The sequence below is a fragment of the Janthinobacterium sp. 61 genome (assembly GCF_002846335.1).
In the GTDB taxonomy this organism is placed as follows: domain Bacteria; phylum Pseudomonadota; class Gammaproteobacteria; order Burkholderiales; family Burkholderiaceae_D; genus Janthinobacterium.
Window position 1 is genome coordinate 5,546,889 of record NZ_PJMQ01000001.1, and the last position, 57,671, is coordinate 5,604,559.

A 57,671-nucleotide genomic window follows, 5' to 3' on the forward strand; every position below is an offset into this window, starting at 1 on the left:
GACTTCAACACCGAAGGCTTGCTGCTGTTCACCACTTCCGGTGACCTGGCCAACCGCCTGATGCATCCGCGCTACGGCATCGACCGCGAGTACGCCGTGCGTACCCTGGGCGAGCTGGAAGAGGGCATGCGCCAGAAGCTGCTGGCCGGCGTCGAGCTGGAAGACGGTCTGGCGCAGTTCTCGAAGATCGCCGATGGCGGCGGCGAAGGCATCAACAAGTGGTACCGCGTGGTGATCGGCGAAGGCCGTAACCGCGAAGTGCGCCGCATGTTCGAAGCCATCGGCCTGACCGTCTCGCGCCTGATCCGGACCCGTTACGGCGCCATGACCCTGCCGAGCGGCCTGAAGCGCGGCCGTTGGGAAGAAATGGATGAGAACACCGTGCGCGATCTGCTGACCGCCTACGGCATCGAAAAGAAAATGCCGGCATCGGGCGACCCCCGTGCCGCTGGCGCCGCCAAGGGCCGCGAGGCACGCAAGGCCAGCCGCGATGACGAGCCGAATGGCAACCGCATCGATGTGAGCAACCGCAACGCCGATCCTTTCCCGGTCGCGCCGCGCCGTGGCCAGCCACAAGGCCAGTTTGCCCGCCCGCAAGGCCAGGGTCGCCCAGGCGGCACCGGCCGTCCTGGCGAAGCGCGTGGTCCTGGCCGTGGCCAGCCGCAAGGTCCGTTCCAAGGCGGCCAGCCGCGCTCGTCGGCATCGTTCGAAGGTGCGCCGCAAGGCCAGGGTCGTCCGCCGCGTGCGGCAGGCCAGGGCCAGGGGCGTCCTGCCGGTGGTGAAGGCCGCGCGCCGCAGCGCGGTCCGCGCCAGCCTGATCCGCTGCAAACGACCTTTGGCTTCGCCAACACGGGTCCGCGCCGCAATGCCGGCGGTGGTGCCGGTGGTCAGGCGCGTTCCGGTGGTCAGCCGCGTGGCGGCATGGATCGTGGCGGCATGGATGGCATGCCGCGCCGCCGCAGCAAAGGTTAATCCGGGAGAGTTTCTTCTCGCGCGCCCGCTGATCTGCTGCGGGCGCACGCTCTTGTAACTGTTGTAAGCCGGGCCGCTCCTTGTGTGCGGCATTGCGGCGAAGTTAATAAGAGGTTATAATCTGCAGCCTAATAAAAGTTCTCCGCAGGGTTGTTTGGTGGGGAGATGCTTTCATCTGGTTGGGGAAATACAAGAAGATGGGCAGATGCCCATTTTTTTTTTGTTGAACCGTTTGTAATGGCTCCGCAAGGGGCCATATATGACTTGAATGCGTGTTTTTGCATGTTGTCGGCGCTCAATGCAGCGCTGTCATGCTGAAAACGGGCCTTATTTCTGGAGAATTTCTTGCAGCAGTTGGGATTAATTGAAAAGACAGTTACAGGTCTGGGCTATGAGCTCGTTGATGTCGAACGTGCCGAGCGCGGACTGCTGCGCGTCTTTATTGATTTCAGCGCCGCCGATGCCGCTGAAAAAGGTCCGATCACGGTCGAAGACTGTGCCACGGTGAGTCACCAGTTATCGCATGTGTTGACGGTAGAGAACGTTCCTTACGAGCGTCTCGAGATTTCTTCCCCGGGTCTGGATCGTCCGGTGCGCAAGCTGGAAGACTTTGTCCGTTTCGCAGGCCAGGAAATCATCGTCAAGCTGAATGTGGCGATGCCGGGTACGAACAACCGGAAATCGTTCCAGGGGATCTTGCAAGAACCCGTGGGCGATAAATTGTCGTTGGAATTTGAAGGTAAGGATGGTCCGGCGATGTTGGAATTTACACTCGCGGATGTGGATAAGGCACGCTTGGTGCCGCAGGTGGTTTTTAAGGGACGCAAAGCATGAGCCGCGAAGTTTTATTATTGGTTGACGCGCTGGCGCGCGAAAAAAACGTCGATAAAGATGTCGTCTTCGGCGCCCTCGAATTCGCGTTGGCGCAAGCCACGAAGAAACGGTATGAGGGTGAGGTAGACATCCGCGTTTCGATCGACCGCGAAACGGGCGAATTCGAATCGTTCCGCCGCTGGCACGTTGTGCCCGATGAAGCGGGCCTGCAATTGCCGGATCAGGAGATCCTGCATTTTGAGGCAAAAGAACAGATTTCCGATATCGAAGTCGATGACCACATCGAAGAACCGATCGAATCCGTTGAATTCGGCCGCCGTTTCGCCCAGGATACCAAACAGGTTGTCTTGCAGCGCGTGCGTGACGCCGAACGTGAACAGATTCTGGTCGACTTCCTCGAACGCGGCGATTCGCTCGTCACCGGCACCATCAAGCGCATGGAACGCGGCGACGCCATCGTCGAATCGGGCAAGATCGAAGCGCGTCTGCCACGCGATCAGATGATCCCGAAAGAGAATCTGCGTATCGGCGACCGTGTCCGTGCCTATATCTTGCGCATCGACCGCAATATGCGCGGCCCGCAAGTGATCCTGTCGCGCACCGCGCCAGAATTCATCATGAAGCTGTTCGAGCTGGAAGTGCCGGAAATTGAACAAGGCATGCTGGAAATCAAATCCGCAGCCCGCGATGCCGGCGTGCGCGCCAAGATCGCCGTCTACACGGCCGACAAGCGCATCGACCCGATCGGTACTTGCGTCGGCATGCGCGGTTCGCGCGTGCAGGCTGTCACCGGCGAACTCGGTGGCGAACGTGTCGACATCGTGCTGTGGTCGGAAGATCCGGCGCAGTTCGTCATCGGCGCCCTGGCGCCGGCGAACGTCTCGTCGATCATGGTCGATGAAGAAAAACACGCGATGGATGTCGTCGTGGACGAAGAAAACCTGGCAATCGCGATCGGCCGTTCCGGCCAGAACGTGCGCCTGGCCTCGGACCTGACCGGCTGGAAGATCAACATCATGACGGCCGAAGAATCGGCTGACAAAGCTGCCCAGGAAACGGCTGCCGTGCGCATCCTGTTCATGGAAAAGCTCGATGTCGACCAGGAAGTGGCCGATATTCTGGTGGAAGAAGGTTTCGCCAGTCTGGAAGAAATCGCTTACGTGCCAATTTCCGAAATGCTGGAAATCGAATCGTTTGACGAAGATACCGTCAATGAACTCCGTACCCGTGCGCGTGATGCGCTCGTGACCGAAGCGATTGCTTCGGAAGAGGGTCTGGAAGGCATGGACGAGGCGTTGGTGGGTCTGGAAGGCATGGACCGCATTACCGCCGGCAAGCTGGGTCTGGCTGGTATCAAGACCGTTGAAGCATTTGCAGCACTGGCATACGACGAATTTGGCGCAATCCTGGCCTTGTCTGCGGACCGTGCGCGTGAACTGATTACAAGTGAATTTAAAGATGTGACCGACGATGAGATGAAGTTGGTTGACTCGAAATACGACGATCGTGCCAAGGCGTTGCAAGCCAAGGCATGGAGTCTGGCCGAATCCGCAAAGGCTTAATTTGAGTATCTTTATCATCTCCGCGACACATAGAAAAGAGGACTGAATGGCGAGTAACAACGTAGCCCAATTTGCCACCGAACTGAAGATGCCTGCAGATTTGCTGCTGACGCAGCTGCGTTCTGCCGGCGTCGAGAAAAGTTCGACGTCAGATCCATTGTCGAAAGATGATAAGGACAAGCTTTTGGATCATCTGCGCCGCACACACGGCGCAGCGGCTGACACAGAAAAGAAAAAAATCACCGTGACCCGCAAGGAAACGACTGAAATCAAGCAAGCTGACGCCACCGGCAAATCGCGCACCATCCAGGTGGAAGTGCGCAAGAAACGCACTTTCGTCCAGCGTGACGAAGCTGTGCCGGTCGCAGCTGAACCGGTCGCGCCTGCCGCACCGGTGATCGATCCCGCCGACGTGGCGCGCCGTGAGGAAGACGCCCGTAAACAGGCTGAACTGATCGCCCGCCAGGAAGCCGATCTGCGCGAAAAGCAAGAACGTCTGGCCAAGCTCGACGCGGAAAAAGAAGCCCAGGCGAAAGCCACGCAACAGGCTGAATTGGCTGCGAAGAAAGAAGCTGAAGCGGAAGCGAAGAAAGCGGCTGCCAAAGCTGCTGCTGCGCCTGCCGCCAGCGCCGCTGCGCCTGTCGTTGACGACGCCGCTGCCGAAGCGAAAAAAGCTGCTGCCGCTGAAGAAGCGAAGAAGAAAGCCGCTGCCGCTGCTGTTGCCGCCAAGGAAGCCGCTGACAAAGCGGAAGCCACCGAGCGTGCACGCAAGGCCGTTGCCGACGAAGTCGCCCAGATCAAGGCCATGATGAACGCGCCACGCCGCGCCATCAAAGCTCCTGAACCCGTACCGGTTCCGGTGAAGCCGAAGGCGCCGGAAGGCACCCTGCACAAGCCTGCTGACAAGAAACCTGGCGACAAGCCGGGCGACAAGAAGCCTGCTGTTGCAGACAAGAAATCCATCAAGTCGGCCAATGTGTCGTCCACTTGGTCCGATGACGCGAAGAAACGCGGTACCACCGGTGGTCCTAAGCCACGCGGCAATAGCGGCCCAGGCGGCCGTGACAGCTGGCGCGGTGGCGCGAAGGGCCGTCGCCCGACGCACCATGACGACCGTGAATCGAACTTCCAGGCTCCTACGGAAGCCGTCGTCAAAGACGTGCACGTACCGGAAACGATCACCGTGGCCGAATTGGCACACAAAATGTCCGTCAAGGCATCCGAAGTCATCAAGCATTTGATGAAATTGGGCCAGATGTGCACGATCAACCAGGTGCTGGACCAGGAAACCGCCATGATTCTGGTGGAAGAAATGGGCCACAAGGCGTTCGCAGCCGAACTGGACGATCCGGAAGCGCTGCTGGCCGATGTGGGCGAACACGCACACTTCGAAACGAAGCCACGCGCACCGGTGGTCACCGTCATGGGTCACGTCGACCATGGTAAGACCTCGTTGCTCGATTACATCCGCCGCGCCAAGGTTGCATCCGGCGAAGCGGGCGGGATTACGCAGCATATCGGCGCTTACCACGTCGATACGCCACGCGGCATGATCACCTTCCTCGACACCCCGGGCCACGAAGCGTTTACCGCAATGCGTGCCCGTGGCGCCAAGGCAACCGACATCGTCATTCTGGTGGTTGCCGCCGATGATGGCGTGATGCCGCAGACGAAAGAAGCGATTGCCCATGCGAAAGCAGCCGGCGTGCCGCTGGTGGTGGCGATCAACAAGGTCGACAAACCGGGTGGTAACGTGGACCGCGTGACGCAGGAACTGGTCGCCGAACAAGTCGTGCCGGAAGAATACGGTGGCGAATCGCCATTCGTGCCGGTCTCGGCAAAAACGGGTCAAGGTATCGACGACCTGCTGGAACAAGTGCTGTTGCAAGCCGAAGTGCTGGAACTGACGGCACCGGTCGATGCGCCTGCGCGCGGCCTGGTTGTCGAGGCACGTCTGGACAAGGGCCGTGGTCCTGTCGCGACGATCCTGGTGCAGTCCGGTACTTTGAAACGCGGCGACGTGATTCTGGCTGGCTCTTCGTATGGCCGTGTTCGCGCCATGCTGGATGAGAACGGCAAGTCCATCGCTGAAGCGGGTCCTTCGATTCCGGTCGAAATCCAGGGCTTGACGGAAGTGCCGGTTGCCGGTGAAGAAGTCGTCGTCATGGCTGACGAGCGCAAGGCGCGTGAAATTGGTCTGTTCCGTCAAGGTAAGTTCCGCGACGTGAAACTGGCCAAGCAGCAAGCTGCGAAACTGGAAAACATGTTCGACCAGATGGCCGAAGGCGAAGTGAAAAACTTGCCGCTGATCATCAAAACCGACGTGCAAGGTTCGCAAGAAGCGCTGGTTGGTTCGCTGCAGAAACTGTCGACCTCCGAAGTGCGCGTACAAGTTGTTCACGCTGCAGTCGGCGGCATCACGGAATCGGACGTCAACTTGGCAGTCGCCTCGAAAGCGGTCATCATCGGCTTTAACGCCCGTGCTGATGCCCAGGCACGCAAGCTGGCCGAGTCGAATGGCGTGGACATTCGCTACTACAACATCATTTACGATGCGATCGATGAGATCAAATCGGCGTTGTCGGGCATGTTGGCTCCAGAGAAACGCGAAACCGTCATCGGCCAGGTCGAGATCCGCCAGGTTATCCTGGTCTCGAAAGTGGGCGCGATTGCCGGTTGCCTGGTCACCGATGGCGTGGTCAAGCGTGCTTCTTCCGTCCGCCTGTTGCGCAACAACATCGTGGTGTGGAGCGGCGAGATCGACTCCCTGAAACGCTTCAAGGACGATGCGAAAGAAGTTCGCGCCGGTCTGGAGTGCGGCCTGTCGCTGAAGAACTACAACGACATTCAGGTTGGCGACACCCTGGAAGTGTTCGAAGTCCAGGAAATCGCTCGTACCCTGTAATCTCGGCAAGAACAATGGCGCGGACATATGGTTGTCCGCGCAAACACGTGGGGCGCATTGGTCAACGGGCAACCGTTTGACTCATGCGCCCTGCGGCACTTAGGACAGCATAAAATCATGGCTAAACATAGCAAAACCATGCCAGCGCGCGGCTTGCGCGTGGCCGACCAGATCCAGCGCGATCTGGCTGAAATCGTCGCCTACGAATTGAAAGACCCGCGCGTGGGCACGATGATCACCATCACCGAAGTGCAGATCACCCCTGACTACGCGCATGCCAAGGTGTTTTTCACGATGTTGAAAGACAGCAAGGAAGCCATCAAGAACACCACCGAAGGCTTGATGGCTGCGTCTGGCTTCATCCGTGGCTTGCTGGGCAAGCGCCTGCACATCCACACCCTGCCGATGCTGCATTTCGTGCACGACAGCTCGACCTCGCGCGGCATGGAAATGTCCTTGCTGATCGACAAGGCCAACGCCACGCGCGCGGCCGACGCCGAGCCGGACGAGAAGCCTGCAGACAAAGCGGACGAGCAGTAAGCGTGGCGGGTCCGAAGAAACCGCCCGGCATCAAGCGGGTGCGCGACCTGGTCGACGGCGTCTTGCTGCTGGATAAGCCCGTGGGCTGGTCCAGCAACGACGCCCTGATCAAGGCCAAGCGCGTGCTGAATGCGAAAAAAGCGGGCCATACGGGCACGCTGGACCCGTTCGCCACGGGTTTGCTGCCGCTGTGTTTTGGCGAGGCCACGAAGTTCTCGCAGGACTTGCTGGAAGCCGATAAAACCTACGAAACCCTGGTGCACCTGGGGCAGACGACGGATACGGGCGACACGGAAGGCGAAGTGCTGGAAGCGCGCGACGTCAACATCACTCAGGAGCAGATCGAAGCCGTGCTGGCGCAGTTCCGCGGGCCTATCCTGCAGACGCCGCCCATGTACTCGGCCTTGAAAAGAGATGGCAAGCCCTTATATGAGTATGCAAGGGCAGGCATCACCCTGGAGCGCGAAGCGCGCCCGGTGACCATCCACAAGCTCGAGTTCCTCGGCTATGAAGCCCCGTTTCTGAAATTGTCCGTGATGTGCAGCAAGGGCACGTATATCCGCGTGCTGGGCGAAGACATCGGCCATGCCCTCGGTTGCGGCGGCCATCTGAACGCCTTGCGCCGCACGCAAGTCGGCAGCCTGACCCTCGATGGCGTCGTCACGCTCGACGAGCTGACGGCGCATGCCGCGCCGTTGAGCTTGCTGGCGCCTGTCGATGCCTTGCTGTCGAGTTTCCCCGCCGTCCAGCTGACGGAAGAATTGGCCAAACGTTTCCTCCACGGCCAGCGCATCGCACTGGGCAAGGAAGACGTTGCCGTGCCGGCTGAACCGGGCACGGTGCGCGTGTATCACGATAGCAAGCTGCTGGGCACTGGCCAGTTGCAGGAATACAGCGTCCTGGCACCGGAGCGTTTGATCGCCACGGCGCATCAATAAGTCACAGCAACGTCACATTACCCAGCGACACTCTTTAACCAGTGTCGCTTTTTTAAACAAATCGTCCCCGACTGCGGGAGCCGCCAGCATTTTTAGATAGCGTTGCAACGCAACATGCTATACTACGCGGTTCCGGAAATAGATTAGCATTCGGGTATCTCGTACACCTTGTACGCACTCCGCAGTTTTTCAGTAACTACTACGACCATGTCAAATACAAAACGCGCAATTCGTAATATCGCCATTATCGCCCACGTTGACCACGGCAAAACCACGCTGGTGGATCAGCTGCTGCGCCAGTCCGGCACCTTCCGTGAAAACCAAGCGGTCGACACCCGAGTCATGGACTCGAACGACCTGGAAAAGGAGCGCGGCATTACGATTCTGTCGAAGAACTGCGCTGTTGAGTACGAAGGCACCCACATCAACATCGTCGACACCCCAGGCCACGCCGACTTCGGCGGCGAAGTGGAACGTGTTCTGTCGATGGTTGACTCGGTTCTGCTGCTGATCGATGCACAAGAAGGCCCGATGCCACAAACCCGTTTCGTCACGCGCAAAGCGCTGGCACTGGGTCTGAAGCCTATCGTCATCGTCAACAAGGTCGACCGTCCAGGCGCGCGCCCGGACTGGGCCATCAACCAGACGTTCGAACTGTTCGACAAGCTGGGCGCGACCGACGAACAGCTGGATTTCCCTATCATTTACGCTTCGGGCCTGAACGGCTATGCCGGCCTGACCGAAGACGTGCGCAGCGGCGACATGAAGCCGATGTTTGACGCCATCCTGGAACACGTTCCAGTACGTGACGACAATCCTGAAGGCCCGCTGCAAATGCAGATCACCTCGCTGGATTACTCGTCGTACGTCGGCAAGATCGGCATTGGCCGCGTCAACCGCGGTACCGTCAAGGTCGGCCAGGACGTGCTGGTCATCAATGGCCCAGGCGCCACGCCTATCAAAGGCCGCATCAACCAGGTGCTGAACTTCAAGGGCCTGGAGCGCGTGCTGGTGGACGAAGCTGTTGCCGGCGACATCTGCCTGATCAACGGTATCGACGAAATCGGCATCGGTTCGACCCTGTGCGCAGTCGATACCCCGGACGCGCTGCCTATGCTGACCGTCGACGAGCCGACCCTGACCATGAACTTCATGGTCAACAACTCGCCACTGGCTGGCCGCGAAGGCAAATTCGTCACCAGCCGTCAGCTGCGCGACCGTCTGGACCGCGAACTGAAAGCCAACGTTGCTCTGCGCGTTTCGCCAACCGACGATGACACTATCTTTGAAGTATCGGGCCGCGGCGAGCTGCACCTGACGATTCTGATCGAAAACATGCGTCGCGAAGGCTTCGAGCTGGCCGTGTCGCGTCCACGCGTGGTGTTCAAAATGGTCGATGGCGTGCGCCACGAGCCGTTTGAAAACCTGTCGGTTGACGTTGAAGAAGTCAACCAGGGCGGCGTCATGGAAGAACTGGGCCGTCGTCGTGGCGACCTGCAAAACATGGAATCGGATGGCAAGGGTCGCGTGCGTCTCGAGTACCTGATCCCGGCGCGTGGCCTGATCGGCTTCCAGGGCGAATTCATGACCCTGACCCGCGGTACCGGCTTGATGAGCCACGTATTCCATGAATACGCGCCTGTCGACAACACCCGTGGCGAAATGGCTGGCCGTCGTAACGGCGTGCTGATCTCGCAAGATGACGGCGCTGCTGTTGCCTACGCTATCTGGAAACTGCAAGACCGCGGCCGCATGTTCGTATCGCACAATGACCCAGTCTACGAAGGCATGGTCATCGGTATCCACTCGCGCGACAACGATCTGGTCGTCAATCCGATCAAGGGCAAGCAGCTGACCAACGTGCGTTCGTCGGGTACCGACGAAGCAGTGCGCCTGGTACCGCCAATTCAGATGTCGCTGGAATACGCAGTTGAATTCATCGAGGACGACGAACTGGTGGAAATCACGCCTAAATCGATCCGTCTGCGCAAGCGCTTCCTGAAAGAGCACGAGCGTAAAAAAGCGTCGCGCGACGCGTAATACCTGCGTGAGCATGGATTGACGTCCATGCCGCTTTCGGCCCGCTGCGCCGCATGACTTTAACCGGTGATGCGCGCAGCGGGTTTGTTGTTTCTAGAAGCTGTTATGTTTTGACCTGTTTTTATTGATCCTATGACTACGTCCTCCCTGCCTTCCCGCCGCCTGTCCGTCGCCCCCATGATGGACTGGACCGACCGCCATTGCCGCAAGTTCCACCGCGAAATTACGCGCCACACCTGGCTCTACACCGAGATGGTGACGACGGGTGCGCTGGTGTATGGCGACGTGGAGCGCCATTTGCGCTTCAACGAGGAAGAGCATCCTGTGGCGCTGCAGCTGGGCGGCAGCGATCCGACGGACCTGGCCACCAGCGCGAAACTGGGCCAGCAGTGGGGCTATGACGAAATCAACCTCAATTGCGGCTGCCCGTCCGAGCGCGTGCAGAAGGGCGCGTTTGGCGCCTGCCTGATGGCCGAGCCGCAACTGGTGGCCGACTGCGTGAAAGCCATGCGCGACGTGGTCGATATCGACGTCACCGTGAAGCACCGCATCGGCATCGACGACAGCGAGTCCTACGACTTCGTGCGCGATTTTGTGGGCACCGTGGCCGACGCCGGCTGCAAGACATTTATCGTGCATGCGCGCAATGCCATCCTGAAGGGGCTGAGTCCGAAGGAAAACCGCGAAGTGCCGCCCCTGAAATATGACTATGCCTACCGTTTGAAGCGTGATTTTCCGCAATTCGAGTTCATTATCAATGGCGGCATCAAGACCCTGGACGAAATCGACCTGCATTTGCAGCACCTCGACGGCGTGATGCTGGGTCGCGAGGCCTATCACAACCCGTATGTCATGGCGCAGTTCGACCAGCGCTATTACGGCGACGACACCCCTGTAAAAACACGCGAGCAGGTGCTCGAAGCGATGATTCCCTATATCAGCGCGCAGCTGGAAAAAGAAGCGGGGCGTTTGAAGCTGAACAGCGTCACGCGCCACATGCTGGGCCTGATGCAAAACCTGCCCGGTGCGCGCGGCTTCCGCCAGACTTTGTCGGACTCGAAGAAGCTGGCCTCGGGCGATCCGCGCTTGCTGCTGGAAGCGGCCGCGCGCTTGTCCTTGCCTGCCTGATGCGCGGCGACGGCCACGCCCATGCACGGCAGTTGCATGGCTACCTGCAAGCCGTCACCGCAATGAAGGATGATGGCAGCTTGTTTCTTTGCGCGTATCTGGGGCCCATCGCGCCGCAGTCGGCGTTCGACGCGCTGTGCCGCGTCCTGAAGATACAGCCGGACGGCATGCGCCTGCAGCCGATCGAAAGCATGGTATGCAGTGGCGCCTTGTGCACGCCGCGCCAGTGGCTGCTCGAGCGCCTGCTCCCGATGAGCGAGGCCGACCGGCAGCCGCTCGACGCGCGTTTATATGATGGCTTCGAGGGTGAACTGGCCGAATTGCTTGGTAGCGAGCCCCGCTGGTATCAACTGGTATCATCGGGCCAGCGCAGCCTGGCCGCTCAATTGGGCGCCATCTGGAGCGTCTTTGTCTTTGGCACAGAGTGCCACGCCTATGTGATGCATTGCAGCTGGGACCGCTGAGCCAACTTGTCTATACCGGTGCCTCGGCGCACTGGTATTGTCCGCACTACCCCCTCCTCTGAGTACCTCTTCCGAAACGATGTCATATGGCTATGCCATGTGTTGTAAATGCGCTGTTTCGGCGCACGCCCGCACTGTCGTAGGGCATTTCTAGGGGGCAAGAAACGGCGTTGTTGCCATTTCCCCGAAGAAAGTTAATCAGGCATTTATTCAGGTACATATTGCTTGCTTTGAGGCAAAATTTACACCTATAATTGATTATAGACAAATATTTCTCGTGTGAATGTTTGATGTTGATCTCACATCAACGCTGTCAGAAATTCACTGTGTGGAGCAAATTTGCATTCGCAGTCACTGGCGTTTTCAGGGCTGTTGTAGACCAGGAAGTACCCCAGGCTGCGTGCGGCCGGAGACCGCCAGCATACCAATGGGTAAGGGCGGATACCGGTGTTGCGCAGCCTTCGTCTTGTCGTGCCGGGCAAAAATCCTTATCAATAGTTTCATTTACGAAGAGCCGAAATGAATTTAGCAAAAATGAAGGTTGGTACCCGTCTGGGCCTGGGTTTTGCCCTGGTACTGGTTCTGCTGGTGGCCGTGACCGTTCTCGGCATCGCGCGCATGGCGCAAATCCAGGAACGTCTCGACCACGTGATTAATGTCAATAATGTCGTCACCCGCCTGGTGATCGATATGCGTGGCAACGTCAGCGACCGCGTCACCTCGCTGCGCATTCTCACCCTGATGACTGATGCGAGCGATATGGAGCCGGAAATGGCGCGTATCAAGACGCAGACCAGTACCTATCAGGAAACGCAGAAGAAGCTCGAAGAGAAATTCGCCGTCGAGTCCACTCCTGAAGAAAAAGCCCTGCTGACCTCGATCAAGGAATACGAGGCGGCCGCCATGCCGGCCATCGCCAAGGCATCCGCACTGTGGATGGCCAACGATGCGGAAGGCGCCACGCGCGTGATGATCAAGGAAATCCGCCCGGTACAGAAAAAATGGATGGAAGCGCTGGAGCAACTGGCCGTGCTGGAAGACAAGCTCAATGAGCAGATGCAATCGGACGCCCGCAAGGCCTTCGACAGCGCGCGCCTGTTCATGATCGTTCTCGGCGTGCTGGCCGTGGCGATGGGCGTGGCGGCGGCACTGGTGATCACCCGCGGCCTGCTGAAACAGCTGGGCGGCGAGCCTGACTACACGGCATCGATCGCCGGCAGCATCGCCAATGGCGACCTGTCGATCGGCATCCACACCCAGCCTTCCGATACGTCCAGCCTGCTGGCGGAAATGAAGGAAATGCGCAACAGCCTGGTGGGCATCGTCGGCCAGGTGCGCGTGGGTACGGAAACCATCGGCACGGCGTCGCGCGAAATTGCCGACGGCAATATCGACTTGTCCTCGCGTACGGAAATGCAAGCGAGCGCACTGGAAAAAACGGCGTCGGCCATGGAAGAGCTGACCTCGACCGTGAAACAGAATGCGGACAATGCGCGCGAAGCCAACAAGCTGGCCGCCACCGCATCGGATGTCGCCATCAAGGGCGGCTCCGTGGTGTCGCAAGTGGTTGACACCATGAGCTCGATCAATGAATCCGCGAAGAAAATTGTCGACATTATCGGCGTGATCGATGGCATCGCCTTCCAGACCAACATCCTGGCGCTGAACGCGGCCGTGGAAGCGGCACGTGCCGGCGAGCAAGGCCGCGGCTTTGCCGTGGTGGCCTCGGAAGTGCGCAACCTGGCCCAGCGTTCCGCCGGCGCCGCGAAAGAAATCAAGATCCTCATCGACGATTCGGCCGAGAAGACGGAACGCGGTACGCGCCTGGTCGGCCAGGCTGGCGTGACGATGGGTGAAGTGGTCGACAGCGTGCGCCGCGTCACCGACATCATGAGCGAGATCGCCAGTGCCAGCCAGGAACAAAGCGCCGGCATCGAACAGGTCAACCTGTCGATCATCGAGATGGATGGCATGACGCAGCAAAATGCGGCGCTGGTGGAACAGGCGGCCGCTGCGGCGCAAAGCTTGCAAGACCAGGCGGCCGAATTGGCCCACGTGGTCAGCATCTTCAAACTGGTCGAAGGCGAAGAGAAACCGGCAGCGTATGCACCGGCTCCCGTGGCTGCCGCACCATTGGCCGTGCGCAAGCCGGCGCCGGCATTGCGCCCGGTCAAGTCACTGACCCGCAAGACGGAAGCGGCCGCTCCGGCGGCTGCTCCTGCACCACGCAAGGCGGCAGGTGCCGGCAGCAATGACGAGTGGGAAGAGTTTTAAGCGCCAGGCAGTTTGACGGAGGCATGGTGCTGGCACCGGGGGCAGACATCCCGGTGGCACCAACCTTCTTGGCAGGCAAGAAGTTGTAATTACCGTATCTGATAATCTTGGGGAAGCACATGTTTGAGAATAAACGTTTGATGAGTGTTGCAGCAGTCTTGCTGGTTTCCGTTTCTTCCGCCGCCTTCGCGGCCGAGGTGCCGGCGTCGTTCGATGCCAAGAACTGCAAGGCCGACTATCCAAAAGCCTCGCTGATGAACGAAGAGCAGGGCACCGTGTCGATGTCCTTCCTGGTCAATGCCGATGGCAGCGTTGCCGATTCGAAAGTCGAGAAGAGCAGCGGCTTCAAGAACCTGGACAAGGCCGCCATCAAGGCCCTGTCCGCATGCAAGTTCAAGCCAGGCACCAAGGATGGCGCTGCGGCGCAAACCTGGACCAAGGTCGATTACGCCTGGAAGCTGGACTGATCCATATATCGCCGGGAGCGGGTCTCCCGGCGTGGCCGACTCCGCCACGGGCGGCGCCTGCAAGGGTGCCGCCCGTTCTGTTATGTGCGCCAGCCAACGGCGGCGCCGCTCCTGATTCTGTTACCCTCGAAACATACCTTCGGGATATCCCATCACAAGAGGCTTACCATGCAGCGCATCCTGACACTTTCCTCCCTGGCCGCCACCGGCTTGCTGCTTTCCGCCTGCGCATCGCTGGGCACGCCTGCAGGCTTGCAGGCGGGGCAGACCGTGGCCGTCGTCAATAGTCTGAGCTGGGACAATCCCCTGACGGGCAAGCGCGATGGCGTGCGCACCAGCTGGCCTATCAAGGATGGCAAGATTGCCCCTGAGTATTTTCCTCTGGCGCAATTGAAGCAATGCGATGCGGACGGCAAGCCTTGCGCCTGGGGCGTGATGCGGGCGCAGCGCGGCGCGCCCACGCTCGCTTACACGGATGGCGGCGTGGACCTGGCGCTGAACGTGTCCATCGACGTGGCGCGGCGCCAGGATGCGCGCCAGGGCGAGACGCAGACGGCGATGGCGATTCCCCAGGATGTGGCCGCACTGGCTGGCCGCCAACAGCTGCAGCCCAGCTGGAAATTGAAGTATGGAAAGGTCGAGCAGATCGAACTTGATTACGGCGTGCGCTACCAGGTGTGCGTGCAGCGCTACGACGCCGCGGGCAAGGCCATCGATACCTGCGCGATTCCGTTTATTTGAGGAAACATGCCGCCTGGGCCGCCTGGGCCGCTTGTGGCAGCTTTGCCACATTTCATGTTGCAGCGTGCGTCGGGGTGTAACAATCGGTAAAAGCACAGCAAAGCACGGCGTAATTTCTTATAGTACTTAATTAAGGTAGTAGACATTAGGAGAATTGCGATGAAAACCCTGTTGGCAGTAATTTCGCTGGCCGCCCTGGGTGGCTGCGTCGTGGCGCCCCCCGGACCCGCGTATTACGGTTCGCGCGCGCCGCAGGGAACCTACAATCCCTACGATTGGCATACGGTCTCGTCCACCCCGGTGCAGTCATCGCGCGTGGAATACACGAATGAGCCCGTCTACGTGCAGCAGCCCGTGTATGTGCCGGCGCCCGTATACGCGCCGCAACCGTATTATTACAATCCCCCCGTATCGATCGGGCTGGACTTCATGTTTGGTTTTGGACGTTACGGCGGACACCGTGGCGGCTGGGGCGGGCACGGGCGCTACCACGGCCGCCGCTAGACTTTTCCTGTAGCACCTGACGTCAGAATGCGCGCCGTGCTTCGTTCCAAGCGAAGCACGGCGCGCATTGTCATTGGCGGGCGTCGCCGCGAAGCTGAATTAGTGGAAATACACCGAACTCTGGTGCAGCACATCCGCCGAGCACAGGATATATACCGCCGCCGCTGCCAGACCTATTTGCAAGGCGCCAAAGCTGATCGGGATGAGGCGGGACATGTCGTACTCCTGAGTGGTGGGAAATGTGTGGTCAGGTTTTCATCATAGTTTGAGTTGATGCTCTGGTGCATCGGATGAATGTCCGTCGCGATGTAGGACAACGCCTCGTGGCTGGCGCCCAGCCTCGCTCTCCGGCCGATTAGCGGTTTTTCCAGCGCACTACCGGCTCTTCCGGCGCCGTGTCCGGCACGTTCGAGATCGCCAGCCAGTGCGTCAGGCGTTCCGGATGCTTGAGATTGATGCCCATGCCATCGATGATGCCGACCTGTTCCAGCATGCGCGCATCGATTTTCGCCTTTGACACTGTGGGTGCGCCCATGACCATGCGGTCATACGCCTTGCGCGCCTTGTGTTCCCACTTGTGCAGATTGCTTTCGTCGAAACGGTTCGCTTCGAAATACACGGTCAGGGTGCCATCGAGGTTGCCGAAGCCGACGATGCCCGCGCCCTTGCGGATGGTGGTGGTGTTGTCGATGTCAAATTCCGCCGTGGGCACGAAAATGCCGGCGCGGCCATCGATGTCGGGGCGACCCACTGGCGTATCCTTGCCGTAGGAACTGGTTTCGGTAATAGTTTTTTCTGCAGACATGGGGCGTGTGTGGTGGCCAAGCCGAGAGCGCAAACGGGCCCGGCAGCGCCAGTCATCCTGTTCAAAAAATGCGTGCTGATGATCAGGGCGGGGTAGTGGCCCTGGCGGAGCGATGCTAGGCATTGCTTGATACCCTACTATTGTAGCGTCAATTTAATTCTTCTTGGCAACATTTTATGAGCTGATGCACCCGCTCGCGCATGAAAAAAGCCGCCCGGCCAGATGGCGGGGCGGCTATTGCGTGAAGACTGGCCCGGCGTCAGGCGGCAGTCTTGCGGCGTGCCACGAAACCCAGCAAGCCCAAGCCCAGCAGCATCATGGCGTAGGTTTCCGGTTCCGGCACGGCAGCCATCACCGAGACGTTGTCCAGGTAGGAGCCATATGTGGGCGCGCTGACGGGGCCGATCGATTCGAAGCGCAGAACTGTCGAGCTACCTACCGCCGTCAGGTTCTGGCTGTAGCTTTGCCAGACACCACCCGTGTTGCCGACCAGGGCCGTGGGTGTCAGTAGGGTGGAACCCCAGTACACGTTCATCTGGCTGCTCGCGCCGCCCGGCGTGTCGGGACGGCCCGAATAGGCAAACGACAGCGCATACGTGCCGCCAGCCGTCGTGGCGATCGATTGCGACAGCGAGGACAGGCTTTCGGTATTGAGTTCCAGGTATTGCATGCCATCGGCGGCGACGGGGTTGAAACCGCTCTGGCCGCCTTGTGTGGCGCCTCTCTGGATTTCAAAGGCCGTATCGCCGCTGACGGACGAAGTCCAGCCCGTGACAGCGCTCAACTGCGCATAGGGCGAGGCAATGACATTGCTTTCGAAACTGCCGTTGACCACCAGTTCGGTCGCGGCGTTGGCGGCGCCAGCGGTGGCCAGGGCGGCCAATGCGGCAATCTTCAGGACGGTAGTTGGCATTTTCATGGTCTTCTCGCTTGATTGATTATAAGATAATTTAATTTCCTAAATGACATTTAAATAATATCACCAAAACTCACACAAAGAGCAAGTGATCGCTAAAAATATGTGCAATTGTGAAATCATTTGTGTCTATAATGCAATTAATTTCCATTGCGAAATAAATAATGCTTGTGGGAAGGCGAGCGCCGCCTCGGACCCTCTTGCATGATGGAATTTTTGTAACATCGGGGCGTAAAAAAACCTGCATCGAAACAACAAGATGCAGGTTTTTCTGAGGATGGCTGCGGGTGCGGCGGCATATCAATTCGATAGGCACTGCCGCATGCAGGGGTCAGAACGCCAGGCGGCCCTGCAGGTAGACCATGCGCGGCGCGCCCACCAGCTTGCCCAGGTTGCCATCCGAAGTGCGCGTAAAGTAACGCTTGTCGCTCAGGTTATTGACGCCGGCGACCAGTTCCAGGCCTTTCTGGCCCGGTACCGTCCATTTCACTTGCGTATTCCAGGTGCGAAAGCCCGGGATCACGCCCAGGTTGCCGGCCGCGTTTTCCGCCACGCTGTTGGCGTCGTCGGCGAACTGGCGGCTCTGGTGGCTGCTTGACAGGTCGAAGCCCCAGGCGCCCAGCTGGTAGTGGGCGCCGACGGTGTGCGTGTTGCGCGAATAGAAGGGCACGTCATTGCCCGCGTTCACGCCATCCTGCAAGGTCGCCTTGGTATAAGTGTAGGTGGCGTAAGCATTCAAGCCGGCCAGCGGGCCGGACTGGTCGAAGTGGTAATCGATGGCCGTTTCCAGGCCCCGGTGAAGCGTGGCGCCCACGTTGTAGAAGACGACGTTTTCGCCGCTGCCCACGGACTGGATCTGGTTGTCGAACTTGATGTTGAACAAGGTCGTTTCAGCCGACAGCTGGCCGCTCTTCCAGCGCGCGCCAAGCTCGGCTGTTTTCGCCAGTTCCGGCTGCAGCGGGTTCTTGCTCGACTGGGCATTGAGCTGCGTGTTTTGCACGGCGCCAAACGAGCTGTTGTAGTTGCTGAACAGGGTCACGTTGTTGTTGAACAGATAGGCCACGTTCAGCGAGGGCAGGGCCTTGTTGTTGAGCAACTCGATCTTCTGGTCGGTCGGCAAGTGATTGAAGCGTACCGTCTTGATGTGTTCATAGCGCACGCCCGGCGTGATCCGCCAGGCACCGATGGCGATCTTGTCGTCGATATACACGGCCTGGGCATCGGTGGCGTTGTCGGCAAAGCGCGTCGGCGCCTGTCGCACGCCGCTGGCGATGACGACATTGTAGATGGTCTCGTCGGCCCGCTCGGCCAGGTAGCGGTAGCCGACGGTGACGTCCTGCGAAACCTTGCCCGTGACTAAGCGCTGCGTGTAGCGCGGTTCGATGGCCGTCGTTTCATAGTTGCGCGGCTGGTGCCCCAGGTTTTTCCCGCTGATCAGGGTGCTTTCGCGTGAGCTCTTGTTGTAATAGGCGCGCATTTCGAATTCCTGCGTGCCGGAGATGGCATTCAGGTAGCCGATGTCGACAGCCTTGCGCTCGCCGTTCCAGTAGTCGGTGGGGCGCGTGTTCTGGAACGGGTCCTGCTTGTACTGCGCGGCGGTCAGGCCGCCCGGCGTGCGCGACGTCACGTCGTAGTAGGACAGCTTGCCGTACACCTCGGCCGTGGGGCTCAGGTCGTAGCGGAATTTCAGGGCGAAATCGTTGACTTTTTCATCGCTGCCGACGCGCCAGTCGCTGCCGCGGATGCCCGAGTACAGCACCGCCAGGCCCAGGCCGCTGTCGAGCTGGGTGCCTGCAAAGACGCTGGCTTGCGTGTTGTGGCCCACTTCGCTGTACGCGTTATGGCGTACGGTGGCGTCGCCCGTGATGCCTGGCGTGGTGGGCACGCGGCGTGTCTTGAAGTTGATGATGCCGCCCACGTTTTGCGGGCCGAAGCGCACCGCGCCGCCGCCGCGCACCACGTCGACCGTTTCAACATTGGCCAGGCTGACGGGTGCGAACGACAGTTGCGGCTGGCCATACGGCGCCACCGACATCGGTATGCCATCGAGTAACACCGTGCTGCGTGGCGAATAGCGGCCGGCCAGGCCGCGCACACCGATATTGAGGGAAATGGCGCTGCCGGCGCTGCCCGAGTTGTCGCTGATCTGTACGCCGGGAATGCGGCGCATCACATCGCTGAGGCTAGCCGCGCCCGAGTTGTCGATGTCATCCTTTTGCACCACCGTGCGCGCGCCCGCGAAATTTTTCGTGCTGGCGGCCATGCTGGTGCCCAGCAGGTTGCCGCTGACCTGGATGGATTCCAGGATGGGCCCGGCGCTATCGGCTGTATTGGCGTCCTGTGCCTGCGCGGCAAGGGACGCGCCCAGGCAGGCGAAGGCGACGGCCAGCGCGCACGGGCGCAGCGACAAGGGCAGTGTGGAAAGTGTGGCAGCCATGCATGAATCTCCGTAATGACAATGTTTGCGCGGGCAATCGGGCGGCGCGACAACATCGTGGCGTGGACATCCGGCGCAAGGGGATAAGAATGATAATGATTCTCATTTTATCCGTCAATTGCGCGTACTGCGTAGGGTGGGCTTTCTTCTCACGAAGGATGGGAAGTGTTGCTGGCGCGGTACAGCGGTCGCCAGGATTGCCGCTTGGCTACAGTGCTAGGGTGCGGCGGCATTGTGCGTGCTTCTTGTATACTGCCGCTTTTGCAGCCGTAAGACGTGAACGTACTATGAGCCAGACAACTGAAACGACACCAGGCCATTCCCCCGTGGAGCGCCGCCAGGGCGACCAGCAAGCAAGTGCTGGGCGCAAACTCAATCTGCTGGTGGTCGACGACAACCAGGAAGTGGGCGAATCGCTGGCCATGCTGCTCGAAGCGCTGGGTCATAGCGCGGTGGTGGTGCGCAACTGGCAGATGGCCGTCGAGCAAGTCAAGCTGTGCGTGCCCGACGCCGTCTACCTCGACATCGAAATGCCCGGCATCAGCGGCATCGAAATCGGCCGCCGCCTGCACCACCATCCCGAGACAGCCAACGCCGTGCTGATCGCCGTCACCGGCCACAGCCTGCCCATGTATATGGACGACGCGCTGGCCGTGGGCTTCCGCCACTTCCTCGTGAAACCCGTGCGCCTGGAAGACTTGGCGACGACGGTGCAGTCGGTGCTGGCTGGCTAAAATCTGTGCTAAAGTTTGCGGCCCATCCCCGGGCGTCCGGACACAGGCCCGCAATGACCATGCACTCCCCGCAGCCAGCTGCAAGCAGCGACCTGGCCAGCCGTTATCTGCGCGCGCTGGCCGACTTCGACACGGAGTTGCTCGACCGTCATGCGCCGCGTGCCGATGCGAAAGAACTCTCCGGTCTCTTCCTTCCCAGCGTGCCGCCCAACTGGCTTGGCGCCCGGCAGCGCATCATGATCGTTGGCTGTGAAACGCGGCAATGGAATGTGCTGCAAACAGGGGAGCGTTTTAGTTCGCTGGAGCACTATGTTGAGCAGTCAATGTCGGTGCACCAGGCTTACTTTGCGCAGCAATTGTCGCGCTCGGATATCAAGGGCCGTGCCTTCCATAATTTTACGCGCGCCGTGGCGCAGCGCTCCGGCAGCGACGGCTTGATCTACGCCAACCTGTTATGCATGGCATGGAAACGAGGCAGTCCCGTCCGGTGCGATCATTTTGATCAGATCAAACACTATTCCAAGTTACTGCTGGATGTGCAAATCGCTTTCTTCCAGCCCGAGATCATTATTTTTGCCAACGGCAGTGCCACCGCCGGGCACCGGCGCGACTTCTTTCCACTGGCCCGCGATGAGCAGGGCAAGGCCTTGGGCTGCGATTATGTCGACGATGGTATACCGAATGCGCAATTGTGGCAGTTCCCGCTGGGTCACATAAAATGCTACCGCATCCAGCATCCGTCGTCGCGCTCGCCTGCTGCCGCCAGCGCGCGCCAGTTCCTGTTGGGATTGCTACCGGGGAAGTCGGAGTGAAACGGCCGAAGGCGCCGTTTTTATTTATGGCTGGCGGAAATGAAAAAAGGGTTACAAGCCGAAGCATGTAACCCTTTAATTTACCACTAATTCTGTGGGGTGGCTGATGGGGCTCGAACCCACGACAACAGGAATCACAATCCTGGACTCTACCAACTGAGCTACAGCCACCACTGTCTTACTTGCCTGTTTAGCTGTTTTGCTGAACAGGTGCCGAATTATACAAAGAACTCGGCAAAGTGGCAAATCTAAATGCAGTCTTTTTTAAAGAATCGAAAGATTGCATGAAAACGCTCGCTTTTGCTCACACCGCTCACACGGACAGGTGTGCGACGGGCGGCTGCAAGTCCAGCAAACCGGCGAAGGCTTTCGCCAAGGACTCGACCTTGGCCGTCGTGTAGCCCTGCAGTCGCGGTGCGTCGTTGTCGATGCGGCGTAGACTTGCCGCGTCCAGCAGGCGGGCCAGCTGGCGCGCCACGGCGTCGCCCGTGTCGACCAGGGTGATCTGATCCTGCGTATGCGCGCGCACCGTGCGTACTATGGCGTCTTGCACGAAAGGGTAGTGGGTGCAGCCCAGCACCAGGGTATCGACGCCTAGCTCCAGCATGGGCGCGATGTAGCGTTCCAGCATGGCGCTCGTAGCGTCCGCCGGATCATTGCCCAACTCGCACTGCTCGATGCGGTCGGCCAGGCCGATGCAGGGCTGCAGGATGAACGTGGCGCCCGTGGCGGCGCTCACCTGCTCGCGCAGGGCCAGCAGCTTGTCGCCGCGCAAGGCGCGTTCCGTGGCCAGGACGGCGATCTTGCCATTGCGGCTGATGCTGGCCCCCGGTTTCAAGCCCGGCTCGACGCCGACGATGGGCAGGTCCGGGTAGCGCGCGCGCAGCGCCTTGATGGCGGCGATGGTGGCCGTGTTGCACGCCACCACCAATGCTTTCGCGCCTTGCTGTAACAGGAAGGCGGTGATCGCCAGCGAACGGTCGACTACTTGCTGTTCCGTCTTGTCGCCGTATGGCGCATACGCGGAATCGGCAAAGTACATTAAATCTTCCTGCGGCAACTGCGCGCGGATATGGCGCAGCACCGACAGGCCGCCCACGCCGGAGTCAAAAATGCCGATGGGCGCGTCTGGGCGGGCAGTGCTTGCAATAGAAGTCATATAAAGCCGAATTAGATAAAAAAACGCCGCGCTATGTTGCCGCGCGGCGTCGGGTAGTGCCTGTTTAAGCGACCGTCACGGGAATCTTGCTGACGCTACTGAGTTGCTCGATCTTCGCCTGCCATTCTTTCGGGCCCGTGTTGTGCACCGAAGTGCCTTTCGTATCCACGGCCACCGTCACTGGCATGTCGACGACGTCGAATTCGTAGATCGCTTCCATGCCCATGTCGGCAAAGCCCAGCACCTTGGCGTGCTTGATGGCTTTCGACACCAGGTAGGCGGCGCCGCCCACGGCCATCAGGTAGGCCGACTGGTGCTTCTGGATCGATTCGATGGCGACGGGGCCACGCTCGGCCTTGCCGATCATGGCGATCAGGCCCGTTTTTTCCAGCATCATGTCGGTGAACTTGTCCATGCGCGTGGCGGTCGTCGGACCGGCCGGGCCGACGGCTTCGTCGCGCACCGGATCGACGGGACCGACGTAGTAAATGACGCGGTTTTTGAAGTCGACCGGCAATTCTTCGCCCTTGGCCAGCATGTCCTGGATGCGCTTGTGCGCGGCGTCGCGGCCCGTCAGCATCTTGCCGTTCAACAGCAAGGTCTGGCCCGGCGTCCACGAAGCGACTTCTTCCTTGGTCAGGGTATTCAGGTCGACGCGCTTGGATTTTTCCGTGTCCGGCGTCCAGTGCACTTCCGGCCACGACGACAGCGATGGCGGCGTCATGTAGGCAGGGCCGGAGCCGTCGAGCACGAAGTGGCCGTGGCGCGTGGCGGCGCAGTTCGGGATCATGGCGACAGGCTTCGACGCGGCGTGCGTCGGGTGCATCATGATTTTCACGTCGAGCACGGTCGTCAGGCCGCCCAGGCCTTGCGCGCCGATGCCCAGCGAGTTGATCTTGTCGCACAGCTCGATACGCAGTTCTTCCAGCTTGTTCTGCGGGCCGCGTTGTTTCAGCTCAAACATGTCGATGTCTTCCATCAACACCTCTTTTGCCATCAGCATGGCTTTTTCAGCCGTGCCGCCGATGCCGATGCCCAGCATGCCAGGCGGGCACCAGCCGGCGCCCATTGTTGGCACGGTCTTCATGACCCAGTCCACCAGCGAATCGGACGGGTTCATCATGATCATCTTGGATTTGTTTTCCGAGCCGCCGCCCTTGGCAGCGACTTTCACGTCGACGGTATTGCCTTCGACCAGTTCCATGTGCACCACGGCTGGCGTGTTGTCCTTGGTGTTCTTGCGGTCGAAATGCGGGTCGGCCACGATGGAGGCGCGCAGCTTGTTGTCGTCGAAGTTGTACGCGCGGCGCACGCCTTCGTTGACGGCGTCGGTGACCGTGCCGCTGAAACCTTCGAAGCGCACGCCCATGCCGATTTTCAGGAAGACGTTGACGATGCCCGTGTCCTGGCAAATCGGACGCTTGCCTTCCGCGCACATGCGCGAGTTGGTCAGGATTTGCGCGATCGCATCTTTTGCCGCCGGGCTTTGCTCGGCCGCATAGGCGCGCGCCAGATGCTCGATGTAATCAGCAGGGTGGTAGTAGCTAATGTACTGCAACGCTGCGGCGACGGATTCGATCAGGTCTTCTTGCTTTATGACAGTCATGGTGTTCTCGCGGTGGATAAGAAGGGTAAGATTCTTTACTAATTACGGCATCGGAAATAACAAAGCCCATGGCCACCGCTGGCGGCCATGGGCTTCTTTCTAATGGGGCGCCCGGGCCTGGTTCTGCGTCACGGTCATGATGCGGTCCGTGTAGGCAATCGCCATCGCCGACAGGATGAAGACCATATGGATCGCCGTTTGCGCGATGACCACATTCGGTTCCTTGGCATACGCGGTGGCGTTGATGAAGGTCTTCAGCAGGTGGATGGACGAAATGCCGATGATGGCCATCGCCAGTTTCGTCTTCAGCACGGATGCATTCACATGCGACAGCCATTCAGGCTGGTCCGGATGGTCGTCCAGGTGCATGCGCGAGACAAACGTTTCGTAGCCGCCGATGATGACCATGATCAACAGATTCGAGATCATGACCACGTCGATCAAGCCCAGCACCACCAGCATGATGGTCGCTTCATTGAGTTTGACCGGTGGCGGCACGCCGGCCACGGTGACGGCGCTGATGACATGCTGCAGGGCCGCATCATTGCCGAACACGGCGCCGATCAGGTCCGACAGTTCCACCCAGAAGTGAAATACGTACACGCATTGTGCGAGGATCAGGCCCAGGTACAGCGGCAGCTGCAGCCAGCGCGACATGAAGATGAAGGCGGACAGGGGATGCAGTTTGCTATGTTTGGGTTTTTGTGAATGGTCGATCATCTGGAGTTTCCTGGGGGTAAATACCAATTTTTGGTATGCCCGACATTTTACACTCGCTGCTGATCACTGCGCATACCCTCGATTTGGATTCTTGGCCTTGATGAAACACAAAGTGGCATCAGGTAGTTGCGGTGTTGTCGGTTTTTCATCCTGAAGGCTGGATGGCGCACTCTTGACGCCCGTCGCCAGTGGCGATTATGGTTAGAATGGATCGAGGAAAACGCCGCATGTAAGGCGTCAGTAAGACAGCAGGAATATTGTGTTAACAAACAATTACTACACTGGAGACTAGCATGGCCGCTATAGAGAACCAAGGGCAGGGCACAGAGCAGCAGGGACCGGAAGAGTCGCGCGTATTTGAACCGTCGGCAGCATTTGCCGCACAGGCAACGATTTCCGGCATGGACGCTTACCGCGCCATGGTGGCCGATGCCGAGCGCGACTACGAAGGCTTCTGGGCCAAGTTGGCGCGCGAAAACCTGAGCTGGAAAAAGCCGTTCACCCGCACCCTGAACGAAGACAACGCCCCGTTCTACAAGTGGTTCGAAGACGGCCTGCTGAACGTGTCCTATAACTGCCTGGACCGCAACATCGAAAATGGCCTGGGCGACAAGACGGCCATCATCTTCGAAGCGGATGACGGCACCGTCACCAAGGCAACATACAAAGAGCTGCACGAAAAAGTCTGCAAGTTCGCCAACGGCCTGAAAGCCAAGGGCATTGCCAAGGGCGACCGCGTCATCATCTATATGTCGATGTCCGTCGAAGGCGTTGCCGCAATGCAAGCGTGCGCGCGCATCGGCGCCACCCACTCCGTCGTGTTCGGCGGCTTCTCGGCAAAATCCTTGCAGGAACGCATCATCGACGCGGGCGCCGTGGCCGTCATCACGGGCGACGAGCAATTGCGCGGCGGCAAGAAGCTGCCACTGAAATCCATCGTCGACGAAGCGCTGGCGCTGGGCGGCTGCGATTGCGTGAAAAACGTCATCGTCTACAAACGCACGGGCAGCGACTTGCCGATGGTAGCTGGCCGCGACACGTGGCTGCACGACCTGGTGGAAGGCCAGAGCGCGCAATGTGAGCCGGAATGGGTCGATGCCGAGCATCCACTGTTTATCTTGTACACCTCCGGTTCGACGGGCACGCCGAAGGGCGTGCAGCATTCGAGCGGCGGCTATCTGCTGTGGGCCGCGCTGACGATGAAGTGGAGTTTCGACATCAAGCCCAACGACGTGTTCTGGTGCACGGCCGACATCGGCTGGGTGACGGGCCACAGCTACATCGCGTATGGCCCGATGGCCGTGGGCGCCACGCAAGTGGTATTCGAAGGCATCCCGACCTACCCGAACGCCGGCCGTTTCTGGGAAACCATCAAGAAGCACAACGTCAGCATTTTCTACACGGCGCCTACGGCCATCCGGTCGCTGATCAAGGCGGCCGACGTGGACCCGAAAGTCCATCCAAGCAACTACGACCTGACCAGCCTGCGTTTGCTGGGTACGGTTGGCGAGCCGATCAATCCGGAAGCGTGGATGTGGTACTACAAGCACATCGGCGGCGAGAAATGCCCGATTGTCGATACCTTCTGGCAAACGGAAACGGGTGGCCACATGATCACCCCGCTGCCAGGCGCCACGCCGATGGTCCCCGGTTCCTGCACCCTGCCATTGCCGGGCATCATGGCCGCCATCGTCGACGAAGCGGGCCAGGACGTGCCGAACGGCCAGGGCGGTATTTTGGTGGTAAAACGTCCATGGCCATCGATGATCCGCACGATCTGGAACAATCCCGAGCGTTTCAAGTCCAGCTACTTCCCGGAAGAGCTGGGCGGCAAGATGTACCTGGCAGGCGACGGCGCCATCCGCAACAAGGAAACGGGCTACTTCACCATCACGGGCCGCATCGATGACGTCTTGAACGTGTCGGGCCACCGCATGGGCACGATGGAAATCGAATCGGCGCTGGTAGCCAACCCGCTGGTGGCCGAAGCGGCCGTGGTGGGCCGTCCGGACGACACGACAGGCGAATCGATCTGCGCCTTCGTGGTGCTGAAGCAAGCGCGTCCGACAGGCGAAGAAGCCAAGAAGCTGGCCCTGGAGCTGCGCAACTGGGTCGGTAAGGAAATCGGCCCGATCGCCAAACCGAAGGAAATCCGTTTCGGCGACAACCTGCCAAAAACCCGCTCCGGCAAAATCATGCGCCGCCTGCTGCGCGTGCTGGCCAAGGGCGAGACGATCACGCAAGACGTCTCGACCCTGGAAAACCCGGCGATTCTGGATCAGCTGAAGGAAACGTCTTAACAGACAGGCCAGTCCCTCCGGAAGGACCGTGCGCACCACTGGCGCGCATCCTTCCGGCAAGCCTGGCCAAACTTTTACCCCTGGGTAAATAACTTTGGCAGTCTGTAGAATCTTTGCTATAATCTGCGGCTTCGCGACAAGCGATATGCAGTACACAATGTGAGCAAGCAAGACGCACGCATTGCCTTCAGGAGAGATGGCTGAGCGGCTGAAGGCGCACGCCTGGAAAGCGTGTATAGGGTAATACTCTATCGGGGGTTCGAATCCCCCTCTCTCCGCCACGGATAGTAATTACGTAAGATCAGGACGTCTCAGGAAGTCCCTCAAAAACCGCTTAGAGCCTTGATTCTAAGCGGTTTTTTCGTTTTTCGGCGTCTCGAAATGTGCCAAGACGTTTCAGTACGTCTAACTTTTTTGAGGGAAGGCGTCGGGCCGCATTCCCCCATCCTTGACTACCATTCCCGCATAACTGTCCTATAGTGGTTTCAGACGCATTTGCGAAGGAGGCCACCATGGCAAAGCTCATCGTACCGCTGTCCGAACTTCAGGTCAAAAACGCCAAACCAAAGGATAAACCATACAAGCTATCCGACGGCGGCGGCTTGTTCGTAGAAGTCATGCCGAGCGGGTCTCGTATCTGGCGCTGGAAGTTTCGCCAGGCCAACGGCAAGGAGAACGCACTGACGTTTGGTCCTTATCCGGAAATTACGTTGCAGGATGCGCGTGAAAAGCGCTTGGCAGCGCGGCGCCTGATGCTGCAAGGGATCGACCCGGCCAAGCATCGCGACGATGCCAAACGACTGTTGAAAGAGCGCGCCGCCAACACATTTGAAAAGATCGCCCGCGAGTGGCACGCCAACAAGGTGCCAACCTGGAGCGAGCGCACCGCCAAGAACGTCCTGCAACGGCTGGAGGCAGATATCTTCCCGGCCATTGGCCGCAGGCCCATCGATGAACTCAAGCACCTCGATGTAATCGCTGCGCTGCGCAAGATCGAGGAGCGCGGCGCAAGCGAAATTGCCCATCGCCAGAAGGCGGTATGTGCTTCAATTTTCAGCTACGCGATTCAATGCGGATTCACAGAGCGCAATCTGGTCACCGATATGAAGGATGTGTTGAAGACCGTCCGTGCCGGACACTTCGCCGCCATTGAAACCGATGAACTGCCGAAGTTTCTGGCCATTCTAGACCGCAACGAAGCACGCATGTTCGCGCCGACCCGCATTGCGCTGCGTCTGATGCTGCTGTGCTTTGTACGCACCAGCGAGTTGATTGAGACACCCTGGAGTGAAATTGACCTGGAGCGCGGCGAGTGGATCATTCCATGGCAACGCATGAAACGCGGCAAGCTGACCGTCAATCCTGACATGACCAACCATCACGTCTGCCTGTCGCGCCAGGCGCTGGAGCTGTTGCGCGAACTGCACGCGATCACGGGCCGCAGCAAGTACCTGTTCCCGAATCAGCGCGACCACGAAAAGCCGATCAGCAATAACACGATACTGGTGGCGCTTGGACGCATGGGATACAAGGGCAAGATGACCGGCCACGGCTTTCGGGCGCTGGCCATGAGCACCATCAAGGAGCGCCTGGGCTACCGGCATGAAGTCGTGGACCGGCAGCTGGCACATGCACCGAAGGATAAGGTGGCCAGCGCCTATGACCGCGCCCAGTTCCTGGCGGAGCGGCGCCGGATGATGCAGGATTGGGCCGACTATATCGATGCCGTCAGCGGCAAGGGAGCGCCGCCGCAGGCGCCAAGATTAACGCTGGTCAGTGGCGAATTCAGCCGGGATGGCGGAACAGGAGGGCACCATGTCTAAGTATGTATTGCGCCTCACGGATGAGCTTATCAAGCAAGCTGCTCCGAAGGACAAAATATATAAACTATTCGATGGGGCTGGTCTGTACATCGTAGTGCAGCCCAGCGGCAGCAAGGTCTGGCGCATGAAGTATCGCCAGCAAGGCGGTGGAGAAAGCGTTCTGACTTTTGGCCGGTATCCCGAAGTCTCCATCGCCAAAGCCCGCGAACACAGGCTTGCAGCGCATCAGATGCTGGAGCGGAAGCAGGACCCGAGCACAGAATTCAATCGAGAAAAATTGCATCCACTGCCAAAGCCTATTCCAATCGACGAAATATTCGATGAGCCGGAGTGGGGCCATGTGCAGACCAGTATTCGGCGGGCGACCTTGCTCGCTATCCGTCACCTCGAAACCGCCTTATTTCCGGCATTGCAGCGCATTTCCATCAGTGAAGCACAGCACAGTATCCAGCAAGCAGCCATTCGGCAAATTGAACAGGCTGGTTTGCAGGTCGTCTCCCGTCAGCTGGAGGGTGTCGCGACGGCGCTCGCTGCCAGTTATTTACGTAACGGTATGAGCATGGACCAATTGGTTAGTGCGATGAAGGAGTCAAGGAGGCGGGTACGTCGCCAGGGCGACAACATGCAGTAGCTATCGGAGTCTTTGACAGGGTCCCAATTCTGCGTAGTACGAAAAGCGCACTTGACGAAACGAACCGCTTGCAAACGTCAATATCAGGCATAGAATGAAGCTCTCTTATGTGGGAATCGCTCCCACGAGGGCATGCTTCGAGCATGTCCCTATGCTTAGCGGCATAGGCGTTGCGGTCGTTACCCGCCACCATGATACATAGCAGTTTCTGCTAGATATATCGCCGGGCCATGCAGAAGCATGCACATCTCGGCACGATAAAGCGCTGCCTTCAGCGCCTACATATCCCACAATCCGCAAGACGGATTGCCTGGATGATTGCGCCCGGTGGGCGCTTCTTCAAACAGGAGCAAGACTCCTGCCCCGATTGGTTCGCATACCCCGCGAGGTAGCGCACCCTATGAAGCACAGCATGGCTTTGCCGCAAGCCGCACCGTCAGCAGAAATGCCAGCGATGCGATGCCATCGCGGCCGCCGCCAGCGCATGTGCTTCAGAGCCGCCAGTATCGTCACCGCGAGTGCGATGCTGGCATGTATGCCGTCACATGCCATGGCTACGTGCGCGCGTCGTTACTGGCGGCGTGCTGCCAGTGACGACGCGCCGCCGACGGCATAGGCCCAGGCGGCAAGCACAGAGCGTCCGCGTGACGGTGCTCAGTGACGAGGCCAGATGCCTCTTCATCGCAGGCTAGCCTTGCGATTTCCTTTGCCCGCTACGGGCTGATTAGTAGAAGTTGATCCGTGCACGATGTGCACTCCATGGACCCTGGGTGATTGGTCCCCGCTGCGGCAGCTTCCTCCGGGAGCGCGCAACGGTGCCACACGCGCATGCGGCGCGGGCAGGCAGTAACAGCAACCGCATACACGGGAGTGGTGTCCCGAGGCCCTTGATTCAACCTTTTCTGCTGAGGCAGTGAGGGTGGCCAGAAACACTTACCAGACAGGATTACACCACGCAACATCGATGTGGAAACCCAAGATCGAAGGGATGACTTTGCCATGCGCGACCTGAACTACCAGCTCAAGCAACTGTGTCACCGCAACCGGGATGGCAGCTTTGCGACGCAGGCCGACCGCGAGCGCCTATTAAACCTGTGCGCCAACGACCTGGCGGAGCGGGGCTTCCAGCATATGAGCGTGGACAGCCTGAAACCGAAGCATGTGGCGGCGCTGCTCGACAAGTGGAAGCAGGATGGCGTCAGTACCGGAACGATCAAGAATCGCATGAGCGCCCTGCGCTGGTGGGCCGAGAAGATCGGCAAGGAGAACATCATTGCGCGCACCAACGGCGAATACGGCATCGCGGAGCGGGTGTTTGTCACCAATGTCTCGAAGGCGAAGGTGCTCGACGCCGACACGCTCGCCCGCGTGAACGATCCTTGTACGCGCATGTCCTTGCAGCTGCAGGCGGCGTTTGGTTTGCGGCGCGAGGAAAGCATCAAGATCAAGCCGGGATGGGCCGATGGCGGGAGCATTCTGCGGCTGCAGGATAGCTGGACCAAGGGTGGCAAATACCGGGAGGTGCCGATTACCAGCATGCAGCAGCGCGCCCTGCTGGAGGCGGCCAAGGCGCTGGCGGGCAAAGGCAGCTTGATTCCGGCGCAGTTGCGGTATCGGGACCAGTTGAACCGCTTTCGTGCGCAGTGCGACAAGGCTGGCATCCATGGCGTGCATGGGCTACGTCATGAGTACGCACAGCGGCGCTATGCCGAGTTGACTGGCCGACCCTGTCCAGCCAGTGGCGGCCTGACTTCGAGGCAGCTGGATGCTTCGCAAAAAATCGCAGATCAAGCTGCGCGGCTGAAGATTTCGACGGAGATGGGACATGGACGTGAGCAGGTCACTTCCATCTATCTGGGCAGATGACCGCCCACTGGTATGAGGGCCGTAGCGCATGGAATAAACGAGATGCACAAGAGGCAGTCTTGGTGCTGCCGGAATGATCGCGGAGAGTCGGCATGACTCTCCATTGTTTGCTGTTCATCAATCGAAGGAGAATCTTATGACCACGACTAAAAAATTCCTCCGCTTGCCTGCGGTAATCGAGGCTACCGGCTGGTCCCGTGCCACAATCTGGCGCAAGGTAAAGGCAGGCGTGTTGCCAGCGCCGATTCCTATCGGCCCCAAGTCCATCGCCTGGGACGCAGAGGAAATCGCTCAATGGCAGCAGCGCTGCATTGACGCTAGGCGTGGAGTCGCTTGAGTGGGAGTTAACAGTGGCTGGATTAGAAGTCCCCCACCCCGTAAGACGTCACGGGGTGGGCCTATCGGCTCTATCCGAATCGTCCAACTGTTACCGCCGTGCGTTCGTGGGTCTAAATTAGGTATCGACTGAGCATGCTTTTACGGCGGCCAATGCATCAGTCCGTGTCCGAATGGCAGGCCTGACCCTGGCTCTCCGTATTACCGCAGATCTACCGTGCTAGTTTCGGCATACATTCCTGCTAATCTGCTCTCGTACCTGAAAAAAAATGGTTCGGTCGAATTTGCGTCCGATGATTTTAGTGGTTCAGTCGCTGCGCGAAGTGGGGCAGGATAGATGAAGTTAGCTAACCGGCGGTGCCGGTCAACTAGCTTCACTCCTGCCTTATTCGCACTTTGTGCTCAACGGAACAGAGTTGCGGCAAGAACCGTTGGACGCCATGTGAAAAGTTATGCTTAGTAGAAATAGAATTTTCGCTTTAAGCCTGTATCTATTGCGAAAAGATTTTCATAGACAAAATGCTGGTAATTGTCCATAGTTGCGATGAAACCTTGTCATTAGGCTGTAGGATCTTGATCGATCACAAGGCTGCGGGTAAAGTGCAACAGACAATCAGTGTTGAATTGTGTTTTACTGTACTTGCTACGATGCTAGGGGCGCCAACCTTTTTTCCATATTTTTTATGCTTTTTAAATTGTACTTCGACGAAAAGACGAAATGAACGTCCCAATTCCAGTGCCGACCTCGAAGAAAGTAAATTTTCCAATTTTGGATCATATTCGCGTTGACGGATATTTGTTGTATCCAGGGACAGAACAAAATCCTGGGCTTAATCATTCTTTTCTTTCAGGAATGAACGTAATTGTTGGCATCAATGGCGTTGGGAAAACCACGCTTCTAAATATTCTTTTTAGAATGCTGGCGGGCGACAAAGATTTGCGGGATGGGCAGGAGTTAGGCGACTCGAAGAGAACCTTGCGAACTGTTGATTCCGATATTTTCGCGGTGCGCGTGCCGGATCGAGCAAAGAGCGCCACCGCGACCTTAAAATTCCGTTTGGGCGTTCACACGATTGAAATAAAGAGATCGTTGAAGAACTTAGAATTACTTGAATTTACTGTTGATCCTCCTGATCCACAATCCCAACGGCTCGACGATTTAGGCGATACCTATAAGGCTGTAATCAGTCGATTGGCAGGGCTTGATGATTTTTATGACTTCGTGCTGATACTTCGCTATTTGGTATTTTTCTTGGAAGACCGTCGTACGCTGATTTGGGACAAAGGGGCACAGACTGAGGTATTTCGTGTCTTGTTTTTCCCAGACAGCGTTGATCATAATTACAAGGACTCGCTAAACAATGCGTTGTCTGCAGATAGCTCTGCCCGAAATATTCAGGCAATCCTTACTAAAGAGAGAAAACGCTTCGACAAAGCAATAGTGGAAAACGCAAAGGCACAGCCAGAAGAGTTGGCATTGCTTCAGGCTGCGGCAAACGAGCTTGAGCGTTCACTTGAGGACCAAACAAATAAGGCATCGGACTACGACAAGCAGAGGCGAACGCTTCGGCAATCGTTGGAACAAAACCGTAATGACGCTGAACGCCTTCTCCAAGAGGAAAGGGCTCTGCGAGAAGAGCTGATCGCCGGAATTTTTCCGAAAATGGATGACTATAGTGCGTTCATTCTGTCGAATATTCAGTCTGGGCGAGGGTGCATTGTCTGCGGCAATAAAGATGCTGCGCGCTTAGCTGAGGCGCGGAAGAAGCTTGAGGAGTCGTTAGATTGCCCTATCTGTTCTGCTGATATCTCGCACCAAGAAGCGAATCCATACGTCGAAGAATCCGTTGACGGGAAAGAGCGCCTAAATTTCCTCTCCCAGGAACGCAAGAAATATCTCAGCGGGGAACAGGCATTGCTGGTTGAAATTAAGCAGGTAAGTTTGAAATTCATTGGAGCAGAGGAATCTCGCTGGCGTCTCGAAGGTGAGTTGAACGGCCTGAAAACGAAAATTCGGATCGCCAGATCGTACTTGGATAAGAACACGCCCTCTAATCTGCAGGATTTCAGCGAACGCCTCAAGGCATTGGCAGAAACGGTCGAAGATTATAAGTACGAAAAGAACGACGCTCTCGTAAAGATCAAGACGATCGTAGATGCATTGTCTACAAACGTCGAAGGGTTCAAGGATGAATTGATTGAAAAATTTGGTGTGTTTATCGAAGCGTTCCTCGCAGAACGCTGTGAACTAACTCACCGCACTGAGCCTCGAAATATCGGACAAATGTCATCCTCAATAGAGCTCCTTTTCCCCGAGTTTCATGTCAACATGACTTCCGGTGTGTATAGACAGAGCGGCACTCCACGAGAAGGTGCGCACACGGTCTCTGAATCGCAGATGGAATTCATCGAATTGGCTTTTCGCATGGGAATATTGGCCATCGCTGCTAGTGATACCGCTGTGACGATTGTGATGGAAACGCCAGAGGCGAGCTTGGATGCTGTCTTCATCCCTCGTGCTGGCCACGCGCTAAATAGCTTTGCCAAGTCGGCGACTCGTCTAGAGAGTACGTTAATAACGTCATCAAATCTAAATGGAAGTCAGATGATCCCTGCACTTCTTGGTTTGGTATCGCCGCCATCCGAATCCTCTACCTCCAGCAGTGTCGGACTGACATGGAATAGCATGCCCATGGAGGAAAGATATGACCGCGTCCTTAATCTCCTTGAATACGCCGCAGAAAATGCTGCGCTCCATAAATTTTCACAGGAATACAAGGCGCGTCTTGATGAGGCAATTATGACTCTAGAGACGGAAGATGCGTAACGTGCCCACAGCGCCTAGCGGAGAAGGCGCGAATTTTCGCCGCTTTTGGATTCTTGCAGTCCTGTCGGGAGTCGAACGCGGAGGGGCAAGTCCAATTGGACTACGACACTTCAATTTGATGGCGTACTTCGCGAATTCAGTCTCGCGTTGCTATGACATTGAACCGTTGGATCCTACCGTGTTAAAGGAGCGAGGTGGCCCGCTTTATCCGCAGTTGATGTGGGATCTTGATCGGCTAGTTGGAATGCGACTTGTCCGGGTTGTTAATTTGGTCATCGCATCCGAAGGCGGGGCGAGACATGTTTCATATGCGATTACGTTGGGGGGGCTGAACCACTTGAAGGCATGTACCGAGCTTTCCGATGAAATGAATCTTATAACAAGTTCTTTGACCAGTGCGGCGCAGGCCTATTGCAGAGCCCGTCGAGGAATTAGCGTTGAGAGCATGCAAACGAAAGATGCAAATATTTCTGATCCCAAGTTTGGGAATGGCGACATTGTTGACTTTGGCGAATGGGACAATTACAACGCCACTGCAAATGCGGTCGATTTCGTAAAGAGTTCTGTTGAACCTCCTTTTGAGGAGAACACGAACATTGCGGTGAACCTGTACGCGCAGTATCTTGCGAAGGCAGCGGAGGTCGCTCTATGACTAACATCAGCGCCAAAGGGACGCTGGGTGGAGCGAATCTTACTGAGTTAGCCAAAATCAGCGCAAAGGCATTTCAGGTTGTAGATGAAAACGACATTGCTCCATTTGAGCTTGATTGGCACGAGGTTTTTGATCGCTGGGGAGCTGGTGCTTCACCTGCGGTCCAAGGCTCGTTAGTTTTGATTTTTTTGGATACCGCACAGGTCGTCGGCAGCTCGCTTGGCTGTGAGACTATCTATCAATTTGGTATGAAGGATGTAGCCGAGCCGGGCGTTTACCTCGTCAGTAAGTCTGCGACTGGAAATGCGTGGCGCATTCCTGGCTCTAGTGCAGATCATCAGGAGAACTGCTCCAAGATTAGCGCGAGTGGACTGGCGGACCAAGTTGCTGTCGTTCTTGGTGTGCGGACCGGTCATTTCTTAGTACTGCCGGCGGGAATTGATGGAACCAGCTGGTCTGTAAATTTGAACTGTGTCAGTCCAACGTTGGATGACGCAATCCTCACCGAGCACTTGAATGTTTTTGCTGTTGAAAATTTGAACTCTGCTGAGACCCGGAGCGACCTTTGGATTGATGCATCGCAATGGATTCCGAAGGAGCAGGCTGAACGGATAATTCAGAAGCTGCTTTTGGTAGGCCTACGCACCGCGCTTACCAAGCATTCGGTAATTCCAGAACCATCAACAGCGATCGGGCGCTTAGACCTCCTTGTATTGAGTAAAGATCCGTCCGATCCTGATCGTTATGTTCTCGAGCTGAAGGCCGTCCGTTCGCACACATCGACAGGCACTGCAGTGACTGCTTCAGCCATGGTGACTCATCTTAGTGATGGTGTAGACCAGGCGGATCAATACCGCAAAAAGGTCGGCGGAAAGTCCGCATACCTTTGCGTTTACGATATGAGGCGAGTGAAGGGCGGGGACGTAATCGAAAAGACCAAGCCAAAATGCGCCAATACGGACGTACGTCTCCGAGTTTTTGACGTACACAATGCATCGAAAACCGCCCGAAAAGCGGCCGCTACGGCATGAAGGAATGCTCTAGAATTCGAGTCCAGCGCTTGTATGGACTGGACTCAGCGGCCTAAGACAACGAGGGACTCCGCCAGTGTTTTGCTAGCGCGTCCTTGTTGAGTGGACGAGCGCATTGAGCGTGCGGCGCTGCTGCTGATCTCCCGCAGTTTCAACGTTTGACCAAGTTCGCTTAAAATCTTTGGGACGTCAATGAGGACGTTTGCGTACGACGAATTCCCCACCACCATTGCGATCTGTCCGTCTGGAGATAGTTTTCGTTCGCATTCCTGCATCAACGTACGCATATCGCAGAAATAGCTGTTTACCATGTCAGGTAAATTCTTATTCCAAAGCTCGCCCTTCACGTCATTCAATTTCTCAAGCGTTTTTTCCAAAGTCAAACTTTGTAAGACTTCGCCTTTACTCGCCCAAGCACATTGAACATGAGAGCGTAGAGTCGACTGGCGAAGCTGAGCATTATCGTCAGCAGTCGTCAAGTATCCTAGAATCCACAGTTCAATATTGTAGATATCGGTGTAGTCAAACGAGTTAGGATAGGGGGGAGAAAATAGTACGAGATCGACTGGTCCCTCTACGAGTGGAATTTTTTTACGTGCATCGCCGCGCAATAAAGTGAACTCTGATCGACGCACTCTAGCATGGCGATAAATGTCTTCAATGACACGCTGCATTGCTTCGACAAAAGCGTCTTTCACATCCTCTGCTTGAACGTCCCTCGACTGCCAGTTGCCGCGGTAGCGCCTGCCTTTGCCATCGATTCGTACATTGCTGACTTCAATCAAAACTGATGCCAGAGCCACCTTAAACAGCCGTCTAGCAGTTTTATCTACACAGCTGTTAATCGAAAGGCGGAATGCTTCAATCATGCAAATGATTTCTTGAGAAAAAATCCATCGACTCTTTACCCCAGGTTCAACGAACGTAGGTGGAAGCCGTGCTTTTAGGCTTTCAACGTCAATCTCCATTTTCTCTGCACGACGAAGGATTCTAGACGCGAGTGACGGTAGATCGATATCTTGGTAGTCTGAAAGCTTCGCTTCGATCAGGTCGGCTAAGAACGGATTTACCTCTACTAAGGTCGAGGGGATGCCGAGAAACTGAGCGACAACCCCAGTCGTGCCTGAGCCCCCACAACAATCCAAAATCTGCGTAGGGCGACGCGGCATCGCGTCGATAACCGATTCCACAAGGCTGGGCGAAAAAGCTTCCTTGAACTTGAACCAACGTTGAAATGCCAGTTCTTCCGATCCGCGATAAGTAGTTGGAGCCGAACTGCTCCAATCTTTTGTCCACGCATCGAAGGCGCTTTCAGTTGTGTTCAGCATAAATTTCCCAGTTGAAAAGCTTCGTACGATTGTATATTATGCGCATAATATGTCAACAACTCTTTCCTCCTCTGATATGCTCCAACTGAAAGAAATTTTCAGGCTGGAAGGACTTCGTCAAGAAGAAGTGGCACGAGAAATTGGGATATCTCAAGAGCAGCTTTGTCGCATTTTAAATGGTAAGGTGAGAGGGCGATCTGGGGCAGCGCAGAAATTATTTGACAAATATGCGCATAAATTGCGCGTAACCACGACCGTCTCCCAATGCCGAGACGACATTGTGGCCGCTGCGCTAGAGCTTTGGGACGGCGAGATTGCTACGGCTGAACCACTTGTTGCCTTTTTGCGAACTGCTAAAATCTTAAGTAAGGCGTAGCTGTCCAGTCCTGTTTGATCATAAACGCGCTTTACGAATAGGTCCGACGTTTTTTTCTGCCACTCCTTGAGCGTCTGGATGGGCGTTTTAACGCCGATGGTGAAAGCCGCGTAAAATGCAGGCTTCGCGGGTCTAGCTCAATGGTAGAGCAGAAGCTTCCCAAGCAGCTGATGGATATGTCAGAAGGGGGACCTTTTGGGATACATGGAAATTTCAAATTGCCATAATCTAGGATATATGTGGGTTCTGAGCTAGGATGTGAATCCCCCTCTCACCATTTTTGAGCGAAACTCGGCCCTTCGGCGTACGTCCCAGCCCACAGCCCTGAATACCCCAAGCCCCGCAAACCTTGTCCCCTCTCAATTCCCCCACAGTTTCCCCGATGTATTGTAAGCCTCTCCTACCCCCCCCGGAGAGCCCCATGTCCTACACCTATACCAAAGTCGACGACCTGGAAAAAACCACCATGGTGGGCAACCATCAATGCGTCGCGCTGGTCCGCCACTACGCGGCTGCGCCTGCCACGTTGGCCTGGAAGCAGGGGGAGGCGGTGCTGGGAAATCGCTTGCTGCGCAAGGGCACGGCCATTGCCACGTTTATCAACGGGAAGTATGCGAATCATCGACAAGGCAATCACGCGGCCCTGTATTTGGGACAGACGCTGGACGGTATCATTGTCATGGATCAGTGGTCGGGCAAGCGCCCGGGCATCGTGACTTCGCGAACCTTGCGTTCCAAAGGCCAGTACAAGAATGGCTTGCATATCGACCCCAGCAACAATGCCGATGCTTTTTTCGTTATCGAATAGGGGAGTATCCATGCAACCTAAACGTTTGTTGACCGGCGCCGCCTGCTGTTTCTTTTCTTTGTTCGCGCACGCCGCCGTGGCCACATCACTGGCTTGCCCGACGAGCGTGCCTGTGACCTCTATCAAACTGGATGCCGTACCGGCTGGCTGGACACCGTATATTGACAGCCCGCTCTACCTGAGCGCCGCAGCACCGATCGATGGCGCACCGGAGCGCAGGGGACAGCTCGTACCCAGCGGGGAGCGCAAGAAGAAAGGGCAAACGACGCTCAGCTACCGTTTGGAAGGCCGCTATCCGGACGGAAAGTGGCTGCAATGCGGCTACGGCGTGCATGGTGAAGTAACTTTGTCGAGGCGAATGGACGACAGTGTCAGCCTGTGCGAATTTACCTACAGGAAAGGCAGCAAGGCTGGGCAGAACGAGATCGATATCGATTGCCGTTAAGTCATTTTGGTATCACCGCGATCCGCCGCCCTTGGCTTCGGCCTCGATCAAGCTGAGCGCCGCACGCGACTGCAGGCCGCTGTGCGTCTCGTGCCGCGCCGCCGCATAGCGGTCGATCTTGCTCAGCACAAAGTGTAGCAGGCTGATGTTGATGCGTTCGGGCTTGCTATCGAGTTTTTCAAGGTCGAGGTGCACCAATGCCCAGATGCCGCCCGCATGCTCAGGATAGGCCTGCAGGGCTTCGATCTTGCTTTGCGTGATATCCACGGGTTCACCCAGCTCCAGCAGTGTCTCGATGTGAATGGTGATGGCTGCCCGGACGTTGTTGAGCGCGTCTTCCAGGCTGTCGCCCCACGAGTGGACGCCTTGGATGTCGGGGACGTTCACACCGAATACGCTGGCTGCACCTTTGAAAATGACAACGGGGATATGCATGGCCGCTCCCTGCGATTGAGCTGAGCGTGCATTTCAGCCTAGTCGCTGCGATACAAGGTTTCAAATGCAATAAAGATCGCGGAAGCGGTTCTTTTGCACTCAATAAGTAACCCCATCAATTCGTGCCTGTGGCTGTGCATGTCGGCTTACGCGTTCCGCTAAGCCGACCTACGAAATTGCCACCCGCCCGCAGCGCAGACGCAAAAAAACCCGCCGAAGCGGGTTTTTCACTCTACCAGCAAACCAAAATCTCAGAACTGGTTCATGGTGTTGTCTTTGCCAGCCGCCTTCAACGCCGCTTCGCCGCTGAAGTAATCCTTGTGATCGTCGCCGATGTCCGAGCCGGACATGTTTTGATGTTTCACGCAGGCGATGCCCTGGCGGATTTCCTTGCGCTGCACGCCGGCCACGTAGCCCAGCATGCCTTGGTCGCCGAAGTATTCCTTGGCCAGGTTGTCGGTCGACAAGGCGGCCGTGTGGTAGGTTGGCAGGGTGATCAGGTGATGGAAGATGCCGGCTTCGCGGGCCGAGTCGGCCTGGAAGGTGCGGATTTTCTCGTCGGCCGTGATCGCCAGTTCCGTCTGGTCGTATTCCACGCTCATCAGCTGGGTGCGTTCGTAGGCGGACACGTCCTTGCCGTCGGCCTTCATGATGTCATACACCTGCTGGCGGAAGTTCAGGGTCCAGTTGAACGATGGGCTGTTGTTGTACACCAGCTTGGCGTTCGGGATGACCTTGCGGATTTCGCTGACCATGCCGCCGATTTGCGCGATATGTGGTTTTTCCGTTTCGATCCACAGCAGGTCGGCGCCGTTTTGCAGCGAGGTGATGCAGTCGAGCACGCAACGCTCTTCGCCGGAACCGGCGCGGAACTGGAACAGGTTGCTCGGCAGGCGTTTTGGACGCAGCAGCTTGCCTTCGCGCTTGATGATGACGTCGCCGTTGCCCAGCGCATCGGCCGACACTTCTTCGCAGTCGAGGAAGGCGTTGTATTGGTCGCCCAGGTCACCTGGTTCATTGGTGACGGCGATCTGCTTGGTCAGGCCGGCGCCCAGCGAATCGGTGCGGGCGACGATGATGCCGTCGTCCACGCCCAGTTCCAAAAAGGCGTAGCGGATAGCGCGGATCTTGGCCAGGAAGTCTTCATGTGGCACCGTGACTTTACCGTCCTGGTGGCCGCATTGTTTCTCGTCGGACACCTGGTTCTCGATCTGGATGCAGCAGGCGCCCGCTTCGATGAACTGTTTTGCCAGCAAATAGGTCGCTTCGGCATTGCCGAAACCGGCGTCGATGTCGGCGATGATGGGCACGACGTGGGTCACGTGGCCGTCGATCTTGGCCTGAATCGCTTGCTTCTCAGCACCTTGGGCCGCGTCCAGCTGGCGGAAGAGGCCGCCCAGTTCGCGGGCATCGGCCTGGCGCAGGAAGGTGTACAGCTCGCGGATCAGGCTGGTGACGGCGGTTTTTTCATGCATCGACTGGTCTGGCAGCGGGCCGAACTCGGAGCGCAGTGCGGCGACCATCCAGCCGGACAGGTAGAGGTAGCGGCGGTCGGTGCTGTTGAAGTGCTTCTTGATCGAGATCATCTTCTGTTGACCGATGAAACCATGCCAGCAACCGAGCGACTGGGTGTACTTGGATGGATCCGCATCGTAGGCAGCCATGTCGTTACGCATGATTTTGGCCGTGTAGCGGGCAATGTCCAGGCCGGTCTTGAACTTGTTCTGGGCGCGCATGCGGGCGGCGGACTCGGGATTGATGGCGTTCCAGGCGCTGCCTTGTTGCTCTTTCAAACCAGCAACAGCTTTGATGTCGTCTTGATATTGGGACATGTGAATCTCCTAAAAAGAAAAGCTATGTTTGAGAAAATCGCCGAGTGCGCCACAACGTCTTGTCGAAGCAAACTGCATGACTAAATAGTAGGCCGATTCGCGCCGATGTTCAAGTCTTATATAAGACATATAACTTAAATTTAATCGTTGTTTTTCAACGGCTTAATTATAATTTTTCAGGATGTGAAATGAATTTTCAAAAAGTGAGAGCATTTATTGTTGAGCCTGCTGTTTGAAATTTCGCGATGTGAAACGCCTTTTCAGAATTTGGTGCAGCGCGACAAATCGGGGCAAAAAAAACCACCCGAAGGTGGTGCAGAAGCAATTTTGTTTTAATATCATGTTCCGATTGTGAAAGGTAAAGTCAGCAATGCAGATGAACGGTATGGATTTACCCGTCGAGTATGTTGCTTTTGCAGCAAGGTATCGGGACGCGGAAGGATTCTGTAATTTGAGACTGAAGGAAGAGCTCGATTCTTTCGGTAACGTCTTGCAGACGGAATTGGCTCACATCTATATGGATGTCGTCGAATTGAGTGCCCAGACAGCGAAGCTTGGCGTGTGTTTCGTAGGTGATGGCTGCTATGGGGAGCCTGGAAGTGTCAGTGCTGAGCCGGGAGCCATGCCGGACATTATTGATTTTACAGAAATCATCTGTTTCGGCATGGCCGGTGACGGCAGTCCATTCTGTTTCGACTACAGGGGTGCCCGCAGCGCTCCCTCTGTCATCTTGTGGGACGATGACTACTGGCGAAAGATTGCAAACTCCTTTGAAGACTTCCTGTTGCTATTTTCTAGATAGCTTACCGGGGCAGTTACCGCAGCGCACGAGGCAAGCCCGTGCGCTGCGTGTATCTAGCGTCCCACGGTCTGCCGCTGATCCTTGATGAACAGCGCCGTCAGCATGCCGACCACGCACACGCCGATCACGTAATAAGCGGGGCCCAGCACGTTGTTTTTCAGCATCAGGGTCACGACCACGGGCGTCAGGCCGCCGAATATCGCATACGACAAGTTGTAGGAAAACGACAGTCCCGAGAAGCGCACCTGGGCCGGGAACGCTTGCACCAGCACATAAGGCACGGCGCCGACGACGCCGACGAACAGGCCTGTCATCGCGTACAGGGGCAGCAGCAGGTCGGGGCGGCTGCCGACGGTGGTGTAGAAGATATACGTGGAAATGGCCAGCAGCACGGAGCCGACGAAGATCACGCGCTTGCCGCCCAGGCGGTCGGCCAGCATGCCGGCGATGATGCAGCCGAAGGCCAGGCACAGGGTGGCCACGGTATTGGCCACCAGGGTGGTGCGCGGGGCGATGTGGTGGATCTTTTGCAGCAGGGCCGGCGTCATCAAAATGACGACGACGATGCCGGCCGACAGCATCCAGGTCAGCAGCATCGACACGGCGACGGCGCCGCGGTGGCTGCGCAGCACGGATTTCAGCGGCATTTCCGTGGACAGTGCCTTGCGCTGCTGCATTTCCGCAAAGACGGGGGTTTCATGCAGCCAGCGGCGCAAATACATCGCGCCGAAGCCAAAGATGCCACCCAGCAAGAACGGATAGCGCCAGGCGCCTTCGGTGATTTCTTGCGGTGTGTAGACGGTATTCAAACCCGTCGCCACGAGCGAACCGAGCAGGATGCCCACCGTCAGGCCGGCCGTCAGCACGCCGCAGGCAAAGCCCGTGAAACGGCTGGGCACGTGTTCGGAGACAAACACCCAGGCACCCGGCACTTCGCCACCCACGGCCGCGCCCTGGAAGACGCGCATCAAGAGCAAGAGCAGCGGGGCGGCCAGGCCGATGGTGGCATAGGTGGGCAGCAGGCCGATCAGCAGGGTCGGCACGGCCATCATCAGGATGGAGAGGGTGAACATGCGCTTGCGGCCCAGCAAGTCGCCGAAGTGGGCCATGACGATGCCGCCCAAAGGACGCACCACGTAGCCGGCGGCGAAGATGCCGAAGGTTTGCAGCAGACGCAGCCATTCCGGCATTTCCGGCGGGAAGAACAGCTGTCCGATGGCGTTGGCAAAGAAGACGAAGATAATGAAATCGTAGAATTCCAGCGCGCCGCCCAAGGCGGCCAGCGACAGGGTCTTATAGTCTTGTTTGGTGAGGGGACGGCTTGCGGCGTTGATTGCGGCGGTGTTGGAAGTAGGCATGTGTCTCGTTCTTGTGTGTTATCGGAGATTGCCAGACCTAGCATACGCATTTCCGCCGTGCGAGTAAACGCGTGGGGATGGGCAGTCGCCTCAGCTGTGCTTAATACAACGCCGCTATCATCAGCGTTGACTTCATTGGAAAGGACACAGTATGCACATCATGATCGTGGGCGCCAGCCGTGGCCTGGGACGCGCGCTGGTGGACGGTTTGCTCGCTGACGGGCATGCCGTCATCGGCGTATCGCGCCAGCAACCCGCCGACTTGCCTGCCGGCCAGGGCACACAGCTGCAATGGATTGCGGCGGACCTGGCCGCACCTGCCGAGGCTGTCGAACGCATCGCGCGTGATGCGCCGGCCGCGCTGGACGCGGTGATCTACAACCTGGGCGTATGGGAAGAAAAGGCCTTCAGCGATGACTACGCTTTCCTCGGTGATGCAGACGACGCCATCGTCGACATGGTCAATACCAATATCACGGCGACCATCCTGCTGCTCAAGCGCCTGGTGCCTCGCTTGCTGGCCAGCAGCAAGCCGCAGCTGATACTCACGGGCTCCACTTCCGGCCTGCGCCAGAGCGGCCGCCCGGAAGTGACGTTCAGCGCCTCGAAATTTGCCCTGAACGGCATCGCCGATGCCTTGCGTGAAGGTTTCCGCGCGCAGGGGCTGGCCGTGACGGCGCTGCAGCTAGGCTACCTGAATACCTATGACGACTTGTCGGTGCCGCTGGCGGATGCGGCGGCGCGGGGCGAGGGCGAGCTGATCCCCGTGCATGACGTCGTCGCCGTCGTGCGCATGCTGCTGAGCCTATCGCATGCCTCGTTCGTGCGCGAACTGGTGCTGCCGGCGCTGCGCGACGAGCGTTTCTAGGCCTTAGGCGTCCGCGCCGTAGACCTCCGACCAGCCGAGACGCTCTTCCAGCCACTCGTCCGCTTCGGACGAGTCCATCTGCAGCAGCAGGGCGCCAAGGCGCAAGTTGCCCTTGGCGAGGGCCAGCACGGCAAACACGGATTCCAGCATGACGGGGTCAAGCTGGCCCTCCAGGTCGCGCGCGGCGATGGCGGGAAGCTGTGCCCAGGCTGCCTGGTAGCTGTCGGCCAGCCAGTCCGGCAGGGGCGGATTGTGCTTGCGGTGGCGCTCCAGCTCGATCAGGGCGATGAGCGCATAAAAATCTTCCTCGCGCGCGTCAGCGCCGCCCAGCAGGTGGACGAGCTGGGGTACGGCCGCATATGAGGCGACACCTACGTCGCCCTGGTGGTGCAGCTCTTCCCACAGTTCATGCCAGACGTCTTCGCCCGCCTGCATGGCCTTGAGCGCCTCTGCCACGTCGTAGGGCGTGCGGTAGCCGCCTTCCAGGGTAGGCCAGATGGGATCGTCGAGTGATAACAGCATTGGTTTCCTTGATGGGGCAGCTCGCGCGAGCAAACGCGCACTATACAAGCACTCGGCGCACGCAGCGCGCGTAGCCGTCAAACTCGCGGGCGTTCTGATAGCTGACGCCCGTGTCAAAATCCTTGCACCACACTTCGTCCTCGATGTCGCCCGTCTCGCTAGACCAGTGCCAGTTGGGCCGGAACTCTTCTTTCAATGTCGCATACAGCAAGGTCTGCTCGCGCCGATCCGGCAAGCTGTGGCCCAGGCTGGCGGCCCAGTTTGATGCGGCTTGCCAGGTATGGCTCTCCAGCTCGCACTTGTCCGGCTGCAGCACCAGGTGGTAATCGGGCGCGCCATCCCTGCCGAGAATCAGGCCGGCATAGCGTTCGCCCTGTTGCAGGGGAACGGGCGCGGCGGCCGATGGCGGCAGCGCGACCCGGCGCACGGCGCAGGCACGGCCCGAGTAGGTTTTGCGAAAGTTGTACTGGGTGCCGCTGTCGAAATCGTGGTTCCACGCCATGCGGGGCAGGATGGCGTCCTCTTCCGGCGACCAGTACCAGGCATCCGGGAAGGCGTGGCCCAGGTTGGCGTGCAGCAAGGCCAGTTCGCTGCGCGTCGGCAGACAGGCGCCGCGCGCCGCAGCCCAGGCTAGAGCTGCCTGCCAGGGCAGGGCGTCGGCTTCGCCGGGTAGCAGGAACAACTGGTAACTGGGCGCGCCATTGTGGCCAGGCATGATGCCCGCGTAGCGCTCGCCGGCGATGGCGCCCAGCACGCCGGGGCAATGATCGAGCCAGCCGTCGTCTTCTTCCTGTGCAATAAACGCCGCGATCAGCGCCCGATGCGCCGTCGGCGCGGCTGCCAGCAGAGTGTTGAAGCAGGTGATGGTCGAGGCCTTGGGCGTGCCCTCGCCGTTGGCGATGCCGACGAGAAAGTCACCGGCCCAGTCGGGCAGGGTGGCGATCAAACGCGGCAGTTCCTGGAGCAGGGCCGTGCAATACGCCGTTTCACCGAAGCGCCAGGCGGCGCGGTTGGCCGTCTGGTAGGCGCCGTAATCGTGCTCGGCTTGCACGGACTGAATAATGGCCAGCGCGTACTGCGTGCCTTCCATGCCGGTCAGCGCATCGAGCATGGCGCAGTAGCGCTGGAAGCGCCGCTGGGCTTCATCGGGCGGCGTGGTGCTGTCGTCATCCTGGACGATGTTGCCCACAATTAAAAGTTCGGCTTTCCAGAGTTCAAAGGCGGTTGGCATGGCTGTGGCTGGCGAGAGTGGCGGCGGACGTGATTATGCCCGGCTCATTGGTGTTTCAGCGCGACGATTGAACATGCTAGAGTCCGCCGTTGCCGCCACCCCGGCGCGGCCTTGCCTGGATTGTTGACCGATGCCCACCTGGACTTCCCCGCCACAACTCGTCGCCCTTGCCGCTTTCTATGCGCAGGCGCAAGCCCATCCGGAAACGCTCAGTGATGCTGTCTTCCTGGAAAACGTGAAAAACGCCCACTGGCCCACCAATTGCTGGAGTTATGCGGAAGCGTCGTTCGCCATCATCGCGCCCGCCTGCCTGCTGCGTCCGCATCTGACCGCCGAGCTGATCGCCTTGCCCATCGATGCCATGATCGCGGGCGGCCTGGAAGATGCGGGGCAAGTCATCGCAATCGGCCTGGACTGCGCTACGCGCATCGCGCCGTATGTGGAACCGAGCGAGGAAGGCAGGCGCTGGCTGACGCAGGTGTGGCCGACCCTGGGCGAGATGGTCGGGGCGGTGTTCCGGGCCAGGCTGCAATTGGCGCTGGCCGATGACGATGATGATGAATAAGCGATCAACAAGCGCTGACGCTTGACACTGAAAGTTTGTTTACGTTAGGGTATACGTAACTACTTACATATATCCTGTCAAACATGTCTTCCAACCTGCAAACCTACGGCTCCCTGATGCTGGGCAGCCGACTGCGCCGTCTTTCCGATCAACTGTATGCGGGCGTCGATACCAGCTATCTGGCGGCCGGCGTCGAGCTGAGCTCGCGCTGTTTCCCCTTGTTATTGCTGCTGCGCGACAACGGCCCCACGGCGATCACGGCCCTGGCCGCGCAAATCGGCCAGACGCACCCGGTGGTGGTGCAGCTGGGGCGCAAGCTGCTCGATGCCGGTGTGGTGGTGGAGATGCCGGACGCCAAGGATGAGCGGCGCCGCCTGCTGGCGCTGTCCGACGCCGGGCAAGCCTTGCTGCGCAATATGGCACCCCTGTGGGACGATGTGCGCGCCGCCGTCGATGTGGTATTCGAGCAAGGCACGCCGCAGCTGATGGCCAGCCTGGACCGGGCGGAGGCGCGCTTGCAGTCGCAAGGCTTTGGCGAGACGATCGCCGCTTGCCGGCGCCAGCGCGAGCGGGCCGCCGTGGAAATCATCGATTACGCCGCGCCCTACGCGGCGGACTTCAAGCGCCTGAATATCGAATGGCTGGAACGCTATTTCTATGTCGAGGCGCTCGACGACAAAGTGCTGTCCGATCCGCAGCGCTCGATACTTGACGATGGCGGGCAGATCTTCCTCGCGCGCCTCGATGGAAAAATCGTGGGCACCTGCGCCCTGATCCGCGCTGGCGATGCCAGCATCGAGCTGTCGAAGATGGCTGTCACGCCAGCATGCCAGGGCCTGGGCATCGCGCGCCGCCTGATCGAGCGGGCCTTCGATGCTTTCGAAGCCAGCGGTGCGCAACTGCTGTTCCTGGAGTCGAACAGCAAGCTGGCGCCCGCCATCCGCCTGTATGAAAGCAGCGGCTTTCAGCACGTGGCGCGGCCCGCCGGCGACGCGCATTACCAGCGCGCCGACGTCTACATGGAGTGGCAGGGTCGGTAGCACACGCCGGGGCGCCACGCGGCGCTCCCCATCGGCCGTCTCACGCGTTACAATACGCGCACCCAATAACGGAACCACGGTTCCACTATCGAGAGACGCCGACGCCGCATGCCTTCCTTTCCGATGCCCTTCCCGCAGATGATTGTTCCACCCGAGCCCACCCAGGCGCGCAGCAAGCAAGCGTTCGAGCGCCTGCTGCTGGTAGGCGAGCAGTTGCTGGCGGAAAACCGTTTCGATGAAATTGGCGTGGCCGACCTGGCCAGGCTGGCGGAAACCTCGGTGGGCACGTTTTACCGTTTATTGGGCGACAAGGACACCCTGAGCCGCTTGCTGCTGCAGCGTTTTTTTTCCGACATGGTGGAAAAGGTCGAGACCCTGACGGAGCTGCGCCAGTGGGAAACGCGCAGCCTGGAAGAGTTCATCCGCGCCATGGTGGCCATGTTTGTTGCTGTCAACACGGGCCGGCGCGGCGTGTTGCGCGCCTTGATCACGCGCGCGTCGCAGGATGCGCAATTTCGCGACAGGGTGCATCAGATCAATCATCTGATCTCCCAGCGCACGGTCGCCGTGCTGGCCAGCAAGTCGGCCAGCATCCGTCACCCCAACCCTACCCAGGCGATGATGGTGGTGCCGCCCGTGCTGCTGGGCATCCTGAACCAGCATACCTTGACGGGTTCGCTGTCCTTTTTGTCGGGCGCGGCACTCGAAGATGAACTCGTGCGTGTTGCTTTAAATTACCTGACTTGAGATATTTGTCGAATTAACTTGAAATCGGAATTCGGATTCCGTATTATGTTTTCCAACAGCAGGAAAACATATTCCTGCACCTGAACACAAAGCATGTTCAACAGCAAGGAGACAGAATGCGGCGTCACACGACATCCGATGTTACATTGCATCACCTCGACCTCGATCTCGGCACAGAGACAGGGCAGGGCGATCCCGTGTTTCTGCTGCACGGCCTCGGTTCCTGCGCCGAAGACTGGCGCCCGCAGATCGATGCACTCGGTAGCAGCTATCGCCTGATCGTGCCCGACCTGCGCGGCCATGGCGCCAGCCCTGCGCCAAACGGCGACTGGCAGATCGGCGACTTCGCCAACGACCTCTTCAACTTGATGGACCAGCTCGACGTGCCGCGCGCGCATATCGTCGGCTTTTCCCTGGGCGGCATGGTGGGCCTGGAAATGGCCAACCGCGCTCCCGACAGGGTGGCCAGCTTGTGCCTGATCAACTCCCAGCCGTTCCAGGGCAGCAAGCCGGCGGCGCTGCTGTTTGCCTACTGGCTGCGCCGCACGGTAATCGCTACCTTCGGCCTGAAAGCCATGGGCAAGATCATCGGCAAGAAACTGTTTCCTGATCCGTCCCAGCAAGCCCTCGTCGAGCGCTTCGCCACGCAGATGGCGGGCATGGACAAGCGCGCCTACCTGGCCGCGCTGGACGCCATTTTCCACTGGGATATTGACCTGCATTTCCAGGCCCTGGCCATGCCCGTCTTCATCATGGCGGCCGACCAGGATTACACGCCCGTCGCCAGCAAGCGGGCCTTTGCCGCACAGTTTCAGCAGTGCGAGATCGAGATTATCGCGAACTCGCGCCACGCCACGCCCCTGGACCAGGCGCAGCGTGTGAATACCTTGTTGCAGTCCTTCCTCGCCACACATTCAAAATAAACAGGCCACTCGCCGCACGGGCAGGGGCCGGGAAACAGTCATCGCAGGGCAGGTGCTCGCATTGCGCGCGCGGGTACCGTTACGTCTTGCGATTCTGGAATCCGGTCATCTTCCCTGGTGGCAAGCAAGCCTGACATTGGAGACGCTATGAAACTTGCTTTGAAATTAATGCCCGCCGCCCTCGCCGTTGCCGGTGCCTTCAGCTTTTCTACACAGGCCCTGGCGCAGGAGGCCGCCACGTCTGCCGCCGCCAGCGCCCAGAGCGCCAGCGAGGCCAGCGATGCGAAAGAACGCATGGAAACCGTGACGGTCTCTGCCCGCCGCCGCGAAGAGCGGCTGCAGGACGTGCCGCTGGCCGTCACGGCGTTTTCCGCCAAGGCCCTGGAACGGGCGAATATCCAGAACCTGGCCGACTTGCAGGAGCGCGTGCCGAACCTGACCGTGTACGCTTCGCGCGGCACGAATACCACCTTGACGGCCTTTATTCGCGGCGTGGGCCAGGCCGACCCCGTCTGGGGCGTGGACCCGGGCGTGGGCATTTATTTTGACGACGTCTACATGGCCCGTCCGCAAGGCGCGCTGCTCGACGTGTTCGACGTGCAGCGCATTGAAGTGCTGCGCGGCCCGCAAGGCACCTTGTACGGCAAGAACACCATCGGTGGCGCCATCAAGTATATTTCGCGCCCCCTGGCGAAGGAAAACGGCGCCTCGGCGGAAGTGGGCCTCGGCAATTACAATCAGCGCAACTTCAAGGCCGCCTTCAATCTGGCCAACGAGAGCGGCACCTGGCGCGCGCGCCTGGCCGCTGCCAAGCTGGACCGCGACGGCTTCGGTCGCAATACCTTCAATGGCGAACAGGTCAGCGACCAGGACAGTACGGCAGCGCGCCTGTCCGTCGGTTACTTTCCGCAGGACATACCCCTCACCGTCGTGCTGAGCCTGGACGCCACGGACGACAAATCGGGCGTGCGCGGCTTCCAGCGCATGGGCGTGAGCGCCTTCGACCCGCTCAGGCGGCCCGCCAGCACCAGCGCCTACGATATCCAGAGCGGCATGCCGGGCCACAACTTCACGCACAACCGGGGCGGCTCGCTGGTGGCCAATTACACGCTGTCGAACGAGTGGTCCGTGAAAGTGATCGGCGCCAAGCGGCGCAGCACATCCGAGCAAACCATCGACTTCGACGGCTTGCCGCAGCCCATCGCTGACGTGTTCGGCGACTCGCGCGACGAGCAGAAGAGCCTGGAATTGCAGGCCTCGTACAGCGGTGACTACGGCGCCGGCGTGATCGGCCTGTACCGCTTCGAGGGGACGGCCGGCGGCGGCATCTACAACAACTTCCTGGGGCGCCAGTTCACGGCCGCCGTCAGCACGGTGGAGACGGACAGCACGGCGCTGTATACGGACTGGACCTGGCCGCTGGGCAAGGTCTGGAGCATCAATGCGGGCTTGCGCCACACGCGCGAGGAAAAGCGCGCCATCGTGCTCAACCGCGCTTTTGCCGACGTGGGTTTTACGCGGCCCATACAGACGGCGGCCGACTTCGACAAGTCCTTGTCGGTCAGCAATACCTCGCCGAAAATCTCCGTGCGCTATGAAGCGTCGAAGACGACGAATTTCTACAGCAACCTGTCGCGCGGTTTCAAGTCGGGCGGCTACAACGTGCGCGCCAACAACCTGGTGGTGCCCGATTCCGCGCGCCCTTACAAGGATGAAAAACTCGACGCGCTGGAAGTGGGCATGAAGTACGCGGCGCCGGACGATACGTTTGACGCCAACGTGGCCCTGTTTTACAACCGCTACAAGGATATCCAGTTGTCGGTGTTTACCAGCTATGTACAGCCGGGCGGCGTGCCGGGCTTCTATGGCGACTTCACGAACGCGGGCAAGGCGACGGTGAAAGGCGCCGAGTTCGAATTCTCGTGGCGGCCGAACCGCCAGTGGGAAGTGAACGGTTTTCTCGCCCTGCTGAACGCCAGCTATGACGAGTTCATGAGTGGCGGCAAGAACATTGCGGATACGCAAAAGTTCAGCAACACGCCGCGCAGGCAAGTGGGCTTGAACCTGACGCGCACGGACCGCGACGTCTTCGGCGGCGCGCTGCGCAGCATGGTCGGTTATGGCTACCGCAGCAAGGTGTATCCGACTACGGACTTGAGCGAAACCCTGGCGCAGGGTGGCTACAGCATCTGGACGGCTGGTGTCGTGTGGGAAGCGCCGAAGAACTGGACCTTCAGTCTGCACGGCAGCAACCTGGGCAACAAACGCTACCGCACGGATGGCTACAACATTCCCGCCGTGTTCATCCTCGATGGTTTCTACGGTCCGCCGCGCCAGATCATCGCCAAGGCAGGCTACAAATTTTAAAGTTCTTCACCGCCGGGGCTGGACCCATTGGGTCCGGCTTCGCCTGTCGGAAGTGCCGGTCTGGCCAAGGTCCAAGCCGGTTCATTGTCGCTGTTTTCGTCCTTAATGAATCAGGAGACTGGCATGGCACATCTGCATCAGCAACTGCGTCACTTCTTATCCGCAATCATCGCCGCCTGCGGCTTGCTGGCCGCGCTGCCGGCCTTTGCCGGCCAGTGGGACTTCGGCCTGTACGCGAGCCTGTGGGGCTCGCGCGAATACCAGGTCTGGCTACCGACCAATTACCATCCGAACACGCCGCTGCCCGTCGTGCTGATGCTGCACGGCTGCGGTTCCGAACCGAACAGCATGGCCGCCGTCAGCCGCTACAACCAACTGGCCGACAGCGAAAATTTCATCGTCGTCTATCCGCGCCAGAACGCCACGGCCAACCCCATGCGTTGCTGGAATTTCATGCTGCCGCTGAACCAGGAACGGGGTACGGGCGAGCCGGCCGTGCTGATGGGTATCTTGAACAAGGTCAAGAGCAAGTATGCGGTGCAGGATAGCCGCGTGTATGTGACGGGCATCTCGGCGGGCGGCGCCATGGCCTCCATCATGGCCGCCTGCTACTCGGACGTGTTCGCCGCCGTGATGGTGCATTCGGGCGGCATGTACAAAGGCGCCATCGGCATGCTCACGGCCGCCGATTCGCTGTTCAACGGCAGTTCCTTCGACCCGAAAGCGCGGGGCAAGGATGCCTGGCGCTGCTCCGGTTCGCCGCGCCGATTAATGCCGACGATGGTGTTCCACGGCACGGCCGACATCGTCGTCAACCCCGTCAACGGCGAGCAAACCATCGAGCAATTCCTGCAGACCAGCGATGTCGGCGACGATGGCCTCGACAATGACAGCGTGCGCTACCGTGCTGACAGCATCGTGCGCCAGACAGTGCCCTACGGCCGCAGCTATTCCATCGACACCTACCTGCACAACGGCGCCGTCATCGCGCAAAAGTACACGGTCGAGGGCATGAACCATGCGTGGAGCGGCGGCCCTCCCGGCTGGCCGTTCAGCGATGAACTGGGGCCGGACGCCACCGTGATCAGCTGGAATTTCTTCAAGAATTACCAGCGCTGACGCTTTGAGGAATTTGCCGCTCGTAAAATGGGGTGCAGTGATTGCGCCCCATTTTTGATGCCGGTGAAAGATCCCATGCTAGCGGCTCGTAGCAAGACCGCGCCGGACTGCAATTGTTGCTCAGCATCGTCTTGCTGGCGATGGAGCGCTATCCGGCCGGCGTCTTCGCGCGCATGGACTTGCGCGTACACCACGAGTGTTACCACGTCATCGAATACCGCCTGTTCAACGATTTCTATTTCCGCGAACCCGCCTGGCTGGCCATGAGCCCGCCCGGCACGGCCTATGGCAAGGGATTCCAGAACCTGGGCCACCCGCATCCGGGCCTCGTCAGCCTGCACGCAGCCTGCGGCCCCGAGGAAGACAAAACGGAGGTATTCGGCTGGATGATGACGCCCGCGTATGCGCTGCGACTGGAGGCGTGGACGGCGTTTGATCCCGCCTTGCTGGCCAAACGGAAATAGTTGACGGAAGTAGTGGAGAGCAAGACAAGGTCGGACTAAAGTTCAAGCCAGTTTCGCCAGTGGGTGCATGTCCTGACAGCCGCGGCTCCCTGTATTAGCTGCTAACTATATAATCTGCGCTTGGGCGATACCCGCCCCTGAACTCCGATTGAAGGAATGCCATGCCAGGATACATGCCAGGATATTTCGTGCGCCGCTTGGCGCTGTGTGTAGTGTCGACCGTGTGCATCTCTGCCAATGCCGCCGAGGTGGTGGCGGTGGATGCGCAGCAGCGCGCGTCCTTGTTGGAATTTTATGCGCAGCAATATCCGGGCGAGCCTGCCACGCGCACCGTGTTTGAGAGCGTGCCCGTGGTGGGGGGCCGTGGTCGCGAAGTGGTGGGCAGCGCGGAAACGCCGCCGTATCGCGGTCATGGAGCTCTGTGCCGTACGCAGCGCACCAAGTTCGTGCTGCATGGCGAGGGCAAGCAGGCGCGCTGGCAGGAGGCTGGCATGGAGTATTACGCCTGGCTCGACCGTGGCACTTGCCGCGCGGTGGCCGAGCCCGTGCGCATGCTGCAGCGCATCCCCGATGTGGAACTGGAAGGCGTGTTGCTGTATCAAAAGCCGCTGCTGGAGCGGGCGCGATTATTGATGGCGGGTAACACGGCCTGCGCCCCCTTGCGGGCGCTGAAGTTTACGCTGGCGGCCGTCGACGTAGGCGCCGCCGCACCGCGTGCCGAAGAGCGCTATGCGCTGGTGTTCAAGAGTGACCGCGACAGCTACGCCCGCGTCTGGCTGCGCAAGAGCGGTGCCCAGTATGACGCGTGGAATGTGACTTGCCCGCCAGTGCTGTAGACTGCTCGCCCTTTGCTCGATTCTTCTTTTTGACTGTTGCAACCATGAACCAGAATTCCACTTCCGCCCGCAGCTGGGGCACCATCGTCACGCATAGCGACGAGATGGCCATCATCTACCGTTATGTCGACGCCTTCCATGACGACTGGGACCTGTCGTCGCAGCCGGACCGCATCATCATCGCCTGGCGTTATGAAGACGAAACGGGCATGCCCGCGCCGAACGAGCGCGAGCACATGGAAGAGCTGGAAGCGGCGCTGGCGCCCGTGGTGGAAGAGGGCGGCTTCGCCACCCTGGCGCTGGTATCGACGGGTGAAAACTTGCGCGAATGGATTTACTACACGCAATCGGGCGAAGAGTTTTTCAATCGCCTGAATACGGCGTTGGCGTCGCGCCCGAAATTCCCGATTGAAATCCGCAGCGCGGCCGACCCCGCCTGGTCCACGTATGCGGGTTTCATGGCCGCCTTGCCCCCAACGACCTGATCAAACCTGCTGCGCGTCGTGATCTGCCGCCTGCGATGCTCACTGTGCTACAGCACAGCTCCGCTCTCGGCGACAGCTCCCTTCCGCTCGCAACGGTTTTATCAGGGTTGGATCTAATCAGACCAGCGCGGACGCCACGATGCGCGTGGCGGCCGTGATGATGTCCTGATTCGTGTCCGCTTTTTTCTGTTCGCGTGTGTAGTACACGGCGATGACCAGCGGTGCGCCGCTGGCCGGGTAGGCGACGCCGATATCGTTGACGCTGCCATATGCTCCCGAGCCCGTTTTATCGGCCACCTGCCAGCCAGCCGGTACGCCGGCGCGGATGCGCTTGTCGCCTGTCGTGTTGCCGCGCATCCAGGCGTCGAGCTGCTGGCGCTGCGGCGCCGGCAAGCTATTTCCCAGTAATAATTGCTGCAAGCTGTGCGCCATCGACGCTGGGCTAGCCGTGTCGCGCACTTCGCCGGGGATGGCACTATTGAGTTCCGTTTCCCAGCGCTCCAGCTGGAACACCGTATTGCCGATGCTGCGCGCAAACGCCGTCACGGCTTGCGGCCCGCCTAATAATGTCATCAAGAAATTGGCTGCGCTATTGTCGCTGTACTGCAAGGTGGCGGCGCACAGGTCCGCCACGGTCATGCCGTCGGCCAGATGCTTTTCCGTGATGGGCGAATACGTGACCAGTTCTTTTTTCTCGTAACGCACGTGCTGATCCAGCAAACCCGGCTGGCTGACGCTGCGGGCAAGCACGGCGGCCGCCAGCATCGCCTTGAAGGTGCTGGCCAGGGGAAAGCGTTCGTCGGCGCGATAGGCAATGCGCAGTTCGCTGCCCTGGCGCCAGGCGGCAACGCCGAGGCGTCCGCCTGCGGCCTGTTCCAGCGCGGCCAGTTGCGTGTGGGCGGCGGCGAGGCTGGTCGCGGGCGCGGCAAACAGCAGCGATGTCGGGCACAGCAGGGCGGCACCGCTGGCCAGCAGGAGGTGGCGGCGGAGTTGGTTTGGGGATTCAGTCATGGTCTGTCGCTGTCTTTGGTGTGGAAAGGGTGGCCAGCAGTTCGCCGATGGCGAGCAGGTTGGCCGGCTTGGTCAGATGATAGTCGAAGCCGGCCGCGCTCGATTGGCTGCGGTCGTCTTCGGCGCCCCAGCCCGTCAATGCGACGAGCACGACGTTGGCGCCGGCCGGTATCCTGCGCAGCGCGCGCGCCACTTCGTAGCCGTTCATGCCGGGCAGACCGATGTCGAGGAAGATAACGTCTGGCAAAAATTGCGGCGCCGCGGCCAGGGCTTGCGCGCCGTCGTGGGCCACTTGCGTGGCATGGCCCATCATGTCGAGCACGGCGGCGAGGGTATCGGCCGCATCCACATTGTCGTCGACCACCAGCACGCGGAATTGGGGACCATGGGCGGCGCTGGCGGGGGCGGCTGGTGCGGCGGGCGCTGCCGCTTCCTCCTCCAGCAGGGGCAGGCGCACGCTGAAAGTACTGCCCTGGCCGGCGCCGGCACTGGCCGCCGTGGCACTGCCGCCATGCAGCTCTGCCAGGCGCCGCACCAGCGACAGGCCGATGCCCAGGCCGCCCTGAGCCCTGCCCATGTTTTGCGACACCTGGGTAAACATGTCAAACACAGTCGTGATCGACTCGGCGGGGATGCCTACGCCGCTATCCTTGACCTCGATCAAGGCCTCGCTGCCATCGCGTACCGCGCGCAAGCTGATATGGCCGCCAGCGGGCGTGTACTTGGCGGCATTGTTGAGCAAATTGCCCAGCACTTGCGCCAGCCGCGTGGGGTCGGCCTCGAGCGGCAGCGCCTGCTCGTCGAGTTGCACCTGCAACTGGTGGTGGCCCGCTTCGATCAGCGGCATGCTTGTTTCCACGGCACTGGCGATGATGGTTTTCAAGTCTGCACGTTCCAGCTTGAGTTCGATCTGACCCCGCGTGATGCGGGCCACGTCCAGCAAATCATTGACCAGGTGCACCATCTGATTGACTTGCCGCTCCATCACGTCGCGCACTCTTGCCACCGTGGCGGGTTTGTCGGCCGCCAGGCGCATGATCTGCAAGCCGTTGCGGATGGGCGCCAGCGGGTTGCGCAATTCGTGCGCCAGGGTGGCCAGGAATTCCGTCTTGCGCCGGTCCATCTCGGACAGATTGTCCGCCAACTGGCGCAATTGCTGCTCCGAGCGCTTGCGCTCGCTGATGTCGCTGAACAGTATCGTCAGCAGGCGGCTGCCGGGGCCGCCCAGGCGCGCGGCGAAGACTTCGAACCAGCGCTCCATGGCCACGGCTTCGTTTTCATAGCGCACGGGCTCGCCGGTTTTGACGACCTGGTCGTACAGGTCGAACCAGTGCTGGTCGTGGTCGGGCACGAAGCTGCGGATGGTCTTGCCGATGGCATTGTCCAGGCCAGACTGCTTGACGAAGGCGGCGTTGCCTTCCAGGTAGCGAAAATCGATGGGGTGGCCTTGCTCGTCGTACAGCATTTCAATGACGCAAAAGGCCTGGTCCATCAGCTCGATCAGGGTGCGGTAGCGTTCCTCGCTGCGGCGCAGCGCATCTTCCACCTGTTTCTGGCGCGTGATGTCGAGCAGGACGCCTGGAAATTGCAAGGGCGTGCCATCGGGTGCGTATTCCGCGCGGCCCCGCGCGATGACCGAGCGGTACTGGCCATCGCCGGTACCGATGCGGTAGCTGGCCTCGAACGGCGTGTGCGCGTGCACTGCCTGGCTTATCTGCGCGCTGACTTGCTCGCGGTCATCGGGATGGATGATGCCCAGGTAGCGCGCCAGCGGCGCTGCCGTGGCCGCTTCGGCATTGACGGAGAACAAGCGCGCCATATTGCTGTCGGCCGTGACCCGGTCGGCCACGATGTTCCAGTTCCAGGTGGCCACTTCACCGGCCTCCAGAGTCAGGCGCAGGGTTTCCTCGTTTTGCTTGCTGGCCGTCAAGTCGAGCGAAATGCCGGACAGGGTGATCACGTTGCCGGCGCCGTCGCTGGTGCAGGTGCCGCGCATGTGCGCCCAGTGCAGCGCGCCATCGGGCCAGCGCACACGGATATCGATGTCGAAATCGCTGGCGCTGGCGATGGCTGCATGCATCACCG

Annotated in this window: 51 protein-coding genes and 2 tRNA genes (2 of these 53 cut by a window edge); 38 read left to right on the plus strand and 15 right to left on the minus strand. The window is 59.0% G+C overall.

The window, feature by feature from the left end; all coding sequences use genetic code 11:
* From rluB to CLU92_RS25180, 13 genes are all read left to right on the plus strand, one after another.
* On the plus strand, positions 1-972 hold the 3' end of the coding sequence (gene rluB / locus CLU92_RS25120; protein WP_101484078.1) for a 23S rRNA pseudouridine(2605) synthase RluB. 1,113 nt of this gene lie to the left of the window's left edge; only the last 972 of its 2,085 coding nucleotides appear in the window; the start codon falls outside the window, past its left edge; the stop codon is at positions 970-972.
* Between the two features lie 345 nt (positions 973-1,317).
* Positions 1,318-1,806 (plus strand): ribosome maturation factor RimP, encoded by a 489-nt coding sequence (rimP, locus tag CLU92_RS25125; RefSeq protein ID WP_071325130.1) that lies wholly within the window; start codon positions 1,318-1,320, stop codon positions 1,804-1,806.
* A complete protein-coding gene (gene nusA, locus CLU92_RS25130; protein ID WP_071079176.1) occupies positions 1,803-3,368 on the plus strand; it encodes a transcription termination factor NusA in 1,566 nt (521 codons plus the stop codon). Before rimP ends, nusA begins: the two co-directional genes overlap by 4 nt.
* A gap of 46 nt (positions 3,369-3,414) precedes the next feature.
* Positions 3,415-6,273 (plus strand): translation initiation factor IF-2, encoded by a 2,859-nt coding sequence (gene infB / locus CLU92_RS25135; RefSeq protein WP_101484079.1) that lies wholly within the window; start codon positions 3,415-3,417, stop codon positions 6,271-6,273.
* Between the two features lie 117 nt (positions 6,274-6,390).
* The gene (gene rbfA / locus CLU92_RS25140; protein WP_034782531.1) at positions 6,391-6,813 is read left to right on the plus strand and encodes a 30S ribosome-binding factor RbfA; all 423 of its coding nucleotides are present in this window, start codon (positions 6,391-6,393) and stop codon (positions 6,811-6,813) included.
* A gap of 2 nt (positions 6,814-6,815) precedes the next feature.
* Positions 6,816-7,751, plus strand: a complete 936-nt coding sequence (gene truB / locus CLU92_RS25145) for a tRNA pseudouridine(55) synthase TruB (RefSeq protein ID WP_101484080.1) — start codon at positions 6,816-6,818, stop codon at positions 7,749-7,751.
* 207 nt (positions 7,752-7,958) lie between these two features.
* Positions 7,959-9,791 carry a translational GTPase TypA gene (gene typA, locus CLU92_RS25150; protein ID WP_101484081.1) on the plus strand — a complete coding sequence of 611 codons (1,833 nt, stop codon included), beginning with the start codon at positions 7,959-7,961 and terminating at the stop codon, positions 9,789-9,791.
* A gap of 132 nt (positions 9,792-9,923) precedes the next feature.
* Positions 9,924-10,919 (plus strand): tRNA dihydrouridine(20/20a) synthase DusA, encoded by a 996-nt coding sequence (gene dusA / locus CLU92_RS25155; RefSeq protein WP_101484082.1) that lies wholly within the window; start codon positions 9,924-9,926, stop codon positions 10,917-10,919.
* A complete protein-coding gene (locus tag CLU92_RS25160; RefSeq protein ID WP_101484083.1) occupies positions 10,919-11,383 on the plus strand; it encodes a hypothetical protein in 465 nt (154 codons plus the stop codon). Before dusA ends, CLU92_RS25160 begins: the two co-directional genes overlap by 1 nt.
* A 534-nt stretch (positions 11,384-11,917) precedes the next feature.
* Positions 11,918-13,657: a methyl-accepting chemotaxis protein gene (locus CLU92_RS25165; RefSeq protein WP_101484084.1), complete on the plus strand. Its 1,740-nt coding sequence runs from the start codon at positions 11,918-11,920 to the stop codon at positions 13,655-13,657.
* Between the two features lie 119 nt (positions 13,658-13,776).
* A complete protein-coding gene (locus CLU92_RS25170) occupies positions 13,777-14,124 on the plus strand; it encodes an energy transducer TonB (RefSeq protein WP_243858431.1) in 348 nt (115 codons plus the stop codon).
* A gap of 168 nt (positions 14,125-14,292) precedes the next feature.
* A complete protein-coding gene (locus tag CLU92_RS25175; RefSeq protein WP_101484086.1) occupies positions 14,293-14,865 on the plus strand; it encodes a hypothetical protein in 573 nt (190 codons plus the stop codon).
* A gap of 159 nt (positions 14,866-15,024) precedes the next feature.
* On the plus strand, positions 15,025-15,369 hold the full coding sequence (locus CLU92_RS25180) for a hypothetical protein (RefSeq protein WP_101484087.1): 345 nt from the start codon (positions 15,025-15,027) through the stop codon (positions 15,367-15,369).
* A gap of 355 nt (positions 15,370-15,724) precedes the next feature.
* Here the strand turns inward: CLU92_RS25180 and CLU92_RS25185 are convergent, their stop codons facing one another.
* The 3 genes from CLU92_RS25185 to CLU92_RS25195 all read right to left on the minus strand — a co-directional run bounded on the left by CLU92_RS25185 (position 15,725) and on the right by CLU92_RS25195 (position 19,527).
* The gene (locus tag CLU92_RS25185; protein ID WP_101484088.1) at positions 15,725-16,174 is read right to left on the minus strand and encodes a hypothetical protein; all 450 of its coding nucleotides are present in this window, start codon (positions 16,172-16,174) and stop codon (positions 15,725-15,727) included.
* 259 nt (positions 16,175-16,433) lie between these two features.
* Positions 16,434-17,093 carry an FxDxF family PEP-CTERM protein gene (locus tag CLU92_RS25190; protein WP_101484886.1) on the minus strand — a complete coding sequence of 220 codons (660 nt, stop codon included), beginning with the start codon at positions 17,091-17,093 and terminating at the stop codon, positions 16,434-16,436.
* Between the two features lie 328 nt (positions 17,094-17,421).
* Positions 17,422-19,527: a TonB-dependent siderophore receptor gene (locus CLU92_RS25195; protein WP_101484089.1), complete on the minus strand. Its 2,106-nt coding sequence runs from the start codon at positions 19,525-19,527 to the stop codon at positions 17,422-17,424.
* Positions 19,528-19,814: 287 nt separating this feature from the next.
* Here CLU92_RS25195 and CLU92_RS27910 point away from each other — a divergent pair, with 287 nt between their 5' ends.
* Entirely contained in the window at positions 19,815-20,261 is a 447-nt protein-coding gene (locus tag CLU92_RS27910) for a response regulator (RefSeq protein WP_166674921.1), read from the plus strand.
* Positions 20,262-20,314: 53 nt separating this feature from the next.
* A complete protein-coding gene (locus CLU92_RS25205; protein WP_101484091.1) occupies positions 20,315-21,073 on the plus strand; it encodes a hypothetical protein in 759 nt (252 codons plus the stop codon).
* A gap of 95 nt (positions 21,074-21,168) precedes the next feature.
* Here the strand turns inward: CLU92_RS25205 and CLU92_RS25210 are convergent.
* From CLU92_RS25210 to CLU92_RS25225, 4 genes are all read right to left on the minus strand, one after another.
* Positions 21,169-21,244 (minus strand) — tRNA-His (locus CLU92_RS25210).
* 142 nt (positions 21,245-21,386) lie between these two features.
* Positions 21,387-22,232: a glutamate racemase gene (gene murI, locus CLU92_RS25215; protein ID WP_101484092.1), complete on the minus strand. Its 846-nt coding sequence runs from the start codon at positions 22,230-22,232 to the stop codon at positions 21,387-21,389.
* Positions 22,233-22,296: 64 nt separating this feature from the next.
* Positions 22,297-23,838 carry a fumarate hydratase gene (locus CLU92_RS25220; RefSeq protein ID WP_101484093.1) on the minus strand — a complete coding sequence of 514 codons (1,542 nt, stop codon included), beginning with the start codon at positions 23,836-23,838 and terminating at the stop codon, positions 22,297-22,299.
* 99 nt (positions 23,839-23,937) lie between these two features.
* Entirely contained in the window at positions 23,938-24,558 is a 621-nt protein-coding gene (locus CLU92_RS25225; RefSeq protein ID WP_096234101.1) for a TIGR00645 family protein, read from the minus strand.
* Positions 24,559-24,851: 293 nt separating this feature from the next.
* Here CLU92_RS25225 and acs point away from each other — a divergent pair, with 293 nt between their 5' ends.
* The 9 genes from acs (at position 24,852) to CLU92_RS25270 (ending at position 36,024) form a co-directional block, all read left to right on the plus strand.
* Positions 24,852-26,858 (plus strand): acetate--CoA ligase, encoded by a 2,007-nt coding sequence (gene acs / locus CLU92_RS25230; protein WP_101484094.1) that lies wholly within the window; start codon positions 24,852-24,854, stop codon positions 26,856-26,858.
* 190 nt (positions 26,859-27,048) lie between these two features.
* Positions 27,049-27,139, plus strand: a tRNA-Ser gene (locus CLU92_RS25235).
* Between the two features lie 231 nt (positions 27,140-27,370).
* Positions 27,371-28,681, plus strand: coding sequence for an integrase arm-type DNA-binding domain-containing protein (locus tag CLU92_RS25240; RefSeq protein ID WP_100429047.1), 1,311 nt, complete (start codon positions 27,371-27,373; stop codon positions 28,679-28,681).
* Complete coding sequence (locus tag CLU92_RS25245) at positions 28,674-29,312, plus strand: DUF4102 domain-containing protein (RefSeq protein WP_180338581.1); 639 nt, start codon at positions 28,674-28,676, stop codon at positions 29,310-29,312. The genes CLU92_RS25240 and CLU92_RS25245 overlap by 8 nt, the downstream gene beginning before the upstream one ends.
* A 999-nt stretch (positions 29,313-30,311) precedes the next feature.
* A complete protein-coding gene (locus CLU92_RS25250) occupies positions 30,312-31,178 on the plus strand; it encodes a phage integrase N-terminal domain-containing protein (RefSeq protein WP_101484096.1) in 867 nt (288 codons plus the stop codon).
* A gap of 136 nt (positions 31,179-31,314) precedes the next feature.
* Complete coding sequence (locus CLU92_RS25255; protein ID WP_034760447.1) at positions 31,315-31,515, plus strand: AlpA family transcriptional regulator; 201 nt, start codon at positions 31,315-31,317, stop codon at positions 31,513-31,515.
* A gap of 717 nt (positions 31,516-32,232) precedes the next feature.
* Complete coding sequence (locus tag CLU92_RS25260; RefSeq protein ID WP_101484097.1) at positions 32,233-34,341, plus strand: AAA family ATPase; 2,109 nt, start codon at positions 32,233-32,235, stop codon at positions 34,339-34,341.
* The gene (locus tag CLU92_RS25265; protein ID WP_143452642.1) at positions 34,334-34,993 is read left to right on the plus strand and encodes a hypothetical protein; all 660 of its coding nucleotides are present in this window, start codon (positions 34,334-34,336) and stop codon (positions 34,991-34,993) included. The genes CLU92_RS25260 and CLU92_RS25265 overlap by 8 nt, the downstream gene beginning before the upstream one ends.
* On the plus strand, positions 34,990-36,024 hold the full coding sequence (locus tag CLU92_RS25270; protein WP_101484099.1) for a hypothetical protein: 1,035 nt from the start codon (positions 34,990-34,992) through the stop codon (positions 36,022-36,024). Before CLU92_RS25265 ends, CLU92_RS25270 begins: the two co-directional genes overlap by 4 nt.
* A gap of 44 nt (positions 36,025-36,068) precedes the next feature.
* Here CLU92_RS25270 and CLU92_RS25275 read toward each other — a convergent pair whose 3' ends face one another.
* Positions 36,069-37,352, minus strand: a complete 1,284-nt coding sequence (locus CLU92_RS25275) for a hypothetical protein (protein WP_101484100.1) — start codon at positions 37,350-37,352, stop codon at positions 36,069-36,071.
* 49 nt (positions 37,353-37,401) lie between these two features.
* Here CLU92_RS25275 and CLU92_RS27565 point away from each other — a divergent pair, with 49 nt between their 5' ends.
* The 3 genes from CLU92_RS27565 to CLU92_RS25285 all read left to right on the plus strand — a co-directional run bounded on the left by CLU92_RS27565 (position 37,402) and on the right by CLU92_RS25285 (position 38,981).
* Complete coding sequence (locus CLU92_RS27565; protein WP_143452643.1) at positions 37,402-37,728, plus strand: helix-turn-helix transcriptional regulator; 327 nt, start codon at positions 37,402-37,404, stop codon at positions 37,726-37,728.
* Between the two features lie 421 nt (positions 37,729-38,149).
* Complete coding sequence (locus CLU92_RS25280) at positions 38,150-38,536, plus strand: BPSL0067 family protein (RefSeq protein ID WP_101484101.1); 387 nt, start codon at positions 38,150-38,152, stop codon at positions 38,534-38,536.
* Positions 38,537-38,546: 10 nt separating this feature from the next.
* Positions 38,547-38,981, plus strand: coding sequence for an STY0301 family protein (locus CLU92_RS25285; RefSeq protein WP_143452644.1), 435 nt, complete (start codon positions 38,547-38,549; stop codon positions 38,979-38,981).
* A 12-nt stretch (positions 38,982-38,993) separates the two neighbouring features.
* Here the strand turns inward: CLU92_RS25285 and CLU92_RS25290 are convergent, their stop codons facing one another.
* Positions 38,994-39,416, minus strand: coding sequence for a type II toxin-antitoxin system HicB family antitoxin (locus CLU92_RS25290; protein WP_101484103.1), 423 nt, complete (start codon positions 39,414-39,416; stop codon positions 38,994-38,996).
* Positions 39,417-39,667: 251 nt separating this feature from the next.
* On the minus strand, positions 39,668-41,248 hold the full coding sequence (locus tag CLU92_RS25295) for an isocitrate lyase (RefSeq protein ID WP_101484104.1): 1,581 nt from the start codon (positions 41,246-41,248) through the stop codon (positions 39,668-39,670).
* A gap of 376 nt (positions 41,249-41,624) precedes the next feature.
* On the opposite strand from CLU92_RS25295, the gene CLU92_RS25300 reads away from it, so the two are divergent.
* The gene (locus CLU92_RS25300; protein ID WP_180338582.1) at positions 41,625-42,050 is read left to right on the plus strand and encodes an SMI1/KNR4 family protein; all 426 of its coding nucleotides are present in this window, start codon (positions 41,625-41,627) and stop codon (positions 42,048-42,050) included.
* 53 nt (positions 42,051-42,103) lie between these two features.
* Here the strand turns inward: CLU92_RS25300 and CLU92_RS25305 are convergent, their stop codons facing one another.
* Positions 42,104-43,408 carry an MFS transporter gene (locus tag CLU92_RS25305; protein WP_101484106.1) on the minus strand — a complete coding sequence of 435 codons (1,305 nt, stop codon included), beginning with the start codon at positions 43,406-43,408 and terminating at the stop codon, positions 42,104-42,106.
* 151 nt (positions 43,409-43,559) lie between these two features.
* On the opposite strand from CLU92_RS25305, the gene CLU92_RS25310 reads away from it, so the two are divergent.
* Positions 43,560-44,276: an SDR family oxidoreductase gene (locus CLU92_RS25310; RefSeq protein WP_101484107.1), complete on the plus strand. Its 717-nt coding sequence runs from the start codon at positions 43,560-43,562 to the stop codon at positions 44,274-44,276.
* A gap of 3 nt (positions 44,277-44,279) precedes the next feature.
* Here the strand turns inward: CLU92_RS25310 and CLU92_RS25315 are convergent, their stop codons facing one another.
* Together CLU92_RS25315 and CLU92_RS25320 are read right to left on the minus strand one after the other, a co-directional pair.
* A complete protein-coding gene (locus CLU92_RS25315; RefSeq protein ID WP_101484108.1) occupies positions 44,280-44,798 on the minus strand; it encodes a hypothetical protein in 519 nt (172 codons plus the stop codon).
* Between the two features lie 40 nt (positions 44,799-44,838).
* Entirely contained in the window at positions 44,839-46,029 is a 1,191-nt protein-coding gene (locus CLU92_RS25320) for a DUF1566 domain-containing protein (protein WP_143452645.1), read from the minus strand.
* A 130-nt stretch (positions 46,030-46,159) separates the two neighbouring features.
* Here CLU92_RS25320 and CLU92_RS25325 point away from each other — a divergent pair, with 130 nt between their 5' ends.
* The 9 genes from CLU92_RS25325 to CLU92_RS25365 all read left to right on the plus strand — a co-directional run bounded on the left by CLU92_RS25325 (position 46,160) and on the right by CLU92_RS25365 (position 54,575).
* Complete coding sequence (locus tag CLU92_RS25325) at positions 46,160-46,594, plus strand: hypothetical protein (protein ID WP_101484110.1); 435 nt, start codon at positions 46,160-46,162, stop codon at positions 46,592-46,594.
* Between the two features lie 83 nt (positions 46,595-46,677).
* Complete coding sequence (locus tag CLU92_RS25330; protein ID WP_101484111.1) at positions 46,678-47,634, plus strand: bifunctional helix-turn-helix transcriptional regulator/GNAT family N-acetyltransferase; 957 nt, start codon at positions 46,678-46,680, stop codon at positions 47,632-47,634.
* A 108-nt stretch (positions 47,635-47,742) separates the two neighbouring features.
* Positions 47,743-48,381, plus strand: a complete 639-nt coding sequence (locus tag CLU92_RS25335; RefSeq protein ID WP_208327819.1) for a TetR/AcrR family transcriptional regulator — start codon at positions 47,743-47,745, stop codon at positions 48,379-48,381.
* Positions 48,382-48,497: 116 nt separating this feature from the next.
* Positions 48,498-49,304: an alpha/beta fold hydrolase gene (locus CLU92_RS25340; RefSeq protein WP_101484112.1), complete on the plus strand. Its 807-nt coding sequence runs from the start codon at positions 48,498-48,500 to the stop codon at positions 49,302-49,304.
* Positions 49,305-49,451: 147 nt separating this feature from the next.
* Positions 49,452-51,671 (plus strand): TonB-dependent receptor, encoded by a 2,220-nt coding sequence (locus CLU92_RS25345; protein WP_208327818.1) that lies wholly within the window; start codon positions 49,452-49,454, stop codon positions 51,669-51,671.
* Between the two features lie 123 nt (positions 51,672-51,794).
* Entirely contained in the window at positions 51,795-52,790 is a 996-nt protein-coding gene (locus CLU92_RS25350) for a PHB depolymerase family esterase (RefSeq protein ID WP_101484114.1), read from the plus strand.
* 113 nt (positions 52,791-52,903) lie between these two features.
* Positions 52,904-53,254 (plus strand): hypothetical protein, encoded by a 351-nt coding sequence (locus CLU92_RS25355; RefSeq protein ID WP_101484115.1) that lies wholly within the window; start codon positions 52,904-52,906, stop codon positions 53,252-53,254.
* A 161-nt stretch (positions 53,255-53,415) separates the two neighbouring features.
* A complete protein-coding gene (locus CLU92_RS25360; protein ID WP_143452646.1) occupies positions 53,416-54,090 on the plus strand; it encodes a hypothetical protein in 675 nt (224 codons plus the stop codon).
* Positions 54,091-54,134: 44 nt separating this feature from the next.
* Positions 54,135-54,575, plus strand: coding sequence for a DUF695 domain-containing protein (locus CLU92_RS25365; RefSeq protein WP_101484117.1), 441 nt, complete (start codon positions 54,135-54,137; stop codon positions 54,573-54,575).
* A gap of 117 nt (positions 54,576-54,692) precedes the next feature.
* Here CLU92_RS25365 and bla read toward each other — a convergent pair whose 3' ends face one another.
* A complete protein-coding gene (gene bla, locus CLU92_RS25370; protein WP_101484118.1) occupies positions 54,693-55,586 on the minus strand; it encodes a class A beta-lactamase in 894 nt (297 codons plus the stop codon).
* Positions 55,579-57,671, minus strand: partial view of a PAS domain-containing protein gene (locus tag CLU92_RS25375; protein WP_180338583.1) — the 3' portion only. The gene runs 583 nt beyond the window's last position; only the last 2,093 of its 2,676 coding nucleotides appear in the window; its start codon lies off the right edge, out of view; its stop codon occupies positions 55,579-55,581. Before CLU92_RS25375 ends, bla begins: the two co-directional genes overlap by 8 nt.

Bases quoted from the DNA above. Each gene is read 5' to 3' on its own strand.
- CLU92_RS25280 (WP_101484101.1), top strand. From the start codon at position 38,150: ATGTCCTACACCTATACCAAAGTCGACGACCTGGAAAAAACCACCATG.
- typA (WP_101484081.1), top strand. From the start codon at position 7,959: ATGTCAAATACAAAACGCGCAATTCGTAATATCGCCATTATCGCCCAC.
- CLU92_RS25300 (WP_180338582.1), top strand. From the start codon at position 41,625: ATGAACGGTATGGATTTACCCGTCGAGTATGTTGCTTTTGCAGCAAGG.
- CLU92_RS25245 (WP_180338581.1), top strand. From the start codon at position 28,674: ATGTCTAAGTATGTATTGCGCCTCACGGATGAGCTTATCAAGCAAGCT.
- acs (WP_101484094.1), top strand. From the start codon at position 24,852: ATGGCCGCTATAGAGAACCAAGGGCAGGGCACAGAGCAGCAGGGACCG.
- CLU92_RS25180 (WP_101484087.1), top strand. From the start codon at position 15,025: ATGAAAACCCTGTTGGCAGTAATTTCGCTGGCCGCCCTGGGTGGCTGC.
- CLU92_RS25310 (WP_101484107.1), top strand. From the start codon at position 43,560: ATGCACATCATGATCGTGGGCGCCAGCCGTGGCCTGGGACGCGCGCTG.
- CLU92_RS25305 (WP_101484106.1), bottom strand. From the start codon at position 43,408: ATGCCTACTTCCAACACCGCCGCAATCAACGCCGCAAGCCGTCCCCTC.
- CLU92_RS25330 (WP_101484111.1), top strand. From the start codon at position 46,678: ATGTCTTCCAACCTGCAAACCTACGGCTCCCTGATGCTGGGCAGCCGA.
- rbfA (WP_034782531.1), top strand. From the start codon at position 6,391: ATGGCTAAACATAGCAAAACCATGCCAGCGCGCGGCTTGCGCGTGGCC.
- CLU92_RS27565 (WP_143452643.1), top strand. From the start codon at position 37,402: ATGTCAACAACTCTTTCCTCCTCTGATATGCTCCAACTGAAAGAAATT.
- CLU92_RS25260 (WP_101484097.1), top strand. From the start codon at position 32,233: ATGAACGTCCCAATTCCAGTGCCGACCTCGAAGAAAGTAAATTTTCCA.
- CLU92_RS25170 (WP_243858431.1), top strand. From the start codon at position 13,777: ATGTTTGAGAATAAACGTTTGATGAGTGTTGCAGCAGTCTTGCTGGTT.
- CLU92_RS25295 (WP_101484104.1), bottom strand. From the start codon at position 41,248: ATGTCCCAATATCAAGACGACATCAAAGCTGTTGCTGGTTTGAAAGAG.
- CLU92_RS25340 (WP_101484112.1), top strand. From the start codon at position 48,498: ATGCGGCGTCACACGACATCCGATGTTACATTGCATCACCTCGACCTC.
- CLU92_RS25350 (WP_101484114.1), top strand. From the start codon at position 51,795: ATGGCACATCTGCATCAGCAACTGCGTCACTTCTTATCCGCAATCATC.
- CLU92_RS25250 (WP_101484096.1), top strand. From the start codon at position 30,312: ATGCGCGACCTGAACTACCAGCTCAAGCAACTGTGTCACCGCAACCGG.
- murI (WP_101484092.1), bottom strand. From the start codon at position 22,232: ATGACTTCTATTGCAAGCACTGCCCGCCCAGACGCGCCCATCGGCATT.
- CLU92_RS25285 (WP_143452644.1), top strand. From the start codon at position 38,547: ATGCAACCTAAACGTTTGTTGACCGGCGCCGCCTGCTGTTTCTTTTCT.
- CLU92_RS25195 (WP_101484089.1), bottom strand. From the start codon at position 19,527: ATGGCTGCCACACTTTCCACACTGCCCTTGTCGCTGCGCCCGTGCGCG.
- CLU92_RS25265 (WP_143452642.1), top strand. From the start codon at position 34,334: ATGCGTAACGTGCCCACAGCGCCTAGCGGAGAAGGCGCGAATTTTCGC.
- CLU92_RS25225 (WP_096234101.1), bottom strand. From the start codon at position 24,558: ATGATCGACCATTCACAAAAACCCAAACATAGCAAACTGCATCCCCTG.
- CLU92_RS25320 (WP_143452645.1), bottom strand. From the start codon at position 46,029: ATGCCAACCGCCTTTGAACTCTGGAAAGCCGAACTTTTAATTGTGGGC.
- CLU92_RS27910 (WP_166674921.1), top strand. From the start codon at position 19,815: ATGAGCCAGACAACTGAAACGACACCAGGCCATTCCCCCGTGGAGCGC.
- CLU92_RS25365 (WP_101484117.1), top strand. From the start codon at position 54,135: ATGAACCAGAATTCCACTTCCGCCCGCAGCTGGGGCACCATCGTCACG.
- CLU92_RS25205 (WP_101484091.1), top strand. From the start codon at position 20,315: ATGACCATGCACTCCCCGCAGCCAGCTGCAAGCAGCGACCTGGCCAGC.
- CLU92_RS25360 (WP_143452646.1), top strand. From the start codon at position 53,416: ATGCCAGGATACATGCCAGGATATTTCGTGCGCCGCTTGGCGCTGTGT.
- CLU92_RS25165 (WP_101484084.1), top strand. From the start codon at position 11,918: ATGAAGGTTGGTACCCGTCTGGGCCTGGGTTTTGCCCTGGTACTGGTT.
- CLU92_RS25275 (WP_101484100.1), bottom strand. From the start codon at position 37,352: ATGCTGAACACAACTGAAAGCGCCTTCGATGCGTGGACAAAAGATTGG.
- infB (WP_101484079.1), top strand. From the start codon at position 3,415: ATGGCGAGTAACAACGTAGCCCAATTTGCCACCGAACTGAAGATGCCT.
- CLU92_RS25160 (WP_101484083.1), top strand. From the start codon at position 10,919: ATGCGCGGCGACGGCCACGCCCATGCACGGCAGTTGCATGGCTACCTG.
- CLU92_RS25240 (WP_100429047.1), top strand. From the start codon at position 27,371: ATGGCAAAGCTCATCGTACCGCTGTCCGAACTTCAGGTCAAAAACGCC.
- bla (WP_101484118.1), bottom strand. From the start codon at position 55,586: ATGACTGAATCCCCAAACCAACTCCGCCGCCACCTCCTGCTGGCCAGC.
- CLU92_RS25220 (WP_101484093.1), bottom strand. From the start codon at position 23,838: ATGACTGTCATAAAGCAAGAAGACCTGATCGAATCCGTCGCCGCAGCG.
- CLU92_RS25345 (WP_208327818.1), top strand. From the start codon at position 49,452: ATGAAACTTGCTTTGAAATTAATGCCCGCCGCCCTCGCCGTTGCCGGT.
- CLU92_RS25335 (WP_208327819.1), top strand. From the start codon at position 47,743: ATGCCTTCCTTTCCGATGCCCTTCCCGCAGATGATTGTTCCACCCGAG.
- CLU92_RS25270 (WP_101484099.1), top strand. From the start codon at position 34,990: ATGACTAACATCAGCGCCAAAGGGACGCTGGGTGGAGCGAATCTTACT.
- CLU92_RS25325 (WP_101484110.1), top strand. From the start codon at position 46,160: ATGCCCACCTGGACTTCCCCGCCACAACTCGTCGCCCTTGCCGCTTTC.
- CLU92_RS25175 (WP_101484086.1), top strand. From the start codon at position 14,293: ATGCAGCGCATCCTGACACTTTCCTCCCTGGCCGCCACCGGCTTGCTG.
- dusA (WP_101484082.1), top strand. From the start codon at position 9,924: ATGACTACGTCCTCCCTGCCTTCCCGCCGCCTGTCCGTCGCCCCCATG.
- CLU92_RS25315 (WP_101484108.1), bottom strand. From the start codon at position 44,798: ATGCTGTTATCACTCGACGATCCCATCTGGCCTACCCTGGAAGGCGGC.
- CLU92_RS25290 (WP_101484103.1), bottom strand. From the start codon at position 39,416: ATGCATATCCCCGTTGTCATTTTCAAAGGTGCAGCCAGCGTATTCGGT.
- CLU92_RS25255 (WP_034760447.1), top strand. From the start codon at position 31,315: ATGACCACGACTAAAAAATTCCTCCGCTTGCCTGCGGTAATCGAGGCT.
- CLU92_RS25185 (WP_101484088.1), bottom strand. From the start codon at position 16,174: ATGTCTGCAGAAAAAACTATTACCGAAACCAGTTCCTACGGCAAGGAT.
- CLU92_RS25190 (WP_101484886.1), bottom strand. From the start codon at position 17,093: ATGAAAATGCCAACTACCGTCCTGAAGATTGCCGCATTGGCCGCCCTG.
- nusA (WP_071079176.1), top strand. From the start codon at position 1,803: ATGAGCCGCGAAGTTTTATTATTGGTTGACGCGCTGGCGCGCGAAAAA.